The organism is Novosphingobium sp. HR1a, assembly GCF_015594425.1.
Taxonomy (GTDB): Bacteria; Pseudomonadota; Alphaproteobacteria; order Sphingomonadales; family Sphingomonadaceae; genus Novosphingobium; species Novosphingobium resinovorum_A.
Genome location: NZ_JABXWS010000094.1, coordinates 1 through 57,671, shown reverse-complemented (window position 1 = coordinate 57,671; position 57,671 = coordinate 1). Strand labels below are relative to the sequence as shown.

Annotated in this window: 42 protein-coding genes and 1 pseudogene (1 of these 43 running past the window's edge); 21 read left to right on the top strand and 22 right to left on the bottom strand. The window is 64.7% G+C overall.

Features of this window, described 5'->3' with window-relative positions; all coding sequences use genetic code 11:
• Positions 1-771: the 5' portion of a type 1 glutamine amidotransferase domain-containing protein gene (locus tag HWN72_RS25155; RefSeq protein WP_211151673.1), read on the bottom strand. 42 nt of this gene lie to the left of the window's left edge; the window shows 771 of its 813 coding nt (coding positions 1-771); the start codon lies at positions 769-771; its stop codon lies beyond the left edge, outside the window.
• A 123-nt stretch (positions 772-894) separates the two neighbouring features.
• Here HWN72_RS25155 and HWN72_RS25150 point away from each other — a divergent pair, with 123 nt between their 5' ends.
• A complete protein-coding gene (locus HWN72_RS25150; RefSeq protein ID WP_211151672.1) occupies positions 895-1,809 on the top strand; it encodes a LysR substrate-binding domain-containing protein in 915 nt (304 codons plus the stop codon).
• Positions 1,810-1,822: 13 nt separating this feature from the next.
• On the opposite strand, the gene HWN72_RS25145 is transcribed toward HWN72_RS25150, so the two are convergent.
• Positions 1,823-2,695, bottom strand: coding sequence for a GGDEF domain-containing protein (locus HWN72_RS25145; RefSeq protein ID WP_211151671.1), 873 nt, complete (start codon positions 2,693-2,695; stop codon positions 1,823-1,825).
• A gap of 276 nt (positions 2,696-2,971) precedes the next feature.
• Here HWN72_RS25145 and HWN72_RS25140 point away from each other — a divergent pair, with 276 nt between their 5' ends.
• The 4 genes from HWN72_RS25140 (at position 2,972) to HWN72_RS25125 (ending at position 10,133) form a co-directional block, all read left to right on the top strand.
• Positions 2,972-3,658, top strand: coding sequence for a response regulator transcription factor (locus tag HWN72_RS25140; protein ID WP_036530845.1), 687 nt, complete (start codon positions 2,972-2,974; stop codon positions 3,656-3,658).
• Positions 3,639-4,982: a FecR domain-containing protein gene (locus tag HWN72_RS25135; protein ID WP_248006327.1), complete on the top strand. Its 1,344-nt coding sequence runs from the start codon at positions 3,639-3,641 to the stop codon at positions 4,980-4,982. The genes HWN72_RS25140 and HWN72_RS25135 overlap by 20 nt, the downstream gene beginning before the upstream one ends.
• Positions 4,979-7,252, top strand: coding sequence for a CHASE2 domain-containing protein (locus HWN72_RS25130; RefSeq protein WP_211151669.1), 2,274 nt, complete (start codon positions 4,979-4,981; stop codon positions 7,250-7,252). The genes HWN72_RS25135 and HWN72_RS25130 overlap by 4 nt, the downstream gene beginning before the upstream one ends.
• Positions 7,253-7,559: 307 nt before the next feature.
• On the top strand, positions 7,560-10,133 hold the full coding sequence (locus HWN72_RS25125) for a TonB-dependent receptor (protein ID WP_211151668.1): 2,574 nt from the start codon (positions 7,560-7,562) through the stop codon (positions 10,131-10,133).
• A gap of 97 nt (positions 10,134-10,230) precedes the next feature.
• On the opposite strand, the gene HWN72_RS25120 is transcribed toward HWN72_RS25125, so the two are convergent.
• On the bottom strand, positions 10,231-11,034 hold the full coding sequence (locus HWN72_RS25120; RefSeq protein WP_211151667.1) for a FadR/GntR family transcriptional regulator: 804 nt from the start codon (positions 11,032-11,034) through the stop codon (positions 10,231-10,233).
• Positions 11,035-11,465: 431 nt separating this feature from the next.
• Between HWN72_RS25120 and HWN72_RS25115 the strand changes: the two genes are divergently transcribed.
• The 7 genes from HWN72_RS25115 to HWN72_RS25085 are packed head-to-tail and all read left to right on the top strand — an operon-like array spanning position 11,466 to position 18,122.
• On the top strand, positions 11,466-12,248 hold the full coding sequence (locus HWN72_RS25115) for an SDR family NAD(P)-dependent oxidoreductase (protein WP_211151666.1): 783 nt from the start codon (positions 11,466-11,468) through the stop codon (positions 12,246-12,248).
• The gene (locus HWN72_RS25110) at positions 12,245-13,531 is read left to right on the top strand and encodes a sulfotransferase (RefSeq protein ID WP_211151665.1); all 1,287 of its coding nucleotides are present in this window, start codon (positions 12,245-12,247) and stop codon (positions 13,529-13,531) included. The genes HWN72_RS25115 and HWN72_RS25110 overlap by 4 nt, the downstream gene beginning before the upstream one ends.
• 48 nt (positions 13,532-13,579) lie before the next feature.
• Positions 13,580-14,830, top strand: coding sequence for an alkyl sulfatase dimerization domain-containing protein (locus HWN72_RS25105; protein ID WP_248006326.1), 1,251 nt, complete (start codon positions 13,580-13,582; stop codon positions 14,828-14,830).
• Complete coding sequence (locus tag HWN72_RS25100; RefSeq protein WP_211151663.1) at positions 14,827-15,618, top strand: sugar phosphate isomerase/epimerase; 792 nt, start codon at positions 14,827-14,829, stop codon at positions 15,616-15,618. Before HWN72_RS25105 ends, HWN72_RS25100 begins: the two co-directional genes overlap by 4 nt.
• Positions 15,619-15,656: 38 nt before the next feature.
• Positions 15,657-16,511: an SDR family NAD(P)-dependent oxidoreductase gene (locus HWN72_RS25095; protein ID WP_211151662.1), complete on the top strand. Its 855-nt coding sequence runs from the start codon at positions 15,657-15,659 to the stop codon at positions 16,509-16,511.
• A 10-nt stretch (positions 16,512-16,521) separates the two neighbouring features.
• Positions 16,522-17,307: a carboxymuconolactone decarboxylase family protein gene (locus HWN72_RS25090; RefSeq protein WP_211151661.1), complete on the top strand. Its 786-nt coding sequence runs from the start codon at positions 16,522-16,524 to the stop codon at positions 17,305-17,307.
• Positions 17,295-18,122, top strand: a complete 828-nt coding sequence (locus HWN72_RS25085; RefSeq protein ID WP_375154543.1) for an NAD(P)-dependent oxidoreductase — start codon at positions 17,295-17,297, stop codon at positions 18,120-18,122. Before HWN72_RS25090 ends, HWN72_RS25085 begins: the two co-directional genes overlap by 13 nt.
• A gap of 68 nt (positions 18,123-18,190) precedes the next feature.
• Here the strand turns inward: HWN72_RS25085 and HWN72_RS25080 are convergent, their stop codons facing one another.
• From HWN72_RS25080 to HWN72_RS25065, 4 genes are all read right to left on the bottom strand, one after another.
• Complete coding sequence (locus HWN72_RS25080; protein ID WP_211151660.1) at positions 18,191-19,036, bottom strand: SDR family oxidoreductase; 846 nt, start codon at positions 19,034-19,036, stop codon at positions 18,191-18,193.
• On the bottom strand, positions 19,033-20,307 hold the full coding sequence (locus HWN72_RS25075; protein WP_211151659.1) for an MFS transporter: 1,275 nt from the start codon (positions 20,305-20,307) through the stop codon (positions 19,033-19,035). Before HWN72_RS25075 ends, HWN72_RS25080 begins: the two co-directional genes overlap by 4 nt.
• Before the next feature lie 241 nt (positions 20,308-20,548).
• A complete protein-coding gene (locus tag HWN72_RS25070) occupies positions 20,549-21,307 on the bottom strand; it encodes a GntR family transcriptional regulator (RefSeq protein WP_211151658.1) in 759 nt (252 codons plus the stop codon).
• 48 nt (positions 21,308-21,355) lie between these two features.
• Positions 21,356-22,165, bottom strand: coding sequence for a sugar phosphate isomerase/epimerase (locus HWN72_RS25065; RefSeq protein ID WP_211151657.1), 810 nt, complete (start codon positions 22,163-22,165; stop codon positions 21,356-21,358).
• A 453-nt stretch (positions 22,166-22,618) separates the two neighbouring features.
• Between HWN72_RS25065 and HWN72_RS25060 the strand changes: the two genes are divergently transcribed.
• Positions 22,619-24,730 (top strand): PKD domain-containing protein, encoded by a 2,112-nt coding sequence (locus HWN72_RS25060; RefSeq protein WP_211151656.1) that lies wholly within the window; start codon positions 22,619-22,621, stop codon positions 24,728-24,730.
• Between the two features lie 117 nt (positions 24,731-24,847).
• On the opposite strand, the gene HWN72_RS25055 is transcribed toward HWN72_RS25060, so the two are convergent.
• The 4 genes from HWN72_RS25055 to HWN72_RS25040 form a co-directional block, all read right to left on the bottom strand.
• Complete coding sequence (locus HWN72_RS25055; protein ID WP_211151655.1) at positions 24,848-27,598, bottom strand: TonB-dependent receptor domain-containing protein; 2,751 nt, start codon at positions 27,596-27,598, stop codon at positions 24,848-24,850.
• 76 nt (positions 27,599-27,674) lie between these two features.
• Positions 27,675-29,378, bottom strand: a complete 1,704-nt coding sequence (locus HWN72_RS25050) for a class I adenylate-forming enzyme family protein (protein ID WP_211151654.1) — start codon at positions 29,376-29,378, stop codon at positions 27,675-27,677.
• Positions 29,379-29,391: 13 nt separating this feature from the next.
• Positions 29,392-30,579 (bottom strand): MaoC family dehydratase N-terminal domain-containing protein, encoded by a 1,188-nt coding sequence (locus HWN72_RS25045; RefSeq protein ID WP_211151653.1) that lies wholly within the window; start codon positions 30,577-30,579, stop codon positions 29,392-29,394.
• Positions 30,580-30,874: 295 nt separating this feature from the next.
• Positions 30,875-31,816, bottom strand: coding sequence for a homocysteine S-methyltransferase family protein (locus HWN72_RS25040; RefSeq protein ID WP_211151652.1), 942 nt, complete (start codon positions 31,814-31,816; stop codon positions 30,875-30,877).
• Between the two features lie 458 nt (positions 31,817-32,274).
• On the opposite strand from HWN72_RS25040, the gene proP reads away from it, so the two are divergent.
• On the top strand, positions 32,275-33,780 hold the full coding sequence (gene proP / locus HWN72_RS25035) for a glycine betaine/L-proline transporter ProP (protein WP_211151680.1): 1,506 nt from the start codon (positions 32,275-32,277) through the stop codon (positions 33,778-33,780).
• 36 nt (positions 33,781-33,816) lie between these two features.
• On the opposite strand, the gene HWN72_RS25030 is transcribed toward proP, so the two are convergent.
• Together HWN72_RS25030 and HWN72_RS25025 are read right to left on the bottom strand one after the other, a co-directional pair.
• On the bottom strand, positions 33,817-35,340 hold the full coding sequence (locus tag HWN72_RS25030; protein WP_211151651.1) for a DUF4139 domain-containing protein: 1,524 nt from the start codon (positions 35,338-35,340) through the stop codon (positions 33,817-33,819).
• Positions 35,340-36,749 carry a DUF4139 domain-containing protein gene (locus HWN72_RS25025; protein WP_211151650.1) on the bottom strand — a complete coding sequence of 470 codons (1,410 nt, stop codon included), beginning with the start codon at positions 36,747-36,749 and terminating at the stop codon, positions 35,340-35,342. The genes HWN72_RS25030 and HWN72_RS25025 overlap by 1 nt, the downstream gene beginning before the upstream one ends.
• 115 nt (positions 36,750-36,864) lie before the next feature.
• Here HWN72_RS25025 and HWN72_RS25020 point away from each other — a divergent pair, with 115 nt between their 5' ends.
• From HWN72_RS25020 to HWN72_RS25010, 3 genes are all read left to right on the top strand, one after another.
• Positions 36,865-37,611 carry a hypothetical protein gene (locus tag HWN72_RS25020; protein WP_248006324.1) on the top strand — a complete coding sequence of 249 codons (747 nt, stop codon included), beginning with the start codon at positions 36,865-36,867 and terminating at the stop codon, positions 37,609-37,611.
• Between the two features lie 658 nt (positions 37,612-38,269).
• Entirely contained in the window at positions 38,270-42,514 is a 4,245-nt protein-coding gene (locus HWN72_RS25015) for an autotransporter outer membrane beta-barrel domain-containing protein (RefSeq protein ID WP_248006323.1), read from the top strand.
• A gap of 23 nt (positions 42,515-42,537) precedes the next feature.
• Positions 42,538-43,611 carry a TIGR03032 family protein gene (locus HWN72_RS25010; protein WP_211151649.1) on the top strand — a complete coding sequence of 358 codons (1,074 nt, stop codon included), beginning with the start codon at positions 42,538-42,540 and terminating at the stop codon, positions 43,609-43,611.
• Between the two features lie 330 nt (positions 43,612-43,941).
• Here HWN72_RS25010 and HWN72_RS25005 read toward each other — a convergent pair whose 3' ends face one another.
• Complete coding sequence (locus HWN72_RS25005) at positions 43,942-44,454, bottom strand: hypothetical protein (protein WP_008827934.1); 513 nt, start codon at positions 44,452-44,454, stop codon at positions 43,942-43,944.
• Positions 44,455-44,514: 60 nt separating this feature from the next.
• The gene (locus HWN72_RS25000) at positions 44,515-44,718 is read right to left on the bottom strand and encodes a hypothetical protein (protein ID WP_211151648.1); all 204 of its coding nucleotides are present in this window, start codon (positions 44,716-44,718) and stop codon (positions 44,515-44,517) included.
• On the opposite strand from HWN72_RS25000, the gene HWN72_RS24995 reads away from it, so the two are divergent.
• A complete protein-coding gene (locus HWN72_RS24995; RefSeq protein ID WP_211151647.1) occupies positions 44,717-45,556 on the top strand; it encodes a TetR/AcrR family transcriptional regulator in 840 nt (279 codons plus the stop codon). The genes HWN72_RS25000 and HWN72_RS24995 overlap by 2 nt on opposite strands.
• 441 nt (positions 45,557-45,997) lie before the next feature.
• Here the strand turns inward: HWN72_RS24995 and HWN72_RS24990 are convergent, their stop codons facing one another.
• From HWN72_RS24990 to HWN72_RS24975, 4 genes are all read right to left on the bottom strand, one after another.
• A complete protein-coding gene (locus tag HWN72_RS24990) occupies positions 45,998-46,948 on the bottom strand; it encodes a transporter (protein ID WP_211151646.1) in 951 nt (316 codons plus the stop codon).
• A 32-nt stretch (positions 46,949-46,980) separates the two neighbouring features.
• Positions 46,981-47,454: a flavin reductase family protein gene (locus HWN72_RS24985; RefSeq protein ID WP_008827930.1), complete on the bottom strand. Its 474-nt coding sequence runs from the start codon at positions 47,452-47,454 to the stop codon at positions 46,981-46,983.
• Positions 47,455-47,457: 3 nt separating this feature from the next.
• Positions 47,458-48,678: a styrene monooxygenase/indole monooxygenase family protein gene (locus HWN72_RS24980; RefSeq protein ID WP_211151645.1), complete on the bottom strand. Its 1,221-nt coding sequence runs from the start codon at positions 48,676-48,678 to the stop codon at positions 47,458-47,460.
• A 118-nt stretch (positions 48,679-48,796) separates the two neighbouring features.
• Positions 48,797-49,600 carry an SDR family oxidoreductase gene (locus tag HWN72_RS24975; protein WP_211151644.1) on the bottom strand — a complete coding sequence of 268 codons (804 nt, stop codon included), beginning with the start codon at positions 49,598-49,600 and terminating at the stop codon, positions 48,797-48,799.
• A gap of 206 nt (positions 49,601-49,806) precedes the next feature.
• Between HWN72_RS24975 and HWN72_RS24970 the strand changes: the two genes are divergently transcribed.
• Positions 49,807-50,829 (top strand): AraC family transcriptional regulator, encoded by a 1,023-nt coding sequence (locus tag HWN72_RS24970; RefSeq protein WP_248006322.1) that lies wholly within the window; start codon positions 49,807-49,809, stop codon positions 50,827-50,829.
• 157 nt (positions 50,830-50,986) lie between these two features.
• Here the strand turns inward: HWN72_RS24970 and HWN72_RS24965 are convergent, their stop codons facing one another.
• Together HWN72_RS24965 and HWN72_RS24960 are read right to left on the bottom strand one after the other, a co-directional pair.
• Positions 50,987-53,389, bottom strand: coding sequence for a TonB-dependent receptor (locus HWN72_RS24965; protein WP_211151643.1), 2,403 nt, complete (start codon positions 53,387-53,389; stop codon positions 50,987-50,989).
• A gap of 177 nt (positions 53,390-53,566) precedes the next feature.
• On the bottom strand, positions 53,567-54,136 hold the full coding sequence (locus HWN72_RS24960; RefSeq protein ID WP_211151642.1) for a winged helix DNA-binding protein: 570 nt from the start codon (positions 54,134-54,136) through the stop codon (positions 53,567-53,569).
• Between the two features lie 112 nt (positions 54,137-54,248).
• Between HWN72_RS24960 and HWN72_RS24955 the strand changes: the two genes are divergently transcribed.
• Together HWN72_RS24955 and HWN72_RS24950 are read left to right on the top strand one after the other, a co-directional pair.
• Complete coding sequence (locus tag HWN72_RS24955; RefSeq protein WP_248006321.1) at positions 54,249-55,373, top strand: LLM class flavin-dependent oxidoreductase; 1,125 nt, start codon at positions 54,249-54,251, stop codon at positions 55,371-55,373.
• Positions 55,370-56,950 (top strand): NAD(P)/FAD-dependent oxidoreductase, encoded by a 1,581-nt coding sequence (locus tag HWN72_RS24950; protein ID WP_211151641.1) that lies wholly within the window; start codon positions 55,370-55,372, stop codon positions 56,948-56,950. Before HWN72_RS24955 ends, HWN72_RS24950 begins: the two co-directional genes overlap by 4 nt.
• Positions 56,951-56,971: 21 nt before the next feature.
• On the opposite strand, the pseudogene HWN72_RS24945 reads toward HWN72_RS24950, so the two are convergent.
• Positions 56,972-57,595: pseudogene (locus HWN72_RS24945) on the bottom strand (IS5 family transposase); the annotation flags it as partial.
• Positions 57,596-57,671: the final 76 nt, after the last annotated feature.

The following is a 57,671-nucleotide window of genomic DNA, read 5'->3' as shown; positions in this document are numbered from 1 at the left end:
CAAGGCCCGCGCGACTTGGTGGTCCGAGCGGGGGTTCTGCCCGGTAATGAGTTCGCGGTCGATGACGACGTGAGGTTCGAAGTCGACTGGCGTGACGGTCACCTCGCCGCCGGCATCGCTCAGCGCCTGCGGCATGGAAAAATAAAGCTTGGCCTGGAGCACCTGCTCCTCGACATAGGTTTCCTCCGAGGCGGAGAAGATCGTCATCCGGTAGCCGGCATAAGGCCACTCCGCAGCCAGTTCCCGCGCACCGGCGTCATCTCCGGCGATCAGTGCGGCACGGAAGGCCGGAGCATTCGCCATCGCCGAAACCAGGGCGATCGGGCCATGGCAAAGCAGTGCGGTCGGCCCGGACTTGGCATGGAAGTGCCGTAGGATCGTGCCGGTTTCGGCGTCCTGCATCAGATCGACCACGGGGGCCTGACCACCCGGCACGAACACGCCGGCGAACTGGTCGAGGCCATCGGCGATCACGGCGCGCAGTGTGCGCACTGCGTTCATCGACGGATCGTTCGCGTAGAACGCCTTCGCCTGCTCATAGGCCGCCACGTCATCGTCGAAGTGCATGGCGGAATCCGAGGCGGGGTCGATGATCGGCTTGGCGCCGTTCGGCGTCGCGAGCACCAGTTCGTAACCGGCCGCGATCAGCGCCATCGCCGGCACCACCGTTTCGTTGAGGTACTGTCCGGTCGCAGCGGTCGCACCATGATCGCCCTTGACCTCGATTTGCGTGGCATTGGAGCCAAGCACGAGCACTTTACCCTTGGTCATCTGAACCTCCTTCGATTGTCAGCATCCGGCGATGATCCGCCGATGCCCCGAAGATGGCGTGTTCGCGGCCATTCCAGAACTTTATTTCTTGGATTTCAGATATACCGATGAGATAATGACTGGATGCGTTACGATCTCAATCTGCTGCCGATCTTCGTGGCATTGATGGAGGAGCGCAACGTGACCCGCGCCGCCATTCGTCTGGGCATGACGCAGCCAGCTCTCTCCAATGCGCTCGGCCGGTTGCGGGCGATGCTGCAGGACCAGCTTTTCATTCGCGAGCGCTATGGAATCCAGCCGACCGCCATCGCTCTCGAACTGGCGCCGGGGATCGCCGAGGCGCTTGCCCGGCTCGACGATGCGGTGCTCGGCCAGCAGGATTTCGATCCTGCGCGGGCCGAGCGGCTCTTCACGATCGCGCCCAACGGCTATGTCGAGTTCGTTCTGGTCCCGGCGATCGTCGCGAAACTCGCCGAGGTGGCACCGGGCATCAAGCTGCGGCTTACCCCCTATGGCAATGACCTTACCGAAACCGGGGCCATCTCCGGCACGACGGCGATGGTACTTGGCCGGATCGTCGATCCGCCGGACAATCTCGTCGTCCAGCACCTGATGGACGAGAGCCTGGAATGCGTGGTGCGTGCGGATCATCCGGAGGTCGGCGATGCCATCACCCGCGAGCAGTTCGAGCGGCTGCGCCATGTCAACGTGATGCCGCCCGGCCGCGTCCGCTCCGGCGTGTTCCAGGCGCTGGCCCAGCAGCAGTTGAAGCGCGACGTGGCGATCTCCGTCACGAACTTCTTCGCGGTGGCAGAGATGGTCGCGGTGACCGATTACTGCACCACTCTGCCGCGATTGATCTGCAGTCGGCTCAAGCACGACCCGCGGTTGAAAGTGCTGCCCGCTCCGGTCGATCTCGGCACCTTTCCGGTCCAGATGGCCTGGCACGTCCGCTATCGGCACGACCCGGCACATCGCTGGCTGCGATCCTTGATCACCGACGTGGTGCGGCGCTTCGAAGCCGAAGGTACTTCCTAATCGACGTCGATGGTCAAAGGCCGTTCAGCTCGTAACGGTTTCGGCCGTTGCGTTTCGCACTGTACAAGGCGGCGTCGGCCTGAGCGAACACCTGCGCCGGGTCGGCCGGGACGGACCCGGTATTCGCTCCGACGATCCCGATGCTGGCGGTGATCCGTCCATGAACGCTGGCCGGATGGGCGATCGCAAGGGCTTCGATTGCTCGCTGGCAGTTGGCAGCCACTGCGATTGCACCCCTGGCATCGGTATCGGGCAGGATGAGCACGAACTCTTCGCCGCCATAGCGGCAGGCGAGATCGCTGGCGCGGCGCAGGCATGTTCCAAGCGCATCGGCGACGAGCCGCAGGCATCGATCGCCTTCCTGATGACCGAGGCTGTCGTTGTAGGGCTTGAACCAGTCGATATCCACGATGAGCAGCGCAAGCGGCGTTGCCGAGCGTCTTGCCCGCCTGACTTCACGATCCAGAGCGGCATCGAAGCCACGCCTGTTCAGCAGTCCGGTAAGGTGGTCCTGGCGCGATTCCACTAGAAGGCGTCGACGCGAAGTGCGGAGCACCCGTTCGATCCGGAGGCTGCGGGTCACGTCCATGGCGATGGTCAGCAATGCGGAAATGCCGAGGTCGGCGTGTCGTACCGGATGAAACGTGACGGCGTAATCCCGTCCGCCCAGCATGAACCGGTGGTCGGGAAGCGGCAGGCCAAGGTCGGCCAGTTCGAAGCATCGGCGCAGCACCGGCGCGGCGCCGGGGACGAGGTCGCCGGCTTGCCGATCCAGCAGCGTGGGCAGGCCGAACATCGCCGCAGCCGCTTCGCTGGCCTTGCCGATTGTAAGATCGCGATCGAGCATGCAGGCCGCCAGCGACGTCGATCCGAACAGGTGTTCCACGATCCTCCAGGGGCGCTCGCAACGGAAATGCTGCAGCCGTCTATCCGGCCCCGGCAACCATCGCTTTGTTCTCTAGGGAGTTTTCCTAGTTAGCTTGAGGGGCGGCATAAGCGCCGTGCTCGGAGACTGTCATGTAAAGAAATGCAAAATCGGACCTGCCCTTGTTCGAGACACCACCTGTAAAACATTGCAAAGCCCGGCCGCACGGCCTCGCAATCGGCATCGGCACTGCTATGGCGAAGTCTCGGCCCTGCGCAGGGGCAACAAAGGGCAGCCGTGCGGATAGCGATACTTGAGGACGATGTGGCCCTAGCAGGGCTTGTGGAGATGACGCTCGCAGAGGCGGGCCATTCCTGCGAAGTGTTCGGCGACGGTCAGGTTCTCGTGCGGGCGTTGCACCGATCGACTTACGACGTCCTCATCCTTGACTGGAACGTGCCGGGCTTGTCCGGGCTCGAAGTCATATCCTGGGTGCGCGAAAATCTGGAGATCGCCCCGCCCTCGCTGATGCTCACCAGCAGGTCGGCGGAAGAGGATATCGTCGCCGGGCTCACCGCCGGTGCGGATGACTACGTGATCAAGCCGGTCGCGCCGGTGGTCCTCAAGGCGAGGATCAGCGCCCTGGCGCGTCGGGCTTATCCCGCGGCCCTTTCGGGCTTCGAGCATTACGGCAGCTATTGCTTCGATACGCGGGCCGAGACGGTCGAACTCTCCGGAGAGCCGATTGCGCTGACCGCGAAGGAATTCGCGCTGGCGCTGCTCCTGTTCAGGAACATGCACCGCGCTCTGGCGCGCGCCTACATTTTCGAAGCCGTATGGGGACGCAACCCGAACCTCCCCACGAGAACCCTCGACGTGCACATCTCCAACGTCAGGACCAAGCTGCATCTTCGCCCGGATAACGGCGTCAAGCTGGTCCCGATTTACTCGTATGGATATCGACTTGAAGCCCTGGCATCTTAGAACCCGCGCATGGGCGAGCGCCGCCCTCCTGCTGCTGGCGGCGGTTCCCGGCGGGATGGCCGTCGCCGGGCCCGACGGCTCTGCGGTGGTGGAGCCGGCGCGTCCTGATGTGCGTTATGTGGTCCGGCCCGGAGACAACCTCTTTCGGCTGGCCGCCAACTACTTCATCCGCACCGAAGACTATCGCATCGTCCAACGGCTCAACCGGGTGGCGGATCCGCTGCGGTTGCCGGTGGGCATGGTGCTCGTCATCCCGCGCGAACTTCTGAGGCACGAGCCGGTGAGGGGAACCGTGCACAGCGTTCGCGGCGCGGTGCGGATCGGTGGCAAGCCGGCGGCCGTCGGCATGACGGTGGGCGAGGGGATGCTCATCGAGACCGGGCAGAAGTCCTTTGTCACGCTCGCCTTGCCCGACGCGACGACCATCGCCCTGCCGTCGCAGTCGGCGGTGCGCGTGCAGCGCCTGCGCCGGCTGGTGTTCGACAGCCACGTCGAGCGGCTGTTCGGCATCGAACGGGGCGGTGCGAGCGCCACCGTCACGCCGATGACCGACCCGCAGAGCGATTTCCGGTTCTCGACCCCCCGGGCCATTACCTCGGTGCGCGGCACGAAGTTCCGGATGGCCTATGATGCGGACGCCGGGTTGGCGACGAGCGAGGTGCTGGAAGGCAAGGTCGGTTTCGATGCCGAGGCGAACGAGACCCAGACGCTGCCCGCAGGCTTCGGAACGACGAGTGAACTGTCGGAGCCGGTCGCCCTGCTGCCTGCTCCCGAACTGCTTGGGCCGGACGCGGCCCAGACCGGCGAGGGCCTGCACTTCGCCCTGAAGCCGTTGCCCGGCGCCACGGCGTACCACGTGCAGATCGCCGCCGACGCAAGATTCCTCGAGGTTCTGGACGAGGCGACCAGCAAGTCTGCAGAGGTGCGGTTCGCCTCGCTGCCCGATGGCGCCTACTTCGTGCGGGCAACGGCTATCGACCGTAACGAACTGGAGGGCGTACCCGCGACGTTCTCCTTCCAGCGCCATCTCGAAGGGCTGCGCATGGGCATCGAAATGGGTTGGGCGGGGCCTTACCGCCAATACCTGTTCTGGTGGAACGCGCGCGATGTGTCGGGCGCACGGTTCCGCTTCCAGCTTGCCAAGGCAGGTCGGGAGGCAAGGCCGCTGGTCGACCTGCCCGAACTGTCGAACACGTCCCAGCCGGTGATCGACCTGCCGCGCGGCCGCTATCGCTGGCGCGTGCAGACCAGCCGGATCGTGGAGGGCAAGGTCAGTACCCAATGGTCGGACTACGGCGAGTTGAGGGTCGAGGGGAACTGGTGAGGCTACGGCGGCATCTCAAGCTGCGTACCCAGTGGTGGCTGATCGTCATCGTCACCAGCCTGCTGGTCATGCTCATGACGATGGACCGCACGATGGAGCGGTTCGACAACGGCATCTACGATCACCTGCTGCAACTCGTTCCGTCGCCGTCGTCCGATGCGATCCTGCTGGTCGAGATCGATGACGACAGCGTAGGAAGGATCGGTCGCTGGCCATGGAACCGCGCGACCCATGCCGCGCTCATCGACCGGCTCAATGCGGCGGGGGCGAAGGCGATCGGCTACGATGTGCTTTTCACCGAGCCGACCGATGCGGCCAACGACGATGCGCTGGCAGGCGCGATGGCCCGGGCTAGGGCGGGCGGTGCTCCCGTCTTCCTGCCGGTCCTGCCGGGTGCTTCATCCGAAAACGACGCCACGACCATCCTTCCGATAGAATCGCTTCGTAAGGCTGCCGCCGGGATCGGCGCCGCCACCATCGCGCCGGATGCGGACGGTGTCGTGCGCGCGGCGCCGCGTTCGGATGAAGGGCCTGACGGGGCGCGGCTGCTGATGCGCGTCATGGCGCAATCCCTTGCCGGGGGTGGGCATGTCTCATCGCAGGCCGGGCTGATACCGTTCGGCGGTGGCACCGGGCGTTGGCCGGAGGTTTCGGCCGCAGCGGTTCTGGCCGGGGAAGTGCCCGCCGAACTGTTGAAGGGCAAGATCGTGCTCGTCGGCGTGACGGCGTCGGGCCTCGGCAGCCGGTACGCAACGCCTGCCGGCGGCGTGATGTCCGGGCTCGAGATCCAGGCTTATCTGCTTCAGGGGCTGCGCGGCGGCACGATGATGACGCAGGCCGACCTGTCCGCCTGCCTGATCGCGGGACTGCTGCCGCTGTGGATGCTGATGATGGGGCTGGGGCCGTTCAGGCGGATGCCGGCGCTGACCTGCCTGGCGCTGTGCTCGGCGCTGGTGCTGGGCCTCTCGCTTTGCGCCCTGATACTGCTGCGCATCTGGCTGCCGCCTTCTGCTGCGTTGGCCGGGCTGGTGCTGGCCTATCCCATCTGGGGCTGGAGACAGCTCGCAGCGACGGAACGGTTCATGCGTACACAGCTCGAACGTCTGCAGGAACAGCCGATGCTCGTTCCGCAAAGGAACGTCGTTCATACCGAGAGGGGCGTCGCCTACACGATCGCACTGCTGAACGCCGCGATCACCCGCAACCGGGAGATGCGCCATTTCGTGGCCGACCGCCTCGACCAGTTGCCGGACGCGACGATCGTGGCCGATCTGAACGGCGACATCCTGCTAGCGAATGTCGCCGCGCGCAAGCTCTTCGCCGGCCCGGATGGAGGACTGGAAGAGAAGACGGGCGCGGCCTCGATCCTGAGCCGTTGCCGCCTCATCGGCAGCGGCGATCCGGTTCGCTTTCCTCCGTCCGCTGAGGAACCGCTCGCTTGCGAGGTCCAGCTCGATCAGGGGCGCTTCTTCCTTCTCGGGATGGCGGGACAGACTTCGGCGGAGGGTACGCGCGTCGGCTGGGTCATCCGCTTCGTCGACATCAGCGACGCCAAGACCGCGCAGAAACAACGCGACGACGTGGTGCAACTTCTCACCCACGACATGCGCTCGCCCCAGGCGTCCATTCTGGCCGTGCTTGAAACCGCGTCTGCAGACCGCATTGCGGCCAGGGAATCCGGCGTGATCCGGCACTACGCGGAACGCACCCTGCAACTCGCGGACGGCTTCGTCCAACTGGCCCGCGCCGAGAATCTGGAGTACGCCCTAGAGGAGGTGGACCTCGGCGACATGCTGATGGATGCGATCGACGATCTCTGGCCGCAATCGAAGGCCAAATCGATCGGCATCGTAACCCACGCGGACGAGCGGCTGCTGGTCACGGTCGAGCGCTCGTTGCTGACCAGAGTGCTGGTCAACGTCATCGGCAATGCCATCAAGTACAGCGCGGAAGGGACCACGATCACCTGCTCGCTGTCCTGTCAGCCGCGTGGCGATGGGGCGTACTGGGCCGTGTGCGCGATCGAGGATCAGGGGCCGGGCATAGAGCCGGGTCTGCGGCAGGCGATCTTCGAGCGCTTTCGCCGCGGACCGGTCGGCCTGGGGCCGAGGATCAACGGTGCCGGTCTGGGGCTCAGCTTCGCTCACACGGTGATGACCCGCCATCACGGACTAATCGAATGCCAGAGCGAACCGGGACGCGGCACCGCGTTTCTGCTGAAGCTGCCTCTGCACCGCGGCAATCCTGCGTCGACGGATTGCACTCCATGATCGGTGACGAGCCTTGTCAGGGCGGCAACGGGCTCGGCTATCGACGCATCCAATAATCGGACCATTCCGTGGGCACTGCAGCCTCAGCAAGGTCTCTCGTTACGTCGAGCTTCGATTAGAGTAGCCGGAAATCGCCACAGCGCTTTGACCGAATCTCAAAATTCAAGATAACAGGTCCCTTAATTGGTCGTATCCCCGATTGCCTCAGCAACGGGAGGCCGCCGCACGAGAGAAACGTGACCCGCGATCAGTCGGGGCGGGCAATCATCGGTGAGCGCGAACCGCGTCTCGCCCGGAGGGAGAGAAAATGAAGAAGACCGCGCTGGTGCTCCTGGCATCCACCACGCTTGCGACCATCCCGCTGCAGGCGGCTATCGCTCAGGATCAGGGCGGGGACGACAATGCCGGGTCTCCTTCTGTGGGCGATATCATCGTCACCGCGCGCCGCGTCGAGGAACGCCTCCAGGACGTGCCGATCTCGATGACGGTGTTCGACCAGAAGGCGCTTGATCGCCAGAACGTGTTCTCCGCCAAGGATCTCGCGACTTACACGCCGTCGCTGACGGCAAACTCGCGGTACGGGGCCGACTTTGCCTCCTTTGCCATCCGCGGGTTCACCCAGGAGGCGCGCACCACGACCTCGGTTGGCGTCTATTTCGCGGATGCGGTCGTGCCGCGTTCCTCGCCCTTGAGCGCCTCGGGCGACGGTGCGGGCCCGGGCCATCTGTTCGACCTGCAAAGCGTCCAGGTTCTCAAGGGGCCGCAGGGGACCCTGTTCGGTCGCAATACGACCGGCGGCGCGGTTGTCCTCGTCCCCAATCGCCCGACCTACGACTTCGAGGGATATGTCGAGGCGTCCGCCGGCAACTACGATATGAAACGCGTGCAGGCAGTGCTCAACCTGCCCGTCGGCGAGAGCTTCCGACTGCGTTTTGGCGTCGATACCCAGGAGCGGGACGGCTATCTGCGCAACATCTCGGGTGTCGGTCCCCGCGATTTCGCGGACGTGGGCTATGTCGCCGCGCGGGTGAGCGCGGTCGCCGACCTCTCGGACAACGTGGAGAACTACACGGTCATCTCCTATACCCGCTCGAAGACCAACGGCGCGGCCTCGAGGACGACCGACTGCTATGCCAGCAGTGCCGCCAGCGTCGCCACCAACGGTCCCAACGGGTACAGCTGCCAGCAGATCCAGCGGGATCGCGATGCCGGGGATCTCACGGTGACCAACGCCCTGCCATGGGCGTACCAGAAGCTGGAGACCTGGCAGATCGTGAATTCGCTGAAGTGGCAGGTCAGCGACAATCTCACGATCAAGAATATCAACAGCTATGGGCAGATCATTCAGGACCAGGCGATCGACCTGTTCGGCGTATGGGTTCCGCTCGGCAACACGCTGCGGGTTCCGACCAGCACCGCGCCCTATTTCAGGACCGTCAACGTGCCCAGCCAGTATGTCGGGAAGGGCTGGGGCAGCGATACATCGATCAGCCCGCCGGGCCTTCACAGTGGACAGCAGGAGACGTTCACGCAGGAACTGCAGTTTCAGGGCACCAACTTCGGCAGCAACCTGACTTGGCAGGCCGGCCTCTACTATGAGCGCAGCCTGCCGCTCGGCTGGGCGGGCTCGCAGAGCATGAACGGGGTCTTGTGCGACAGTGAAGCGGAGTGGGCGGAATTTGCCTGCACCGATGCCTCGGCCGTCACCGGCGCGGCGACCGCCACGGGCAGCAGAAACTTCAATGTCGGCCGCGTGGCGTTCCGCAACATGGCCGCTTATGCGCAGGGCAGCTACAAGTTGACCTCGGCCCTGACGCTCGATGCCGGCATCCGCTATACCTGGGACAAGACGACGGGCAGTTCCACCAACATGGTGGCGTCCTATGCCGCAGCCACCGGCTGGAACACCCCGACGTTCACGTGCACCAACCCCGCCCTCACGTATGGCGGCTCACCCGCGACGTGCCTCGAGCGCTATAGCCAGAGCTCGAAGGCGCCGACGTGGATGATCGGGCTGAACTACAAGATCATGCCGGACATCATGGTCTACGCGAAGTATGCAAGAGGCTACCGGCAGGGGTCGGTCAGCCCGCTGGCGGCAGTAGGTTTCAAGACTTACGAGCCCGAGCGCGTCGATGTCTATGAAGGCGGAATCAAGACGAGCTGGCACGGGGCGATGCCGGGCAGCTTCAATCTTTCGGGGTTCTATAACGACTTCCAGGACATGCAGCTGCAGGTCTCGTTCGTCGATACCAACGGCATCGCGCCGAACCTGCCCTCTGGCCCGGCCGTGGTCAACGCCGGCAAGGCGCGGATCTGGGGCCTCGAAGCGGAAGCGTCGATCTCTCCGTTCGAGGGCCTCACGCTTCAGGCCAGCTACGCCTATCTCAACACGAAGCTGCTTGAGTTCATTGCGCCGGATCTCTCGACGCAGCCGGTCGGTGGCTACAACCTCGTGGCAAGCACTCCGGTCGAGGGCAGCCGCCTGCAGTTCACGCCGAACCACAAGCTCTCGGTCACGGCCAACTACACGCTTCCGCTTCCCGACTCGGTGGGCCAGGTCAGCCTCGGTGCTACGTATGTCTACACTGGCTCGGTCTTCTACGGCGCCGATGCGTCCTTGCCGAACCGGGTCTACAGCGTATTCGCCCCCTCGGATCCCAATTACGACACGCAAGTCGCGCCAAGCTATGACCTCGTCAACTTCAACGTGAACTGGGAGAAGCCGTTCGACGCCCCCGTCGATCTCCAGGTCTTCGTGACGAACGCATTCGACAAGCGGCATTACGAGGCACGCAGCCTTTCCGGTTCGCGCGGCTTCACGTCGCGGTACTACGGCGATCCGCGGATGTACGGAGCGAGAGTGCGCTACACGTTCTGACCGGCAGACTGCGCGGTGACGGGGTCGAAGCGGGCATTGCCGCTTCGGCCCTCAATTGAAGACATGTGCTTTCGCCATGCCGGTGTTCCTTCCGGGATTACCGGGACGTGGGCATGCGCCCGAATCCCGCAGGCGGCAGCACGAATCTCGCGCGCAACTGCGATACGGATTCGCGAGCGCGCGCCACTTCGTCCTCGGCGTGGATGTCGAGGACCGCTGCAAGGACCCGGTCGTGCTCGGCCCTGAGTTCCCGGCCCGCCACATCGTGGTTGCCGGCCTGCAAGGCCGCCAGAAGCCGCCTAAGGGTTTCGTGGTCGACAAGCGATCCCGCCAGCCACGCCCGCTGGACAAGACTGTGTGTTGTCGAGGTGCCGAGGCGTACCTGCCAAAGCTGCCCGATCATGAGGTTGAGGACTTCGTTTCCTCCCGCTTTCGCGAGGGTGACGTGGAATTCCGCCAGACCATGGTGCCAACTTTCGAAGTCGGCATCCGCGCGGATTGCCTCTTCCAGCCTTTCCGTAAGTGCGTCCAGCAGTGTCTTGTCGGTTAGGCCCGCAGCATGAAACAGGGCAGAGCATTCCAGAGTCGAGAGGGTGCCGAGAACTTCGAAGGCGGAAGCGTGCAGGACTTGGCTGCCAAGGTCGCGATGCGCATCGACGACATATGTGCCCGATCCCACCCGCGTCTCCACGATGCCGAGCAGGTCTAGCGCGTGCAGGGCTTCGCGAATGATGGGTCGGCTGACACCCAGAGCCTGCGCGAGAACGCGTTCCGCCGGTAACCGTTCTCCGCGTTCGTACCGGCCATTGCGCAGATCCTGCATCAGACTGTGCAGCACCGATCGCGAGAGGCGCGCGGGTTCCTTGCCGCCGTGAGGCGGGAGGCCGCGTTGACGCACCATTGATCCTCACCCTGATTGACTAATTAAAGTACACTGTATGTCTATTTCGCGCTCTGAGCAAGGGTCTGCAATATGATTTCTCTTGGCTCACATGGAGTCGAAAGGCCGTGCCGATCGTTTGCGGCTAAAGGCATGAGCGGTCGAAGGTTGCCGCCGTTTGTCCGGGTCAATTTCTCAGAAAAGTAGATCGTCTCCGCGATCTTGCTGCGTGTTCCAGGTCCGGCATGAAGCGGGTGGTGTATTTTCCCGCTCATTCCGAATGGTTGCTTCAATTGGGCGGCAGGAGCCCGTCGGTCGATTGACTTGACATATATAAAGGATACTGTTTTTAATCCACGTGCCGAGACGGTCTTGTCGTTCGGCCGATGAAAAACAGATAGTGGAGTGGGATGGCGATGGCTCGTCTACCGTGGGACTTGCAGGGGCGAGTCGTGGTTATTTCCGGTGGCAATGCCGGCATCGGCCTGGGTTTTGCCCGGGGCATTGCAAAGGCCGGCGGCGACCTTGTCATCTGGGGAAGGCGCCAGGACAAGAATGAAGTCGCGGCGGACGAACTGCGCGGCCTGGGCGCCAAGGTGCTCACGCAGGAAGTCGATGTGTCCGGCGAGAACCGGGTGATCGAGGCTTTTGCGGAGGCCGTATCGACGATGGGCCGCGTGGATGGTGCCATCGCCAATGCCGGCCTGATGATGAATCAGGGTTGCTTCACCAACATGACCGGCGAGGCGTGGCATTCGCTGCTGTCGGTCAACCAGCATGGCGCATTCTACCTCGCCCGTGAGGCCGCGCGCCATATGCGGGGCCGTGCGGAGGCGGGCGACGCAGGCGGATCGATCCTGTTCTGTGCGAGCCTGTCCGCCGTGACCGGCTCGATCGGCATGCAGCACTATAATGCCTCGAAGGGCGCGATGGCGTCACTGGCCCGGGGGATCGCCGTCGATCTCGGCAAATATGGCATTCGCGCCAACACCGTCTGCCCCGGGTACACCGAGAGCGAGACCGTCAAGGATCAGGGCCCCGATTCTCCGCTCGGCTCGCAAGTGCGTGAGCGCTGTCCGATCCCGCGGTTCGGCACACCCGAGGATTTCGAAGGGATAGGGGTCTACTTCATGAGCGATGCATCGCGTTACCACACCGGCGATCTGGTTAAGGTCGACGGCGGCTGGATGGCCAATGCCGGCAAGCTCAATACCTCGCTGGAGCGCCGCGCATGAGCACGTCCGATACCGTAACCGAGGTCAAGACCAAGGTTTTCCGCGTCGAGCAGTTCCGTGACCCGGTGCTTCCCGCCGAGCGGCGGGCCGAGCTGGAAGCCGCCGAGGCCGAGCCGCTGGACATGACCGTCGAAGCCGTCCTTGCAGACGCGCAGGCTCAGACGGGCTTGTCCGACTTCGGGCCGGGCGATTTCACCGAACGTCTGGGCCTGTTGCTGGAGGAGGTCGGGAGCAATCCCAACCTGTGGCGCTTCGCCAAGGCGAACTTCCGCGCCGCCTGCGTCAAGCAGGTTGCGAACCGCCTGAAGAACAAGGCCTACCTCGATGCGCATCCCGAGGTCGATCAGGAGGTCATCGACCGCCCGATCATCATCGTCGGCCTGCCGCGCTCGGGCACCACGCATCTCGAGAACCTGATCGCCGCCGATCGCCGGCTGCGCCACCTGCCGGTCTACCTCGGCTCCGAGGCAGTGCTCGCGCCCGGCGAAGCGCCGGGGTCGGATGGTGTCGATCCGCGCTGGCTGCGTTCTAGCGCGCACTGGGACCGGATGAAGCAGAACGCCATCATGGCCGCGATGCACGAGCATTCGCCGGACCACGCCTGCGGCGAGAACGAACTGCAGATGCCCGATTTCACCACCTATCAGTGGGAATGGATGGCAGAGGTGCCGCGCTGGCGCGATCATCTGCTCGGCCACGACCAGACGCCGCATTACGCCTATGGCAAGCGGATGCTCAAGGCCATCGCTCACCAGTTCCCGTCGGACCGGCGCTGGATCCTCAAGGGCAACCAGCATTCCGAGCAGATACCCGCGCTCGTCGCCAACTATCCGGACGCCTATGTCGTCCAGATCCACCGCGACCCGCTGGCATTGCTGCAGTCGGTGCTGACCATGCGGGGCCTTTCCGTCCTCGCGCACCAGAAGCAGCCGGATATCCAGGCGCATGTCGCCTACTGGGTCGATCGCATCGAGCGCATGCTGCGCGCGTATTTGCGCGACATGGACACGGTGCCTCAGGGCCAGCGGCTCGACATCCTGTTCGGCGACGTCATCGCCGACGATGTCGGGACCGCGCAGAAGGTGCTGGAGTTTGCCGGGCTCCCCTCGAGCGAGGACAGCATCGCCGACATGCGCGAATACATGGACAGCCATCCGCGCGGCAAGGACGGTCGGGTGGTCTACGACCTCGCCGGTGACTTCAACCTCGACATCCCGGCGCTTCGGGAGCGCTTCGCGTTCTACCTCGACCGCTTCCCGGTGAGGGTGGAAGTGAAGGTCTGAGCAGCCGATTTCGCTGCGGCACAGAAAAAAGACTTCGGGAGAATGGATATGACCCAGACGGCTCGGGACGCCAACGAACCCCTCAATGCCCAGATCATCAACGACGGCGCCGGGCGGCAGGATGCGGTCGATCTCGGCCATGGCATCTTCATGTCCAGGGACGTGTCCAACCTCTATCTGGTGACGACTGCGGACGGCAACGTCCTCGTCAACACCGGCATCATCTATAGCGCGGCGGAGAACCGGCGCCGCTTCGATGCCGTCTCCGACCAGCCGATCCGCAAGATCGTCCTGACCCAGAGCCACGAGGATCACATCGGCGGCTGGCCGACCTTCAGCGGCCCGGAGGTGGAGACCATCGGCCAGGCGAACCTGCCGTTCGTGCGCAAGCAGTACCGCGACCTCGGCACCACCATGGGCGCGCGCTCTCGCCGGTTGTGGAGCCGCGACCAGAAGCGCGAGCTGACCGAGCGGCCCGAGCCGGTGCTGACCACCACGTTCCAGGACAGTCACCGCTTCGAACAGGGCGGCCGCGCATTCGAGCTGCTGTCGGTGAAGGGCGGGGAAACGGTCGACTCGCTTGCCGTCTGGCTGCCGCAGGAGCGTATCGTCTTCACCGGCAACATGACCGGGCCGATCTTCGGCCACGTGCCCAACCTCTACACGGTGCGGGGCGAGCGCTATCGCTATGTGCAGTGGTACATCGACAGCGTGCAGCGGGTCATCGATCTCGAAGCCGAAGTGCTCATCACCGGTCACGGGGAGCCGGTGCGCGGCGCTGCCGAGATCCGCTCCCGCCTGACCCGCATGCGCGATGCGGCGCAGTACCTGCGCGACCGGACCTTCGAGGGCATGAACGCAGGCAAGGGCTTGTGGGAACTGATGGATACCATCCGCCTGCCCGAGGAACTCGCCATCCCGCAAGGGCACGGCAAAGTGCCCTGGATCGTGCGTTCCATCTGGGAGGAGCATCTGGGCTGGTTCCGCTACGAATCCTCCACCGAACTCTATGCGGTTCCGCCCCAGGCCGTGTTTCCCGAACTCGTCGCGCTCGCGGGAGGCCATGCGCCGGTGCTCGGGCGGGCGAGGGCGCTGCTGGAGGAAGGCAAGCCGCTCCACGCGCTCCATCTGGCCGAGGCCATTCCCGCCGGGGAGCCCGGGCATCGTGACGCGCTCGGCGTCCAGCTTGCAGCCCAGCGGGCGGTGCTCGAAGGCGCGGGGCGGGAGAACTTCAGCGAAGTGCGCTGGCTGGAAAGCGAGATCCTCCGGCTGGAGACGGCCCTGGGTGAAGCGCAGTGACCCATCCGCGTCTGTCTCTGGATGCCATGTGCACGTTCCGGTGGCCGTTCGAGCGCGAACTGGCGCTGTGGAAGGACGTCGGCGTCGGGCACGCGGGCCTGCTGATGAACAAGATCGCTGACGATCCGGGGCGCCACCTTGGTGCGCTCGACGATGCCGGTATCCGCATCAGCACGCTCATCACCGCAGGCTTCCAGCTCGCCGCGCCCGAGACGTGGGGTGCGACGCGCGAAACGCACAAGGCGATGATCGATCTGGTCGCGGCGCATGGCGGCCATTCGATCTATTTCACCAGCGGCCGGACGGTGCGCTGCGACTGGGACGAGGATGTGGCGCTGTTCGCGCAGGCTGTTGCGCCGACCGTCGAACATGCCCGCGCAAACGGCGTGATCGCTGCCTTCGAACCCAGCTTGCGGACCAGTGTTTCGTTCTGCACGCGCCTTGCCGACGCGGTGGACATCGCCGAGCGAACCGGGCTCGGGATCGTTTCCGACTTCAGCAACAACTGGATGGAGCGGGGCCTTGCCCAGACCCTGAAGCGCGCCATGCCGCACATCGCGCTTGTCCAGATCGGCGACATCGCCATCTCCGGACCGGGCGGGCGCTTGCACATCGGGCAGGGAGATCTGCCGCTCGGCCGCATGATGAACGACGTGCTGGAAGCCGGTTACGAGGGCGTGTTCGACCTTGAGGTCGTGCCTTCGGACTACACCGCAGATACCGCAGAGGCCGAGTTCCGGGCGGGCATCAATGCGGCTTCGGATCTGCTGTACGCGGCCGGGATCTGAGCGCCGGTCGCAAACAATAACGGGAGAGGAACGGGAAGATGTCCACATTCGAAGGCAAGACGGCGCTGATCATCGGTGCCGGGCAGAACATCGGTCGCCAGATCGCCCTCGAATGGGCCCGCCGCGGCGCCCGCGTCGCGGTTGCCGACATATCGAGGGACGGGGCCGAAGAGACCGCCGAACTCGTGCGTGCGTTGGGCGCGGAGAGCACCGGGCTGCATTGCAACGTGCTCGACGAGGCGTCGGTGCTGGAAGCCATCGATGCCGCCGAAGCCGCGCTCGGTCCCCTCGACATCCACATGAACAATGCCGGGATACTCTCGGGCGGCAATCCCGAGGACATCCCGCTTGCCGAATGGCAGCGCATGTTCGACGTCAATCTCTTCGGCATGGTGCGCGCCAACGCCATTGTGGTTCCGCGCATGATGGGACGCGGCGAGGGGCACATCGTCAATACGGCCAGCTTCGCCGGGCTCTATCCGTTCGCCGCGAGCCGCATTCACTATGCGGCGTCCAAGGCGGCGGTGCTGTCCATGTCGCAGAACCTCGCGCTCTATCTCATGCAGTTCGGGATTCGCGTGAGCTGCCTGTGTCCCGGCCCGGTCATGACGACCTCGCCCGATGCCATGAAGCACTTCAGCGAAGACTATACGATGCGCGCGCCGGGAAGCCATCTGTTCGTCAAGTCGCAGCCCGAGACGGCACGGATCCTGTCCGATGCGATGGAGGGCGGGGAGATCGTCGTGCCCACCCACGAGGAGGTCTGGACGACGCTGGCCGAAGTCGCCGCGAACCCCGATGCCTTCATCGAGAAGAAGCATGCCGAATTCATGGCGGGCGATCCCGGCAAGCCGGGCATCACCCAGGCCGTCATCGATTCGATCCGGGGCTGAAGGGACGATAATGACCTTGCTCGATCCCGACGAACGTTCGGCGCGCGGTGCGCAGGTCGCGCTGCGCGCCACCGCGCGCGAGCACGAGGTTCCGGCCACGCCGACCGAGGCGAGCTGGCGCGATTTCATCTTCGCGGAAATCTGGGCGCGACCGGGCCTCGAGATGCGCGCCCGCTACCTGATCTCGATCGCAAGCGCGGCCAGCAGCAACGGCCCGGCCGATCTTGTCGAGGATTACATTCGCGGCGCTCTGGTTACCCGTGAACTGACCCAGCCGGAGCTGCGAGAGGCGGCGTTGCACCTCGCCGTCTATGCCGGGTGGTCGCGCGGCGTGGAACTGGATCGGGCGATCACCCGCGTGACGATGGCGCTGGGGCAGCAGGTCAGCGAATACGACTCGATCAGGGCCGAGCCCTGGGATCCGGATTTCCGCGTGCGGGACGGCATAGACGAATTCAACACGGTCATGGGCTTTCCGGGACCGCCGCCGATGACCCCGTATTTCGAGGCGGGCATCGACAATTTCGTGTTCGGGGAAATGTGGAGGCGCGGCGCACTGGACCAACGCTCGCGGCGATGGATCACGCTGGTCGGTGTCTCCGAAAGCTGCGCGGCGACGCCGATCAAGACGCACTTCTACGCGGCGCTTTCGAGCGGCAACTGCACCGCGGACGAGTTGCAGGAGTTCGTCCTGCAGTACGCCGTCCATGCAGGGTGGCCGAAGGCTTCCGTGATCCAGGGCGCGGTGCTGGCGATGATCAGGAACCACCGGGAAGGGCTGCCATGGGACGCATGATGAACACGCAGCCCATCCGGACCGCCTTCATCGGGCTGGGCAGCCAGGGCGCGCCCATGGCCGAGCGTATGCTCGCCGCTGGCTTCCCGCTGACGGTGTGGGCGCGGCGGCCGGAGGCGCTCGCCCCGTTCGTGGCGCAAGGCGCTCTGGCGGCGGCATCTTTGCCGGAACTTGCGGCCTGGGCCGATCACGTGGGTATCTGCGTGGTCGACGATCCCGGCGTTGCCGCTATTTGCGAGCAATTGCTGCCTGCGATGCGGCCGGGCAGCCTGCTGGCGATCCACTCCACGATCCTGCCCGAAAGCTGCGAGCGCCTGGCGCGCCGCTGCGAAGCGGCCGGGATCGCATTTGTCGATGCCCCTGTCAGCGGCGGCGGCGGGGCGGCGGCGGCAGGCTCCCTGACGGTGATGTGCGGCGGCACGGAGGATGCCTTTGCACAGGCGAAGCCGGTTTTCGAAGCATTCGCCGGGCTGCTGGTGCACCTCGGGGCTGCCGGAGCCGGGCAGCGCGCGAAGATCGTGAACAACTCGCTGATGGCGGCCAACATGGGACTGGCTCATGCCGCCCTCGCGGCAGCCGAGGCGCTCGGCATAGACCGCAAGGCGGCGGCAGAGCTGATCAAGGGCAGCAGCGGCCGCAGCTTCGGCTTCGAGGTCTATGCGCGACTTCTACGTCCCGAGGCCTTCGAGCACGGCGCGGCGCTCCTGCGCAAGGATGTCGCCCTCCTGAGGGCAAGCCTTGGCGTGAACGGACCGGGTCACGTACTTGACGAGGCCGCCGCGGACTTTCTCGATGCGGCCGTGCATCGCGCCTAGAGCATTTTCTAATCAGGTGGAATCACCTGATGACTCGGAAAATGCGGCAAACGAGTGGCTTAGAGCGGCTATCCCTGCGGATATCCGAGCGCGGCGGAAAGCCCGCCGTCCACGAGCAGATCGGTCCCGCTGATGAACGATGCGCGATCGGAAGCCAGGAATTCGACGGCGTCGGCGATTTCCGACATGGCGCCTTCGCGCGACAACGGGGTCTGTGCGAACATTGCCCGCTTGCCCGCGCTCTTCTCGTAGGCGAGCGCCCCCATGGGCGTCGCGATGAGGCCGGGCGACAGCGACACGATACGCGCGCCGACCCGGCCCCAGTCCGCCGCCTCGCGCCGTGCCATCTGAAGCAAGCCGACCTTCGAGAGCGCGTAGGCGGTCGCAGGCGTGGCATTCTCGGCGCCCAGCACCCCGGCGACGCGGTCGGCGAGGTCCGGTGCGGCGGGCATTGCGAGGACTTCGATCACGGCCGGTGAAGGGCGGAAGCTGTGCGCGGCCAGCGACGCGATGAGGATGGCGCTTGCACCCGGCCGGGCGAGCGGCCGCAACGCTGCCGCAACCAGCGCTGGTCCACGCAGGTTCACCGCCAGTATTCTCGCAAAATCATCGGCCGCAATCGACAGGCCCGCAACGTGCACGAGGGAGCGAAATCCGCCCAGGCCCTCCGCCATGCGGGAGAGTGCCGCGACCGCGTCGGTGTCAGTGACATCGCATGCGAGCGGATGGACATCCGCGCCGTCACGGGCGAGTGAATCGGCCTGTGCACGGGCTGCCTCACCATCGATGTCGGCCAGCAGCACGCGGTGGGTCTGCGCCATGCGCCTTGCTACGGCCGAGCCCATCCCACCGGCACCGATGACGACCGCCAGCGGAAGGTCGGGCCTCCGGGTCCGGCCCGGAACGCCGCTCATTCTGGGGCGCCTTCGCCATCGTCGGACACGGCGGGCGTCCAGTCCGGATAAGCGCCGAGGCTGAGGACGATCAGGCCACTGACGATCGAAATGCTGACACCGGTGAGGAGAAGGGGGGAGTAACTGCCGAAGGCGTCGTGCGCCACTCCGGCGGAAAGCGGACCGATGGCCGATGCCAGCGCGATCATGCTCGTCATCACGCCGAAGATCGCACCGTAATGGCGAAGGCCTGCGTAGCGCGCGGTCAGGTAGCTGCACAGCTGCATCTTCGTGCCGGCCGCATAGCCGCTGATCATCATACCCACGACAACCAGCGCGGGAGTGGCGACCCCGTCCATGAGCAGGGGCCAGGCGATAGCGGTCGACGCCAGGGTCAGGCCGCCGATCCAGCGGGCATGAAAGCGATCGACCAGGGTTCCGGTGATGAGTTTGCCCGCAACCCCGGCGATCCCGGACAAGCTCACGAGCCAGGCGGCACTTTCGCGCGAGACCCCGGCCTCGACCAGAATGGGGAACTGATGCACCACGACGGCGATGGTCGCGGTCAGGATAAGGAAGGTGGCGATCGCGACTTTCCAGAGCGCGACACTGCGCCACGCCTGCGCGATTGTCAGGCCGGGCACGTCCGGGGCCGGTGCCGGTTTCTGGGCTCGGCGGTCACCGGGCGTGGCGGCCGCGCTTTTCCCCCTGAGGAACAGCACGGACAGGACGAAGGCAACGCCGCCCCAGCCCAGTCCCAGAATTACGAATGCTTCCCGCCAGCCGAAATGCGTGATCAGCCAGTTGCTGAGGGGCGGTGCGATGACCTGCGCCAGCGCGGTGCCCGACATGGTTATGCCAAGGGCGAGCCCGCGGCCCTTGGTGAAAGTGGCCGCCACGGCGGTGGACCACAGCGTCGACTGGACGAACAGGACGAACACGCCCCACACCAGCCACAATACGATCCACTGCACGAACGAGCCCGACGCGAGCGCGAAGGCGCAGATGGACGCGGTCGTGAGCACAAGGCCCGGCAAGGCGATGCGGCGCACTCCGCTGCGGTCGATCAATGCCCCGATGAACGGCGAGAGCACGATGGAAATCAAGGCAGCTGCGGCAAGGCCGCTCGAAAGCTGCGTGCGGTCCCATCCGAAGTCGCGCGCCAGCGGGTCCATGAACACCCCGGCGGCGGGGGTCATGAATGACATGAACGAGAAGCCGATCGAAGAGGCGAGCACGACCGGCCAGTAGCGACGCCACTCGGCCGATGCGGAAACGAGCTCTCCAGTCATATGCAACCTCTCCCTTGTGCCCGCTTGTCGCGGCGCGCGATTCTTCTTTGGGAGATCAGTATGGGGCGAGGACAGCGGCCGTCCACTAAAAGTATCCTCTTTTAGTGGGTCTGTACAACGCTCAAGCGATATGCGCGGCTAGGCAGCGAGATTTCATCGCGTGTTCGCCACTAACCCATTGGATTCATCATCGATCGGCGGCGGAATAAAGGGTTCTTAATTTGCATCCCGCCGCTACGCGTTATCCGCGTTGCCGGCTAGACGCTGACGTATCAGCGGCTAGCGCGACGAAGCGGCGCTTCAGGCGCGAATGCCAGATCTTTCGGCTCAGCTGCGCGCCGAGCACCGCAAGTTCGCCGTCACCGAGGCCAATCGCGGTAAGTTCGAGCAGTTTCGCGTTCCGCCACTCGCGCACGAACACGCGATGCTCGGCGCTGTCGTTGTCCTCGATCGGCTCTGCGAAACGGCGCCGGGAGAAGGCGGAGTTGATATCGAAGATGAGTTTGATGTATTCGCTCTGCGCCAGCGCGAAGATCGCATCCTGCGTCTCGCGTTCGAGCACCCTGACCGCATCGAAGGTGGCCTCATCCTTGAGCGCCGCGATCTTTTCCTTCAGGCGGCTGCATGTCGGTTCGATCACCTGAGGGTCGCGGCTTGCGGCCTTGCGTACCGCCTCCACCCACAGCGCCGAGGCAAGCACAGTCACGTCGCTGGGTTCCATGTCGAGTGTCTCGAGATATGCGCTGACAGTCGCTTCGATCGTGTCGGCGTCCGGGCGTGCGCTGAAGTACCCGCCGTTCATGCCGCGCCGCACGCGCAGCAGGCCTTCTCGCTCCAGCAGGCGGGCGACCTGACGTACCGTGGCGCGCGCACAACCGAGCTGGACGATGAGCGCCTCTTCACTCCCGAGAAGCGTGCCCTCCGGACTGGCGAGCGAAATTTCGCGAAGGCGTTCCGCGGCGACTTCCAGGGGGGTACGGGTTTTGGCGGCGATGCTCATGGATGCATCTCAAGCACAGAACGCGCGCGGCGGTCCAGTGCGCGTGTTTCAGAACAGGGCACGGACCTGCCGCATCGCCCGCCCGGCGTAGTCTTCAAGGCTGGCGATATCCCGCGCCTCGATCTGGTTTGGCGCTTCGAGACAGACCGGGACATGCGGGGGAAGGGCAGCCGCGAGAGCCTTCAGGGGGAGTTCCCCTTCGCCGGGAACGGATCGTTCGAAGCACGCCTCCTCCATATAGGGCTTGCCGGGGCCTACCATCGCCGCATCGGACATCTGCACGCGTCCCAGAAGCTGCGGGTCAAGCTGCGCGACCTGTTCCGCGCTATTGCCGCAGCGAAACAGGTGCATGGCGTCGATGATCAGCTTGGCGTGCGGCGATCCCAGCGCGTCCAGTACGTCCAAAGCGTGTTGAAGGCCGGAAAAGGCGTGAGGAGGCGCAAATTCGAGATAGAGGCCGAGACCGCGATCGTGTGTCATCGATGCCAGTATCGCCAATTCATCCATGGCGCGTGCCGGGTCCGTTTCGATTGCCACCGTGCCGACTGCGACCACACCCATTTCGGCCATGAGGTCGAGATCCTTGTCTAGTCCCGAGACCGAAGAGCCCGGGCGGATCGCAAACCCTTCGCCAAGCGACAGGCTTATCCCTTTATCCCCGGCCCGTTGCACCACCTCGAGCCGCGCGGATCGCCCATCGCGCAGCGACCATGGTGCGAACTGTGGAAGGCGCCACGGGACAGGGCCAAGGCCAATGGAAATATGCCCGCAGCCAAGTCGTGCCGCCAGATCGATGTGATCCCCGGGAGGCATTCCGAACACCGTTTGAGAATCGATTCCAAATCGGTCCATGTCCATAGTCCCTCGTTGCCCTGCCGATCGAGTTCGTCTCATTGCATGTGCACACCACGATACAGGATACTTTTTTGTGATTCAGGTAAGGGATATCGCAGTCATGATGCGAATATCTGCCATAAAGTATGCCCAATCGTAGCATGATTCTCTGAGTGTGGGCGCTGTGGGCACAATACCCGGAAGACGCTCGAAGATGCGCGCCGAGGATATTGTTGCGGCAGCGGGCAAGATGCCCGAAGGGCAAAGTCCTCCGTTACCATTTCCGCAGTTACATCGATCAGTATCGGATAGTCCCCCGCGCCTGAGGGCACCCGTTTATTCGCGTGGACGATGCAGTTCAGCTTTGCGCCCCGCCTTGACGCTTACACTATCCGAGGATCGAAACAAAAACACGGCAGGGGAGAGATAATGGTACGTTCAGCCAGGTTTCGTTCGCGATGCGGTCGGGGTACGGCCATGTGCATCGTCACCGGACTGCTTTTGACTGCCGGTGCCATTCCGGGCGAAGCTGCATCGCCAACGCCAGAGGCGATTGCCTGGCCCGAAGCTGTTCCGCCGGGTGCGACCGCCGATCCTCTCTTCACGAAACCCTATGTCGACATCGACGAGTGGCGTGATGCACCGGTGCGGCACCGTTACGTGCATGGCGGCTTCACCGGCACGGACATGCGTTTTTCCTTCTACCTCCCGCCCAAGGAAAAGTACGAAGGACGCTTCTTCGAATACGTCACCCCGGTGCCCGACAGCGAGAACCTCGCGCAGAAGGACACGCGCGATGGCGGAGGCAATATCGGTTTCGCGGTCAACCATGGCGGCTATTACATCGAGACCAACGGCGGCGGAGCCAGCGCCAACTCGGGGCCCGCTTACGCGACCGACCCGACCATCGGGGCCTACCGGGCCAATGCGGCTGCAGCCCAATTCTCCCGCGTCGTCGCCGCCAGGATGTACGGGGGCAAGCGCCCCTTCGGCTACATCTGGGGCGGCAGCGGCGGCGCCTATCGGACCGTAGGCAGCATCGAGAACACGGCCGGTGTCTGGGACGGGGCGGTTCCCTTCGTGATGGGCTCGGCGATGGCGACGCCGTACAATTTCACCGCGCCGCTCTATGCCTATCGGGTCCTGGGAGACAAACTGCCCGGCATCATCGACGCCTTCGACGTCGGCGGAACGGGGGACCCGTACAAGGGGCTGGACGCCGAGCAGCGCTCGGCGCTTTGGGAAATCCTGCAGTTTGGTTATCCCTTGCCCGAGCTGCGCGCTCTCGCCCGTGGCTATGTCGGCGCCTTTCCGGTGCTCTATCCGGGCATGCTCGCGGCCGACCCGACGTACTTCACCGACTTCTGGACCAAGCCCGGCTATGAAGGGTTCGATCCGCCCAAGTCCTTGCGCGACGCCCGTATCCAGCAAAAGGCGAAAGTCGTGCGGCTCATCATGGCGGCCGATGCAAACCGGCTCGGGATCACGCTCAAACCGCAGATGGGCCAGGCCCGGGGCACGGCGGAGCTTGCTTGGCAGGCGCTGATGGGTCCGGGAGGCAGCGAACTGCCGGTCGCCATCGAACTCGACGCGGTTCCGCAACGTGACTTCGGCAGCGCGGCCGACCTGAAGGTCAACAGCGGCGCAGCGGCGGGAGCGCTGCTGCGGCTGCAGCGCGTCGACGGGAAGATCGTCGTCCTGCAGAGCAACGATACGGCCGTTCTCGCCAAGCTCGCCGCTGGGGACGAAGTACAGATCGACAACTCGAACTGGCTGGCCGCGCAGACTTATCACCGGCATCAGGTCCCGACCCCGGACTTCTACACCTGGAACCAGTATCGCGGCCCGGATGGCAAACCGCTGGGACCCCAGCGGCCCAAGCTGCTAGGTCCCCAGTTCGCCATCGGAGCGGCGGGCGCCGTGCCCACCGGCAGGATCGGCGCGAAAGTCATTCTCGTCGAAAATCTCTCGGACACTGCGGCATGGCCGTGGGGCGCGGACTGGTATCGCACCAAGGTAGGCGAGCACCTCGGCAAGAAAGCCGACGACGCCTTCCGGGTCTGGTTCACCGAGCATGCCGAACATGGAGGTCAGGGCAGCGCCGAACTGGTGACTTTCACCGGCGTGCTGCAGCAGGCGCTGCTCGACGTCAGCGCGTGGGTGGAAAAGGGCATCGCACCGGCGCCGAGCACTGCCTATTCCATCAAGGACGGACAGGTCATCGTGCCGCCGACGGCGGCGGCGCGACTGGGCATTCAGCCCGTGGTCGCGCTGCGGGCCAATGGCGGCCTGCGCGCCGAGGTCGCTGCCGGAAAGCCGGTCACCCTGACCGCCGAGGCTCGCCTTCCAGAAGGTACTGGCCGCATCGTCGGCGGCGAGTGGGATTTCGAAGGGAAGGGCAGTTTCAGCGATCCAGCGGTTCTGGAGTTTCGCAAGGACGGGAGCGCCGCAGTGGGCGTCACTCACGCTTTCGCGGTGCCGGGGACCTATTTCGTGGGACTGCGCGTGACGGCCCAGCGGGAAGTGGAAGCTGGAAGCCCGTATGGGCGGATCATGAACCTCGGCCGGGTTCGTGTCGTGGTGAAGTAGCCTCGACGCGCTATCTTTTCCGATCAAACAAGAACGGCTCCGGGGAAGACCCCGGAGCCGCTTTTTTTCGCCCTGCCCGGTCGGGGCCGGACCAGTGGCCCGGCCCCGCCGTCACGGTCAGAAGTTCTTGCGCACGCCGAACTGCACGATGCGGCCGATCGAGAAGGCGGAACCTTGCGTCGCGTCGTAACCCAGCCCGGTCGCGCTGCGGAACTCGGGGGGGGCGGCGTCGAACAGGTTCTGGACGTTCAGCGTGAACGACAGGTTGCTCGTCAGGACCGAATCGGACTTCACGTCGTACTTGAAGAACAGGTTGATGGCGTCGAACGCGGATATCTTGGTCTGGCCGAACTCGACCGTGCCGCGCTTGTAGCCGGAGGTGTGGTTCCAGGTGACCTGTGCGCGAAGGCCGCCAATCGTCGTTCCCAGCGTGCCCTGCATACGGAACACGGGCGTATTGAACGCCAGGTCGTCCGCGATCGGGAGCGATGGCAGCGCACGGGACTTCTGCGACAGGCGATAGTTGCCCGATGCGCTCGCATCGAACGAGGCGAAGCTGGTGTCGAGCACGTAGTTGGCGCTGAAGTCGATGCCATCGAGCTTCGCGGTCCCGAGGTTACGCGACCGGGTATCGAGCGAAACCAGGACGGGCGTGGTGACCCCGCCCGCAGTGATCAGCGCCTGAGAGGTCGAGGTGGGGTTGGCGACCGTGAAGTTGAAGTTGGCCGGATTGAACTGCGTCAGATAGGCTGCCAGTTCCTGACCAGTGGGCCGCACCGAGTAGAGCTGCGGGAAGTTGGCATAGTAGTCGGTGAGATCGGCGCTCGTCACCGGCCGGCCGATCGTGCCGGACAGGTCGATGTTGTAGTAGCTGGCGTTGAGGGTGAGCCCCGGCACGAAAGGCGGCTCGATTTCCAGTCCGGCCGACCAGTTGGTGGCTTTCTGCGGCTGCAGGCCGGGGGCCGTGCCGGACACGAAGAGACCGACCTCGCCGGGCGCTGCGGTCACGCCGGGCGGCGTGCGCAGGAACGCGGCAGGCACCGTCGCGACCGCCGATGCCAGAACGCCAAGCTGGTCGACAGGTGATGGTGCGGTGAAGGACTTGCCCCAGTTGCCGCGGATCGCGATCCATTCGACGGGGCGCAGCGTGGCGGCGAACTTGGGATTGAAGGTGTCGCCGAAGTCGCTGTACTTGTCGTAGCGGGCCGAGGCGGACAGCGACAGCTCGTTGAGGAACGACATTTCGTTGCTGCTGCCGACGATCGGCACTTGCAGTTCGCCGAAAACGGAATCGACCTTCTGCGTGTAGCTGGTGGGGTCCTGGAAGGCGTAAGTGGTGGCGTTGGTCGTGCGCCGCTGGAAATTGTCCTGCATGTGTTCGTAGCCCACGGCAGCCTTGACCGAGCCGCCCGGGAGGGCGAACAGCGGGCCGTTGGCGATTGCGCGATAATCGAACAATTCGTTGCGTCCCACGCCCTCGGCGTAACGCAGCAGGCTGGCGGCCGTGGCAGGGCTGGCGGTGCCCACGTCATAGGGGTTCAATGCCCCGGACGCGAGTGCGCTGGCCTGCGCGGTCGTGCTGATCTGTGCGTTGCGGAACGAGGTGGTGGCGATGCCGTAGCTGAACAGGCCGCTCAGTTCCCAGTCGGAGCCGAGTTCGATCGAGATCGACGGCGCGATGCGCCATGTTTCCAGATTGGTTTCCTGCGTGGCGGAGCGAGCGCCGAACAGGGGGCTGTAGTCGTACCGAACGACTTGCGGCAGGCCGGTGTTGGCATCGCCGGTGGGGCGGTAATACGGCGATGCGGCGGTGAGCGTCGCCTGCCCCGTGGCTCCGGTGCTCAGAGCGCCGGTCCCCAGCGTGCCGCCTACGGCCTCGATGGCGCGGTTCGCATAGAGCGCGGTCACGTCGAAACGAACCGAGTCCGACAGACGCTGGTTCAAACGGGCGAAGACCGTGTGCAAGGTCGCGGTGGGATAGATGGCAACCGTGTCCGAGAAGTCGCACACGTTGGGGCCACCGGCCGCCAGCCCGGCGCCCGACGGCACGTAGGTTGCCGTGCCGACGCTGACGTTCGGAGCGGCGCAGTTGCGACCGGTCGGCACCTTGGTGTCCCAGTTGATCTGCTTAACCCAGTCCCGGTCCGAACCATAGACGCTGTCATGGTGCGAATAGCCGTAGGCGACGTAGAAACCGCCCGAGCCCCAATCCTTGCCTGCCATCGCACTGGCATCGACCGACTTGTAATTTTCGCCCAGGCCGTAGCGGGCGTCGACCTGAAGGCCGTTGAAGCGGTCGCGGGTGACGAAGTTCAGCACGCCGCCGAGAGCGTCCGAGCCGTAGACGGCCGAGCCGCCATCGGTCATGGCCTCGACGCGCGCGATGACGCCGGGCGCGATGATGTCGGGATCGACCGCAACCTGCTGGATGCCTGCACCGACCACACGCTGGCCGTCGAATAGAACGAGCGTCTGGGCGCCGCCGCTGGTGTTGGCGCCGGGCAGGTTGCGCAGGTTCGGACGGTTAATTGGATTGGACGCGTTCGCTCCGGCCTGGGGCGACACACCGGCGGGCAGGGCGTTGAAGAAGTTACCCACTTGCGGAACGCTGGCGAGAACCTGGCTCGTCGATGCGGCGCCGGTCGCGGTGACCTGTTCGCTGGTGACGCCGATGACGTTGTTGCCCGCCGGTGCGATGCCGCGGATGAGCGTACCGGTCACCACGATCGGCTCCGACGTGATCTGGTCGGCCGAGGTGTCCTCGGCGGGCGGCGCTTTCTCCTGCGCCGCCGCCATGCCCGGGATCAGGGCGATCCCTGCCACGCCGATCGCAAAACGCCACGCGGCGCGCTTCTTATTGAATTTCATCGTATTATCCTCCCCTTCTTGGTTGAAAACCATCGCCCGCCGGCTCTTTCCGACCGATCGGGCGCAACACGAATTGTCAGGTCTGCATGGCGAGCCTTTCTGCCGCGACCCGGCGCAGCTCGCTTGTCTTGATCTTGTTGCTGCCGGTGACGGCCAGATCCTCGGGCGCGAAGAACAGCACCCGGCGTGGAACCTTGTAGCTGGCCAGCCTGGTTCGGGCGTGGGACCGCAGGTCTTCCTCGCTGACCTGCGCGCGCTCGTGAAGGGCGACACAGGACACCACGATCTCACCCAGCGTATCGTGCGGCACGCCGACCGTCTGCGCGACCTTGACGCCTGCGCATTCGCGGATGACCTCGTCGATCTCCAGCGGGGAGACGTTGGCCCCCCCGGTCTTGATGATGTCGTTCAGCCGGCCTTCCCAGTGCAGACGTCCGGCATCGTCGAGCCACCCGCCGTCCCCGGTGCGCAGGAAGCCCTCCGCGTCGAGCGTGTCGGCAAGGGCCACGCCGAGGTAGCCGAGCATGAGCGTCGGCCCCTTGACCGCCAGTTCCCCGCGTTCGCCCAGCGGCATGGTCCGGCCGGTCAGAGGGTCGACGATCTTGAGGATATTGCCCGGCAAGGGCAGCCCATGGCTTTCCGCCGCTTCTTCCCGCGACGTCTGGGCAGGATAGGCGGCGCTGAGCGTGAAGGTCTCGGTGTTGCCATAGCAATGCCGTGGCTCGATCCAGTCGACCTCGACCGTCGGATGCCGGGCGATCGGCGAGGTCTCGTCGACATAGACCAGCGAGGACAGATCGACTTCGGCCCAGTTCGGTGCGGCGATCAGTTGCTCCCACTGATGCGGCCAGGCGAAGAGGAACTGAACTTTGTGGGCCTCCATCAGCGCCAGCGCCTCGGCAGGCTGGAACGTGGACTGCAGAACGATGGTGCCGCCTTTCGCGAGCGTGCCGCCCACGATCATCGCGAAGTTGCCGGACCAGAAGAAGCCATTCGCGGTCCAGCTGCGGACGCCATCGCTCAGTCCTTGCTGCGGCCCCATGCGCCACATCTGCAAGGTCACCCCGCGATGCGAGGATACGATGCCCTTGGGAAGCGCGGTGGACCCTGAGGAAAAGAACAGCACGCCGGCATCGGCCGGAGAGACCGCAGCGGCACGCGCGGCAATACTCGCCTCCGCGATCGCGTTGCCCGCCGCGAGGAAAGCGGACCAGTCCTGCACCGCTCCGCAGGCCCCGTCGCCGACCATGACCAGCGTCTTGAGAAAGGGAAAGCGCAGCGAGGCGAAGCTATGCGGCGTGGCCTCGGTAACCCGGGTATCGAGTTCGGCCAGTGCCGCCAGGAAGTCCTTCTTGAGCACGGTGCGTTCGAACAGCAGTGTCGAGATCGCCGATTTCTCGATGAGGTAACCAAGCTCGGCGGCCGTCGAGAAAGTTCCGATCGGCGCGGCGACACCTCCGGCGAGCGCGATGCCGAAAGTGGCGGACAGGAATTCCGGCCGGTTCGTCATTAGAACGCCGACCCGCTCGCCGTGCGCAAGCCCACAGGCGACGAGCGCTTTGGCCACCGCATTGGCTTCCCGCCAGAGGTCCGCATAGGACCAGCGCTCGGTCGTGCCATCCGCGCGGGAATGGATCAGGGCCTCGCGGCTGCAATATTGCGCCGTGACTTCGCGCAGGAAGCCCCCGAGCGTCAGTGCGCCCAGACCGGCCTCGTCGCCGAGCGGCAGGCCGCAGGAGATGGACAGGGCCGGATCGGCTATGAAGCGGTGTTGGGTCACGGCGTCGATCCGGTCAGTAGGGAAGCTGGATTTCGTTGACCGAAGTGACGACCGTCTTGCCGTCCTGGTTGGTCATCCGCACCTCGATCCGCACTACCGGGAAGCCCCATTCCGAATCCGCGATTTTCTCGACCACTTCGCCCTCGATCCAGGTGACGTCGCCCTCGAACGCAGGACCGCGAAACTCGGACTTGGCGTGGCGGACCATGCCGTCGTGTCCGGCCCAGAACGCCAGGTAGTCGGTGTTCCACGCGGCCATCGTGGCGCCGTAGCCGTAAGCACGGTGCATCCCGATCTCGCTCGCACGGCTGTCGTCGATGTGGCCGCGCGATGGGCCGAGGTAGAGCCCGTCACGCAGGCGCGGATCGATCATCGCGCCTTCCTCGTCGAAGCTGAACCCGTCGATCCAGCCCATGTCCTGATTGACCCAGCAGTCGGGCACGCCATCCACGCCCTGCCAGTAGAAGCTGCCCCAGATGTTGAATACGAAAGCGCGGTATTCGGTGGTGAAGCTCGCGATCGAGTGAGGGCCGATCACCCGGCGCGGCAGCTTGTCGCCTACCGAGACGTCCTCGAAATGCGGTGACTTGCCGTCTCGGTTGGAAAGGAACCAGTCGCGCCGTGCCTGGTCGATTTCCGCCAGTTCCGCCTGCGTCCATTTGTGCGGCGTGCCTGCGGTGGAGGCGTACATGCCCCGCTTTTCGGCCTCCTTGGCCAGATAGCGGATCACGGTAGGGCAGGATTTGGCGATGAGGTCACCGCGCTGGTTGCGATGGATCGTGTCGCCGCGCTGGAACAGGGTCGGACCGGCGAACTTGGTGTCGGTCAGCTTGTAGCCGGTGAAGATCCGCTCATGGCTGATCTGGTCGCCGGGCCGGACGTTGACGCCGTACCACCACCATTCCTCGCCGCCGAAGATCATGTGCTGGCCATCGATCCGGCCCACGCAGGCCTGATTGTTGCCATGCCCGTAATCGAGTGCGACCAGCATCGACTGCGGTGCGATGATGTCGCCGAATCTGGACGCCGCCGCAAATCGCTGGTCCCAGTGGATCGGGTTGACGTAGTCCATCGCCATGACCCAGCGGCGGATGTCGGTCTTGTTGCATGGCTCCCACAGCTCTCCACCGCCGACCTGATGGCCAAGACGCCATTCGACGTCGCTGATATCCATTTCGATCCTGGGATCCGCTTCGGCCATGTCCCGCTCCTCCTCGCGAAACCACGCGACGCAGGGCAGGCCTGCAACGTCGCTGGTTCATCGTTGAGGGACATAGTCGCGCAATCAGAACCGTATGGCTTGACCTATCAGGACAAAGTGTTCCCTGCCGTTGCAGACTTGCGGGTCGCGCGTAGCTGCGAAGGCGATTGCTAAACCCCGCGCTTATGCGCAACAAAGCTGCCGGATTCTAATCCGCGCTGGTTGAAGCCAGGGGGCAGGTCAGCACCAATCGAACCGCACCTAACGGCGGCCAGTTGCAGCACGGGCATGGGGTTTATCGTGCGATTTTGCGGATGTTGCGCGCCATCTCATCGAGATGCGACGACCAGGTTCCGCAGCAGCCTCCAAAGATATCGATATGCGGATAGCGTTGCGCCAGGTTGCTGATGCGATGGCCCAGGTCGACGGGGTCTCCTTCCTCCAAGTGGCCGATCGAGCACAACTCGATCTTGTCCTTTGCGCTCGCATTTGGGCGTAAGCTGCGCACGCGCCGGACCCAGTCTCCCGGTTCGAGCGCCGGTTCGAATTCAAGCGGATGCGAGCAATTGATACCGTAGTAGTCCGGCTTGGCGTCGCCAGCCTGCGCATCGATGGTCTCGACGGCTTCTTTCAGGCTTGCGCCCGATTTGAGCCGGTGGTCGCTATCCAGCATGAAGGAGATGCCAAGAGGGAGGCCGATCCGCGCAGCCGCCCGTGCGACACCGAGCGCCTCAGGGATGCCGTTGAATGTGGCCGCCCACACAAAGTCGACCTCCGCACGCTTGAGCACCTCAAGCTGAAAACCGTGATAATCCTCGGCTTCGTCGGCCGTGATCGTCCGGTTGAGCGAGTAGGCGTCTCCACGCGGGCCAACTTGTCCGCCGATGAGGATTTCCGTGACTTGTCCCTCATAGGGCCGCGCGACCTCGCGAAGGAAGTCAATCGACCGTTGGAGCGCATCGGCGAGTCCGGCACGCGAATAGCCGAGCTTGTCGCCCCAGTCCGGGCTGCCGCGATAGTCGAGCCCAGAGAGCATCGCGACGAAGCCGTGCTCGGCGGCGACGTCGAGTACGCGGCTGTACATCGTCTTCAGGTCGGACATGGCGGCGGGATTGTCGAGCAAAGGATACATGGCAAATTCCGGCAGATCGTGCCCGTACCGATATTGTATCTCGGTCTCCTGACCGCCTTCCGTCAGATAGAAGCGGCCGTCTCTCTGCGGAGTAAATCCTGCCATCTTCCACGTCCTCGCGTTGGCGAGTCCAATCATATCTTATTGAGAGGGGCACTTGAAGTCCTGGAAAACTCACCATCGCCAATAGTATCCGCGCGACAAAAAAGCTCGAGATCTGCCGGTTGGAACACGGCCGAGCTTGCTCGCTCGAGATGGGGAAGCGGCCGGTCTGCCCTTGGAGAGTGGAAATCGGCGGATAAGTGACCGGGATGGGTCGGGCCGAGAAGCCCGTCATCCCGGGAAGCCATCATTGGAAAGAATCGAAAGCCTTTCGACCTGCCCTGCCTGGGGCACGGTTCGTCCATCCGTTTCCCTTTTTAACGATTCCGTGTCTAGGGGCCGACGAACTCGCTTGATGCCGACTTCGGCGTCGCTTCCATTCCTTGGTCGATCATCGGCCTTATTCGCCACGTGTCGGGCGCGCTGTGTCGCACTCGCTTTCGGCGAAACCGGAGAAAAACATGTCCGCTAGCCAGGCGCCCAGCGCCCAATTCGGCTGGTTCAAACGCAGCAGCGAACTGACCCTGGACGACGTGACCGTCATCGACCGATCCACCATCAACCGGGCGGTTGGCGCCGCCGCGCTCGGCAACGCGATGGAGTGGTTCGACTTTGGCGTGTATGGCTATATCGCCATCACGCTGGGTCACGTCTTCTTCCCTACGGGCAGTCCGACAGCCCAGTTGATCGCCACGTTCGCAACGTTCACGGCGGCGTTTTTCGTCCGGCCGCTGGGCGGTCTGGTGTTCGGTCCGCTGGGCGATCGCTACGGGAGGCACCGGATTCTGGCGCTCACCATGATAATGATGGCCGCGGGCACCTTCGCGATCGGCCTGATCCCGTCCTATGCGCAGATCGGCATCGCGGCGCCGGCGCTGCTGCTGGCGGCGCGACTGGTGCAGGGCTTCTCGACCGGCGGCGAATACGGCGGTGCGGCCACGTTCATAGCCGAGTATTCGACCGACCGCCGCCGAGGGCAAATGGGCAGCTGGCTCGAATTCGGGACACTGGGGGGCTACATCGCAGGCGCCGGCACCGTCACCGCGCTGCAGATGATGCTGTCTCCGGCCGAGATGCTGGCTTGGGGCTGGCGCATACCCTTCCTGATCGCCGGACCGCTGGGCCTGCTGGGCCTCTACATGCGGCTCAAGCTGGAGGAAACTCCCGCCTTCCAGGCCTACACCGAGGAAGTGGACAAGCGCGAGGGCGATCGTCCCCGGCTGGGTGATCTGTTCCGGGTTCACCGTGTGCAGTTGCTGAAATGCATGGGGCTAGTCCTGGTGTTCAACGTGACCGATTACATGCTGCTCACGTATATGCCGAACTATCTGAGTGTCACGATGGGCTATGCGCAGAGCAAGGGCCTGTTGCTTATCATTCTGGTGATGGTCGTGATGATGCCGCTCAATGTCATGGGCGGGCTCTTCAGCGATCGGCTTGGTCGCCGTCCCATGATCATCGGTGCCTGCGCCGCACTGATACTTCTGTCTATTCCTTGCATGCTGCTGATCGGCACTGGAAACGATGGCCTGATCTTCCTCGGCCTCATGATTCTGGGCGTTGCACTGGTGTGCTTCACCAGTTCCATGCCGTCGACGCTGCCTGCTCTGTTTTATACGCCGGTTCGTTACAGCGCCCTGTCGATCGCGTTCAACGTGTCGGTCTCACTGTTCGGTGGCACGACGCCGCTGCTGACCGCCTGGCTGGTGGATAAGACGGGCGACCCGCTGATGCCGGCCTACTACCTTATGGGGGCGGCCACGATCGGCCTCGTCACCATGCTCACGGTAAAGGAGACAGCGGGCATGCCGCTGCGCGGATCACCGCCCGCCGTGGAGACCAGGGCAGAGGCCATGGCACTCGTGAAGGGCGACGATCCTGTCACGGTCGACCGGACGCTGCCCGATCAGGACGTGTCGCGCGCCGATTACGGCAACATGGAGCTAGTGCCTGCACTCGCCGATTAAGACGAATCACCATCTCCCGTGTCGATACGCGCTGGTTCAGAAGGTGTAACGCAGTTGCGCTTCTTCTCCGGCGGCGAGCGACCGCGACCATGTCGCAATACCGTCCGTCTCGGCTAGCGTCTCACCCTGTGCGACGATCTTCTGGCCGGGCGAGCCGATCGGGATTTCCACCGCCACGGGGAAGGGGTTGGCGTTCGAGATGGTCAGCACCATCTCCTTTTGCGTCAGCCGCTTCTGGGTCGCTAGGACTTGCATGCTCGTCCCGGCAGCAAGGCGGAAGGTCTCTCCCTCGGCCCGGTCCGTCAGCGTGCCGAGACCCAGAAGCTGTCGGCCTGCCGCGCCCTGCGCATAAAGCGCGGTCGTGCCTTGGGGCAGGGCAAGTCCAAGCCCCGCCGCGCTTTCATTGCGCAGGACCAGCACGATGGTAGTCGGCGCGCCGTCCAGCATCTGCCAGGGGGAGACGGTGCGGCGATATCGGCGCTCGAACGGGATGTTCCCACGTGCCAGCAGCGCGACCTGCTTTTGCGCGCGCGGGACGACGGTGACCCGTTCCGGAACGCGGTAGAGCTTGAGGTCACCCAGATCCTCGGGAGGAGGAGGAGGGGGCGGCGGTGGCGGCGGAGGGGCTGCCATAGCCACAGCCAATGGTGGCGGTGCTCCCTCGAACCGCCGCTGCGCGGTGACGATGATCTCCTGCTGCGGCGCGGTGTGCGATGCGAGATCGGACGTGGTCGTTCCAAGCGGAAAGCAGGAAAGGCGCAGGCGTGCGATCGCGGCCTGCATCTGCGGGGTCGCGACACGGTTGAGACGGCCCGCGACGGCGCTGACTTCGGCTTGGGCAAACGCCTGCCCGTTACCGTTCGCCAGCGTCAGCCATGCGAACAGGTCCAGGTTGCGGCCATCGGTGGCCTGTGTCGCCACATAGCTCGCGCGCCAGTCGAAGCCGGAGGCAAGATAACTTAGCCGCACGGTGACTGTGCGGGCGGAGGGGCTGTCGGTCGTCACACTCAGTACCGGCTTGCCCGACAGGCCGGCGGGAACGCCGCCGAACGCCAGCTTCTCGGGCAGGCCGGAGCATCGCAGTGCCTCTATTCCGCTGGCGGAGCTAAGGACGACGCCCTGTTGCGGGCCGGCGACGATCGTGGCTTCCTCGCTGGTCGCGCGGCCGGTCGCCTTATCCGTGCGGGTGATCGTCACTTCGCGGCCCAGCGTTCCGTCGATCAGCGACGCAGGCGAGAGCAGGCGTGCATCGCGGTTCTTTTCGATCGTGCCGCCGGGCAGCCCGTCGATCACCGCGCTGACCGGAATGATGCCCTCGGCTACGCCTTCGAAACGTAGCTCCGCGCGGCCGCGCGGCAGGCGGATCTTGCGGGTTTCGGTGATCATTGCGAACCCGCGCGGGTTGGCCCTGTCGATCTCGCCCCGGGCATAGGCCGCGCGGTAGACGGTCAGTGCGACCCGTACAGGAGCGGCCGAGACAATTATCCGCGTCTCCTGCGCCACGCCCGCTGACGGCGAGGCACCGGCCGCGAGGATGATGGCGAGATGGAGCCGGGCCATCAGTAGCGGGTGTCGAATGTCGCGGTGACCACCGCTTCCCCGTTTGCCGGAACCGGCACCTGCCAGACGGCTGCCCCGGCATCGCGGCGCTCGCTCTTGCGGTTTTCCTCGGTGATCCGCGTATCGCTCCAGTCGAGCCCGTTCTGTACCAGTTCCACCGTCACGCCGCGCGCGCGCGCGTTGGTGAGGCGATAGCGCATCTGGGTGCGCCAGCGGTTGGGGTTGACCCGGGTTCGGGCGACTACGACGGGATGCACCTTCACGTCGAAGGCGTCGCCGGTCGGCAGGGCGATGGTGGAGCCCTGCGGCGTGTGGCCGATGGTGTTCTCGCCAGTGAACTGCGGCTGTCCGCGCGCGTCGCGCACATAGACGCGAACGGTGCCTGCGGGAAGGGCATCGCCAAGGCCGCCCGCGCCCGAGTTGGCGAAGCTCAGGACGCTTTGCGCACTGCGCGCCTCATCCGCGCTGGCGAGCCAGCCGTTCTCGAAGCGATAGCCCGAACTTGCGGTCACGCCTTTCACATCCAGGAAGCTGACCTGCTTGGTCTGCTTGTCCGCGATCGTTGTCCGCTCTGTCAGGGGGTAGAGATAGAAGTCGCCCAACTGCTCACGCGAGGCGCTTTCGGTGCCGGGGCTGGTGCGCGTCATGCGGCGCGGCTGGGGCATGTACATGTCTGCGCCGCTGGCACTTCCGACGTCGCCCGCGACGAGCAGGGTCTTCGCATGGGAAAAGGTTGTGCCGCTGTTGTTCTGCAACGTAATCCAGCCCTGTACGTCGATCTTGCCGGTCTTGTCGTCGAACAGGGCGACATAATCCGCGTTCCAGCGCAGACCGCCCGTGAGATACGACAGCGTCGTCGGCCGCGTTCCGGGCCGCGTGCTAGCCAGCGTGACCGAAAGCGTCGGCCGTGCCCGCAGCGATTCAGGCACCCGATCGAACACGGCGCGAACCGGAAGCCCGTCGTCGCGCAGAACCTCGATGCGTCCCCCGATGTCGAGCACAACTCCGCCGTTCACCGCCAGCACGCGGGCGCGTTCGCGCGTCTCTGCGCCGGTGGCGGGATTGGTGCGGATCAGCGTGATCGTTTCCCCGACCGCCTTTTCCATCAGGCTGGAAGGAGAGAGCAGGTCATAATCGAAGTTCTGCTCCACGATCGCCGCGTCGGCGACGGTGAGCGAAACCGTGGCCGGGCGGATCTGGGCGCTGACGTCGGGAAAGTCCTGGCGCACGCTCCCGTTAGCGAGGTTCAGCGTGCGAATGTCCTGCACCAGAGCCACATCGTTGTTGTATATGGTAATCGACAGATCACCTTGAGCGCTCGGCGTTGCGGGGACGCTCGTATCCTGTGCCGCCAGCGGGACGGAAGCGGAAGCAAGCAGGGCTGCCCAGCCGAAGTACCTCTTACGCATCGACTTCCCCCCTTCGTCTTGGCATGCCGGTGTCGCATAGTGTCGAAGCCAGATTGAAAAGACCAGTACGCGAACAGGATTTCAGAACAAATTCAACGAAGCAAATCGTCCGGCATTGGCCGATGTCCGGCGGGAACTGACGGGAGGCATGGTTTTGGCAGTCGTAGCGGTAAAAATCGGGCGTTGCAGCGCCGCGCTCATTATTGCGCTTTGGCCCATGCGGCCTGCCGTTGCGCAAGCGGCACTCGCAGAATCGGCGCCTGCGCAATCCGTGGAGATGTCGCCGGCGGGTGAATACGTGCATTCCGAAATGGAACTGGTGGCGGGCATTCGCCTAAACAAAGACGGAACGTTCGAATATGGGCTGACGGTCGGCTCGCTTGATGAACGGGCGAAAGGGCGCTGGGCGCTGGCTGGCGGCCATATCGAACTGATCAGCGATCCGCGGCCGATTGCGCCGACGATAACAGCCGCGCGCGTCGATGCCGCTCCGGGCCAGCCCTTCGCGTTCAGGCTTCTGGCGCCCAATGGCACCGACGTGCCGGGCGTCGACTTCAGCATCGATTTCGACATTGGCGATCCTTTGCAAGATTACACGAACGGCTCTGCATGGCGTCTTCCTGCGGACGAGACGCGCACCCCGCGTTTCGTGACGTTCGCAATGCCGAGCTACCACCTGCGTTCCCCACGACTGCCACTCGATGCACGGGCGGGGACAATCGCGAATTTTGCCCTGATACCGAACGACTTCGGTGTCGCCGACCTGACGGGCGTTGTCGCCGAGATAGCAGGGGACACCCTGACGCTGCATCGACCGGAAGGTACGATGCGCTTTCGCAGGTCGTCCGTGGTGCGGGATTAAACGGCGCCGGGCGCTCCTTGTCGGCGCTGCCGCGCTCAGTCGATGACGACAGTGCTCGCGGCGATGGTGTGAGGAACCGCCATTTTGCCCAGGCCGCTTTCCTCGACGGTCTGGTCCTTCCGGAAGGCCGTCAGAATTGCACCGAACCCGCTGCCACGCAGCTGGCTGGAAGGTCCTGAAACCGACTAAGTGGCCGGCAACGACGGTTCCATCGCTGTGTCCGCCAAGGCTATGCCGGACAGTACGTGGGCGGGGGCCCAGATGTGCGCCGGAATAGCGGAAGCGGACGGTCTGCACTGAGGGAGCGAAATTTCTTTGCTGAGTGTCTTGATGGGTAGGTCGCGGTGGAGCCCTCCTGGTCATCCCTGTGGTGCTGGGCAACAGCAGCTTCCGTGCGAAGACACAGCCACACGATGAATCTCGATGATCGCGCTAAGCTCGCCAGATAACGTCGGTATGTAACAAGCACATTCCCGTGTGATGTTACACGAACTGCCCGGCCGCCTACTCCATTCGCAATGGTTCCAAACCAATGCGCGAATTTCTCCGACGGGCGGTGGCCAGCGCCAAGGGGGTTCGCTCTGCTGGTCGCATCCGTGCTTGCCTTGATGCGATTATTCCGTAGCTTACGTAAATATCCATATTGAGGGGCAACAAAATGGATAAGCGCGTTGCGTCACGGGGCGGACCATCGAACCGGCGGACGACCAATCTGTTTCTCGGATCCGCTCTGGCGAGCATGGCCGTTGGCCTTGCCTTGCCGGCACATGCGCAGGATGCCTGCGGGCCTCACATCGATGGCGCGGTCACCTGCACTCCGGCGGGCAATCCTTATCCGGACGGGATCGAGTACTACTCTCCCGCCGCCGATCCGGCGCTCGATCCCGGCCTAGATCCCTCCGCGCCGGTGCTCGACCTGACCGTCGTGCTGGAGCCCGGCGTGCGAATCGCCCCGACAGCCAGCGTACCGGGCGTGGCGGTGATCGGATTTAACGATGGCGCGGTGACGCTCGATGGCGGGGTCGATACCGCGATCGAGGTGAGCGGCACCGGATCGCTCGGCGTGCTTGGTCTCACCAATTACGGCGACCTCACGATCAACACCGACAGCATCGTCGCCAGCGGGCGTGCATCGGGCGGGATCAACGCCAATTCGAACGAAGGTAACGTCTCGATCACTGCCAATACCATCAATGTGACGGGCAACAGCGGGATGGGGATCAGCGCCAATTCCTATCGTGGTGACGTGACCATCGACGTCGGCAGCGTCTCGTCCTCGGGCTACTACGTCGGTGGCATCAATGCCTACGCCGGGCGCGGCGACATCTCGATCACCGCGGGCACGGTGAGCACGACGGGCGGCAGCTTCTACAGCTACGGCTCGACGGCGATCGAGGCGCGGTCCTATTACGGCTCCATCGGCATGGACCTCGGCACCGTATCGACCGAGGCGGACTATTCGAACGGCATCACGGCAGTGTCCTTCGCCGGAGACGGCGTGGTGGACATCGCCGCCGACACCATCACCACCGCAGGCTTCGCCTCGCTGGGCGTGCTGATGCAGGCCGATACCGTGAACCTCTCGGTGGAAAACCTCAGCACCAGCGGCGACGGAGCCTACGGTGCGGTAATGTTCAGTACCGGCGTCGGCGGGGCGAGCTTCACCTCGACCGGCACGGTGTCGACGAGCGGTGAAGACGCGATGGGCGTCCTGGCGAAGTCGTACTACGGCGGCAGCACGGTGATCGACGTGGCCAACGTTACCACGCATGGCAACAATTCGACGGCGGTTTACGGCTATTCGCAAGTGGGCGATGTGGCGATCACGGTCCATGACGCATCGACACTGGGCGACAATTCCCCGGCGGTGGAGGCGTTGGGCTACAACGCCTCCGTCACCGTCACCGGTATGGTCTCGACGCAGGGCGAAGCCTCCGAGGGCGTCGTGGCGGTCGGCTTCCTCGGCAACGCCGACGTCGTCAACACCGGCTCGATCAACACCGGCGGCAAGGGTTCGACGGGCATCTACGCGGGCGCCTATTACGATGTGGCGGTGAGCGGCACCGGTTCCGTCCTGACGAGCGGCGACGGCGCGGTCGGCATCGAAGGGTACAGCCGCTATGGCAGCATCAGCGTCACCGCAGGTTCGGTGACGACGACCGGCGAGTATGCGCAGGGCATCCGCGCCTATGCGGCAAGCGTCTATGGCGGCAGTGACGTGACGGTGAATGTCGGTTCGGTCACGACCAGCGGAACGCTGTCGGACGGGATCGCCGCGCTGTCTCTGACCGGCAACGTCGATGTGACCTCCACCGGGGCGATCTCGACGGCAGGCGACGGGGCCTTCGGCGCCTATGCCTTCAGCCTGCTGGGCGATGCCTCGATCACCGTGAACGACGTGACCACGACCGGCGACGATGCGGTGGGCGTGCAGGCGTATGGCTACAACGCCAGCGTCACCGTCAATGGCGACCTGTCGACCAGCGGCACGGACGGCAATTTCTACTTCGGTGCGGGCGGCGTGCAGGCGACGGGCTCTTTCGGCACCGCAACGGTCATGATCAACGGCTCGGTCACGACCGCGGGCAATTACGCCACCGGCGTCTTCGCGAGCGGCTATTACGGCGCGACCGTCACCAATTCCGGCGCAATCTCGACCCGTGGCGACTTTGCCAACGGCGTCACCGTCGAGGCTATCTACGGCCCCGGCGTCGTGGTGAACGACGGCACGATCGCGACTTCGGGAGCGAGCAGCGCGGGCATCATCGTCGATGGATACGATGACGTCGCGGTTCGGGGCTCGGGCTCGGTCACGACCTCGGGCAACTATTCGGCGGGCATCGGCGTATCGACCAGCTACGGTACGGCATCGGTGACGATCGGCTCGGTGGCGACCACCGGCGAAGTGGCGACGGCGATCAACGCATATGGCTCGCAAAGCGCGGCGGTCAGCGTCGGGACGGTTTCTACCGAGGGGACCAACTCGCTCGGCGTGCTGGCGGGCAGCTACGGTAATGTCAGCGTTACGGCGGGTAACGTTTCCACGTCGGGGGACGACAGCGATGCGATCCGGGCGGCGACGTTTGGCGCGGGCAGTACGATCACCATCGATGCGGGCACGCTGAGCACGGCTGGCGCAAACAGCAACGCGATCACCGCGCTCGGCTTCGGCGGCGACGTGGCGATCAACCTGACCGGCGCGGTTTCGGCGGCGCAGGATACGGCAGTGACGATCCAGTCAGCGGGCGACGTGACCGTTGCCATCGGCGCGGCGGGCTCCGTGACGGGCGCGATCGACGGGATCGAGACCGATGCCGAAGGCACGACCACGATCACCAATCGAGGCACGCTCAACACCGGCAGCGGGCATGCCATAGTGGTGGCGGGTGGCCCGGCCGTGGTCGCCAACGCGGGCACCATCAACGGGCGCGTGCTGCTTTCGGCGGGCGATGATCGCTTCACCAACACTGGTTTGTTCCGCGCAAGCGCCGGTAGCGACTTCGGCGCAGGTAGCGACGTGTTCACCAACACCGGAATGCTGCTCGTCGATGCGCCAGGTACTGCGCCGCTCAGCGTGACCTTCAACGGGCTGGAGGCCTTTGCCAACTCCGGCCTCGTCGACATGCGCAATGGCACCGTGGGCGACCAACTGACGCTGCCCGGCTCCTTCACCGGGTCGGGCGCGAGCCGACTGGGCCTCGACCTCACCTCCAGCGCGGCGGGCGTAATGACCGCCGACCGGCTGAACGTCGGCACGGCGGCGGGATCGACACAGATCCAGCTAAATCTGGGCGGCACCGTCTACGTCACGCCGGGGCTGACCCTGGTGCAGGCTTCGGCGGCTTCCTCGCCCACGGCCTTCACGCTTGCGCCGAACCTGGCTGACGTGGGCTTCGTGGCGCTCGATCTCGTTTACCGGCCGACGACGTTCGCCTATCAACTCGTCGGCACACCGGGCGCGGGGGCCTATCGCGCGGCCAAGGCGCTCGAGGGCGCGCAGAGCCTCTGGTATCGCTCGGCCGACGCGGTAACGGCGCACCTTACCGCCGTGCGCGACGGACGGTTCTCCAATGCTGCGAACTCGGGCAGTTTCTGGCTGCAGATGTCGGGCGGCGTCGACAAGCGGGACGAGACCCGCGCGGTCAGCCAGTTCGGCATCGCGCGCAGCTACAACCTCGATTACCGACAGGACTATTTCGGCGGCCAGCTCGGGTTCGACATCGGCACGATGGGCGAGAAGGGCGGCGTGGTCTTCGGCGTGACCGGCGGCTACTTGTCCTCCACCCTGCGCTTCGCCGAAGCGACCCGGTTCGACTACGACGGGCTCAACCTCGGTGCCTATGCATCGCTTCAGGCGGGCGGGTTCTTCGCCAATGCGCTGGTCAAGTACGACCACTACTGGATCGATGCGCATGGTGGATCGACCGGGTACAAGGACGGCCTCGGCGGCAACGCCATCGGTGCGCAGGCGGAAGCGGGCTTCCGCTTCGGATCGACCGGGTTCTTCGCCGAACCACTGGCAAGTATCGCTTACGTCCGCACCAGCCTCGACGATCTGGAAGCGCTCGGTCAGGTGCTCGACTACGACCGGGCGGATGGGCTGCGCGGCAAGGCGGGCCTGCGTATCGGGGGCACCAGGGCCATCGGTGGCGGCAACATGCTTACCTTCTATGCCAGCGGCATGGCGGTGAAGGAGTTCAAGGGCCGGGACGGCGCGACCTTCGTGTCCGGCCCTTATTCGTTGGCCCTCGGCAACCGGCGCATTGGCACGTATGGCCAGGGCACGCTGGGCCTCAACGTGACGACGCCGGGCGGGATCAGCGGCTTCATCGAGGGCACGCTCGACGCCAGCGGCGACTACAGCGGCGCGGGCGGCCGGGCGGGGATCAAGATCCCATTCTGAAGCATCCCGGCAAGCAGGATATCATGACGGATACGGACAAGGCCTCCGCGAACGGGCCGACCAACATCTCGGTCTCGCGCGGGCTGGCGGACTGGCTGCTGCGCAACCGCACGAGCTTCGCTTTCACTTCGTACCAGACCGGGCAGTTGTTCCTGACCGGAGTACTGGCGAACGGGACGATCTCGTTCAACCAGCAGAACTTCACTCGCGCGATGGGCGTCTGCTACCAGCCGGGACGGCTTTACCTCGGATCGCTGCATCAGGTCTGGCGGCTGGAGAATATGCTCAAGCCCGGGCAAGTGGCGAACCAGCAGTTCGACATGGCCCTGGTCCCGCGCAACGCGCAGACGACGGGCGACGTCGACGTGCATGAGATCGGCACCGACCGGGCGGGCCGCGTTCTGTTCGTCAACACGAAGTACAGCTGCCTCGCCACTCTGGACCTGAACCACAGCTTCCGCCCGATCTGGAAGCCACCCTTCATCTCGAAGCTGGCGCCCGAGGATCGCTGCCACCTCAACGGCATGGCGATCCACGACGGCCGCGCGCGCTATGTTACCGCCGTCAGTCGCAGCGACATCGTCAACGGCTGGCGCGAGCGTCGTCACGAAGGCGGCGTGCTGATCGATATAGAGACCGACCGCATCGTCACCGATCAGCTCTCGATGCCGCACAGCCCGCGCATCGACGGCGCGTCGGTACTGGCGCTGGACAGCGGGCGCGGGCAGATCATCCGTATCGACCCGGCGAGCGGCGACAAGGCCGACATCGCCTTCTGCCCGGGCTTCCTGCGCGGCATGGCGCTGCACAACGGTCACGCGCTCGTCACCGTGTCCAAGCCGCGCAACGGCACGTTCGCCGGCCTCCTGCTCGACGGCGAGATGAAGACGCGCGATGCCGAGCCATGGTGCGGCGTGCTGGTGGTGGAGCTTGCCAGTGGCAGCATCGTCGAGTGGATCAAGCTGGAAGGCTTCATCACCGAACTGTTCGACGTCGCCGCTCTGCCCGGCGTCCGCTGCCCGATGTCGATCGGGCCGGAGACGCTGGAAATCCGCTCGACTATCAGCTTCGACGAGACGGTGCCGCCGCTGGATTGAGAGTATCTGCACGCCGATCTTCCACCGCTATTGGGCATGCAAACCAGGAAAGCGCACCTGGCTGAAGCGGCGCATTGCCGGCTTCAGGCGCTCCGTTGGACGTCGTCTTATTGCAGGATTGCCGTTCAGGAGGCTGGCATGGCAAGAATGCCCAATTGTTGACCGCCAATATACCATCTGGATGGGCCGGCCTTGGCGTCGACGTTAAAGCTCCGCTGCCTCAGGAACACGGCCAGGTTCAAGGAAAGCCTTCAGGCGGGCGGCAGTTTCGGGGGGCCGATTGTAGACTATCAAATGCCGGGACCGACCATCTAGGCCGCGGCTCGCAAGCTAAGGAAGCCACAGCGGATCGACCTCGCCGGCACGCATTGCTTTGCTAAAGACTCGGTAGCCGATCAAGGCGATGCTGATCCACCATGCAGCGACTGCGGCGTTAAGATAGAGCGGCATTCCGAGGATGAACGGTGTCGCCTGCCGAACATTTGGGGACCATTGGCCGACGTTTCCCATATTGTAAGGCATTCCAACCGGGCTTTCCGGCATCAGGCTTGCCTGTGGGAACAGTGTCGTGATGAAAAAGAACGGCAGCCAGTAAGCGAGCACGACGATCGTGGCTACTCGCGCCGCCACGATCGGCTCGCGCGACTTGCGGAACAGCAGCCACAGGCAGATCAGCGACACGCTGTCGAGCAGCAGGAACATCGCCGCATCGTGAAACAACGCGTGCGGCGGCCAGGTCGCGATGGCGAGCATATGCGCCGTCGAACCTTCGGCATTGTCGATGATCGTCGATCCGATCGCGCCCAAGGCAAGGCTGGCCGCGATCATCCCGCGGCCGATCATAACTCTGTTCATTCAAAACTCCCACTGACAGTGACCCATGAGGCAGGTCCGCGCGACCGCTCACTTCATCGATCGCGGAACGACGGGGATCGCCACGAACGCGCGAGCGTCATGCGCCGGGACAGCAAGAACCTGCGGATAGCGTGCGACGATCGACCTGATCCGCGCGATGATGACGGCTTGGGTCTCAAGCCGGGCCGGAGTGAATGTAACGGCCAGAAGAATGGTCCCGATCAGTAGAACGACCAGGACCGATCCGAACATGATCAGGAATTTCCGCAATGCCGCGCGGGACGGCATTTTCTGTTCATCCGGCATCTCGGGCACCTTATGTCGTTGCCGTGATTGCGATCGGAGACGTCATGCCCGCGTGAACTATGCTGAGCATGCCTCATTCGATATGATGGGTTATCTTATCGCAATTGATACGATAGGCAAGACTATCGTTTGGAGCGAGATTGGAATGAAAGATTGGGCGAGCAACCATCCCAAGGCAAAGCTGTTGGCGCGAAAGCGGGAAGTCATCCTGAGCGCCGCGAAGGAAGCATTCCTGAGTCACGGCTACAGTGGGGCAAGCATGGAAGGCATTGCCGCTGCGGCAGGCGTGTCGATCATGACGCTGTATCGGCATGCGGAGAACAAGGATGATCTGTTCGCGGCGGTGATCGAAAGCGCTTGCCATCCGGCCGACCGGGAGGAAGAAGCCGCGTTGGCAGCGTCGCTGAAAAAGTCGCTTCGGGACATTCTCGTATTCGTTGGCGTCATGTTTCAGGAGCGGCTGGCCGGCGAGGATACCGTGACGTTGTTTCGAGCGGTCATGGTTGAGACCAAACGCTTTCCACAACTCGCCCGGATGGCCTTTGACGGTTTGATCGGCTCACATCAGGCGGCGCTCGACGCATTCTTGGCCGGTCGCACCGAGGCAGATGGCCTGAAAGAGACAGAGCGGCGGATGCTCGGAGCCGAGTTCCTCGACCGACTGGTCGGACTGGATATCTACAAGGTCATGCTAGGGCTGAACGGACCTTCAAGCGAAGAACGACGTGTTCGCGCACAACGCGCGGCAGATGCTCTGCTGGACAGCCTGACCATGGAGACATAGTTCAACCGCGTCTGAGATGGCTTCCCGAGGCATATTATGCCCGCGAGCGCGCGCAGCGACCACGAAACCGGCGGCACTGCGCCGGCATGACCCTGCAACGCTCGCTCGCTGCGTCCAGCTTGCGCCTGCTGATGCAGCGAACTTGCGTCCGGTTTATGCTACGTCATCGAGAAGGCTGAAGCCATGATGCTTGGCCAGCATCTTCAGGCTCTCTTGCCTATGTTGTTCGCTCGACGGACCGCCTCCTTCGTTCGGGCGCTCCCGTGAAGAATTTGGCCCATAGAGCATCTATCCATTACTGGTTAAATAATGAACCATCAAATGCCGGGGTAAACATGTCATTTATTGCGCTGACTGTCGGCCATAACCTGCTGTAAATCCGTAATATACGATTGGAAATTTATTCATTGCGCGTGAGGCGTCAAAAATTCTTGATGCGGTTCAAAGCGGTAATATCGCCTTTAGCCAAATTCTGTCACCCTGGGGCCGGTACACAGCATGAAATTCATGCTGCCACGTACCGATGATCTGCGCCTTTCCTATCTGATAGCTGACCGACGGCCCCGCCGCGAAGACGTTGCCGCGAAAGCCGCGCAGCGCGTCGATGGTGGCCTGCGCGCCCGCGTCTGAGACCTTGTCGTCCGTCGTCTGCGCGTAGAAATAGCCTGCCGCGCCCAGCTTCAGCTTGCCGATCTGCTGGCCCACCGCGAAGTCCGCGTGGAACTCGTCGCCTGACCGGTAATCGGCGCCGGTCGGGTTGAACGGCGTAACCATCGCGTCCCCGTTGCGGAAATTCATGTCGTACATCAGCTTGAGATCGGCGGAGAAACCGCTCTTGCCGTAATAGGCAAAGGCGACGACAGGTTCGACGCTCCAGTAATTGCGGCCTATGTTCGACAGCTTGCGTGGGTTGTAGCGGCCCACCGGGACCGTCACGTCCACCCCCGTGGTGATGTGGACGCCGCTCGGGAAGTGCCAGCCCAGCATGACCGGATCAACGATGACGTCGCCGATGCCGGTGGTCTCGTCCGCCATGCCCGCCGCGCCGACGCGCAGGTTCACCACCGGCACGATCGCCTGCATCGCCCAGCTGGCGCCGAGGATACGCGTGTCGGTGACATGGACGATGCGCGCAATCGCGGCGTCGGCGCGGGCGTGGAAGTCCGGCAGCTGGCCGGAATCGCCGTTGCCGTCGTTGAAGCGGTCGGCATCGTAGTGCTCGACGTAGCCGAGCAGGTACGTGCCGGGCGGGGGCAGAGCGGCTCCGGAATAGCCCTCGGCGCCGTTGGGGTAAACGCCGCCGCCCGCTTCGGTCGCAAGCGCCGGATGGGCGGCCAGTGCGCCTGCGGCCAGAGCCAGCTTCAGCGCAGTCTTCATCGTCCTCATGGTCATGATCTTTCCCTGTCGTTGTTTTGAGTGTCTGATCAGGCGGCTCGGTCGATCTGCCGGTATTGTCCGCCGTAGAAGAGCAGTGGTTCCTCCTCAGCGCCGCCGTGCTGTGCGTGGTGCAGCACTTCGCCGACGAACAGGCCGTGGTCTCCGGCGGGGAAGACGTCGCGCAAGGTGCAGACGAGATGGGCGAGGGCGCCCTCGATCAGCGGCACCGCGCCGTGACGGGTGAAGGGAATTTCGGCCGCCCCCGGTCGTCCGGCGAAGTGGTTGGACAGCCCCTGCTGCTCCGCGCCGAGGATGTTGAGACCGAATTGCCCGCCCTCGCGCAGCATGGCGGCCATGCGTGCGTGGTTGCCGATGCTGACGAGCACCAGTGCGGGCTCCAGCGACACCGAGGTGAAGCTGTTCGCGGTCATCCCGTGGACCGCGCCTTCACGCTCGCAGGTGACGATCGTGACGCCGGTGGCGAAGCGGCCGAAAGTGCGGCGCAGTTCGATACGGTCCATGGCTCACACCGTTTCCGCTAGGAAGGCGGCGGTCAGCGCCGGGTCGGCGATGGTCGGGAAGAACCCGCGCGGATCGTCGAAGTTGTTGGCGAACCAGTGCGCCACGCGCGGCTGTGCTCCGGCAGCGCCGAGCAACTCGACCATATGCTGCGGCGGGGGCTGCAGCATGCCGTTGGTCCATGCGACCACATCGCGCGCATAATCCCAGTAGCGATCGAAGGTGCGCTGCATCCACGCCGCGTCGAAAGCCTTGCCCTCGTTCTCCAGGATCGAGGCGAGGTAGGACGCGGCGCACTTGGCGGCGTTGTTGGCCCCCTGACCGGTGATCGGATCGTTGAGGCAGACCGCATCGCCCACGCCCAGCGCCTTCGCGCCCGAGGGCAGCGTCAGCACCGGCTTGCGCACCGTCGGCGGGAAGCGGCCGCACAGCGCACCGAGATCATCGGTCAGAGTGCAGTCGCGGCTGCGCTCGTACTCCCAGGGCAGGAAGCGCTTGAGAATGTGCTGGCTGATCTCCAGATGCTCCTCGGGGCTGGCCCCGGCGCTCCACAAGTCCATCGGGCCGCCGGGGATCGCCTCGAAGACCATGATCTCGCACGGGCCGCTCAGCGTCAGCGCGGGGAACACGAAGTATTCGCCGATGCCGGGGATCAGGTTGAAGTTGACCGCGCTGTATTCCGCGCGTGGGCGCATGCCGTGAACATAGGTGAGCGCGAGGCTGCGCATCGGCCTGTCGAAGGGGGACTTTTCCGCGTCCCGCTCGAACAGCCGCCCGACTTCGCCCTTGCCCGAGGCGACGAGCACGAGATCGCATTCGCGCGCGAGGTCTTCCAGTTCGGCGATCCCGGCATCGACGATGCGCAGTTCGCCGCCGCGCGCCTCGAATTCATCCATCCAGCGCGGCATCTTCACGCGCTGGTCCACCGACTGCGCGGGCGCATCGAGACGCGCCGACCAGTCGAGCAGTTTGTCCGGACCTTCTCCCGCCAGCGCAAAGCCGATGCCCTCCACCGGCGGGCAGGCCTCATCCCAGAACGCGAGGCCCAGCGCCCTCTCGTGCGATCGGGCGGTGTCGAACATGCACTGGCTCGACGTGACGCGCCCGGCGGCGATCTGCGCGCCGGTGAGGTTGGAAAGCATGACCACCTGATGGCCGCTGTCCAGCAGCCCGATGCCCAGCTGCAACCCTGCCTGTCCTGCTCCCACGATGCCGATCTTGGTCATCTTGCCCAGCCTTTTCCTGTGATTGATCGAATGACCACAGGATAGGCAGGGCGGCCGCGCGGGCTCTATGCAGCCAGTGCAGCCGCCATTCGGCCAGTGCCGAAATCACATGCCGAAATCAGATGACGCTGCCCGAGCCGCCGGTCAGCTTGGCGATGGCAGGCCCGGCCTGCTCCGGCCCCATCGCCAGATAGCCGCCCTCCACCCGCAGTTCGGACCCGGTGGTGAAGCTGGCATGGTCCGAACACAGGAACAGCGCGCCGTCGGCCACTTCTTCGGGCCGCCCGAGACGCCCGAGCAGGTGGAACTCGGCCGCCACCGCATCGGCCTTTGCCCGATCGCCGCCCGAAAGCCCCGCGATCGGGTCCGACCATGTCCACCCCGCCACCAGCGCATTTACGCGGATACCGTGCGGCGCATAATCCAGCGCCTGCTGCCGCGTCAGGTGAAGGATGCCCGCCTTGGACACCGGATAGGTCCATCGCCCGGCCTGCGCGGCGTGGCTGCTGATGCTGGCCATGTTGACCACGCTGCCGCGATTCTTCGCCAGATGCGGCCGCGCCATCTCCACCAGGATCGCCCCGCTAACGAGATTGACGTCGAGCGTCTCCAGCCACTCGGCCCTGCTCGATGCCGCGCCGTTGTCGACGTAGGAGCAGGCGTTGTTGACGATGCAGTCGATGCCGCCGAACCCCTCCACCGTGCGCGCCACCAGCGCCGACAGCGCGGCGTCGTCGCGGATGTCGGTCTCCACCGCCAGCGCCCGCGTGCCCAGTTCGCTCGCCAGTTCCTCAGCCGGAGCGCCCGAGCGCGCCGCGATCACCACGTTCGCACCTTCCTCGTGAAAGCGCCGGGTCAGCACCTTGCCGATGCTTGCCGCGCCGCCGGTGATGATGACTGTCCTGCCTGCGATACCCTTCATGTCGATCGTCCTTGCCATGCTTCGATGGCCTCGGTCTGATACCGGCGACGGGCGCGGGGAAGGCGCCGCAGCGCCTACTGCGCGTTTTGCAGCGCCGCGCGCACAGGCGCTGCACTTTGCGCATGGTCCGGGTCCTCAAGCGGGACTCCTTGTCCGATGGAATGGTTGCAGATGGCAGCATTCCGTGATGTACTTTCGCCATAACGATGACGGGCCGAAAGCCCGACCATGACGGGGAGCACAGGCTCATGCTGGACGGGACATTCCGCCCGCTGAGCGGCCATCGCCTGTTCGCGTCGACCGATGTCGACGATGCACGCGACACGGTCGCTCGGATCTATTGCGACCATCGCCTGACGCCGTGCGAACGCGGCGGGCGGGTCGATGCGTGGCAGAACGCGGTGCGGCTCAAGCGCACCACGCTGAGCGCGATGAGCTACGGCGCCGACGTGCGCGTGGAGCCGTCGCGGCTAAGCGACTTCTACCTGCTGATGCTGCCTTATTCGGGCAAGGCGGAAGTCGAGGCGGGCGGACGACTGGTGGCCGCGCACGGCGAACTCGGCACGATTCTCAACCCGACCGAGCAGGTGGCGATGCGCTGGTCCGCCGATTGCGCCAAGCTGATGGTGCGCATCGAGCGCGCCGCGCTGGAGCAGCAGTTGTCCGCTATGCTCGGCCGCCCCTTGCGCGAACCGCTCAACTTCCGCCTCGCCATTCCGAAGGACGGCCCCGGCGCCAACTGGTGGCCTTTCGTGCAACTGCTCATCAGCCATGTCGAGCATCAGGGGCGCAGCGGCGCCAATGCGGTCAGCCTCGAACTGCTGGAGACGGCGCTGCTGACCAGCCTGCTCGAAGGGCAGGTTCACAACTATTCGGACAGCCTGCACTCGCGCGCCTGCACCGTGGCGCCGCGCCATGTCCGGCTGGTTGAGACTTTCATCGAGGACCACGCCGCCGATCCCATCGGCATCGAGGATCTGGTGAAGGCGAGCGGCGTCAGCGGCCGCGCCCTGTTCGACGGGTTCCGCCGGTTCCGCGACACCTCGCCGATGGCGCACCTGCGCACGGTGCGCCTGCGCCGCGTGCGCGACGACCTGCTCTCGGCCAGCGAGGGTGTCACGGTTTCCGCCGTCGCCAGCCGCTGGGGCTTCTTCGAATTCGGCCGCTTCGCCGGGCAATACCGCCAGCTGTTCGGCGAAACGCCCTCCCAGACGCTGCGCCGCCGCTGAAACGCAAAAACGGGCGCCTCCCGCTTGGGAAGCGCCCGGTTCATTCATACCCATACCTTCGTCATTGCGAGCGTAGCGAAGCAATCCAGGGCGGCGTAAAACTGCCTTGGATTGCTTCGCGGCTTCGCCGCTCGCAATGACGACCCTTTGAGGTCGATCAGAACGAGTAGCGTGCGCCGATCTGGAACATCCGCGGCGGCTTGTACGAGACTTCGTTGCAGCCGCAGAACGTCGCGAGGTCGAAGCCCTGCACGCCCGCGCGCGCGTCGGTCAGGTTGCGCACCGCGAACGTGATGTCCCACGGGTCCAGCTTCCAGTTCACGCTGGCGTTGACCATCACGTAGCCGCCGAACTTGTCGGCCGAGAAGTTGCGCAGGTTGTAGTAGAAGCTGCTGGTGTATTGCGCATCGCCGCCCACCGACATCCGCCCGCCCAGCGCGTCGAAGCCGTAGCGGATGATGCCGGTGGCCTGCAGGTGCGGGGCGTAGACCGGCTCCACGTCGCGCACGATCGGGCCGTCGACGCGCAGCGGCACATCCTTGACCTTGGCGTCGAACCACGAGACGGAAAGGCCGGTGTCCAGTCCGTCGAGCGGCTGCGTGAACACTTCCGCCTCGATCCCGTAAGTGCGCGCATCGGCATTGATGACCACGCCCGAGACGCCGGTGAACAGGAACGCCTGGTAATCCTTGTAATCGTAGTAGTAGGCAGAGGCGTTGAAGTGCGAGCGGCCATCGGGGAACGTGTACTTGAAGCCGCCTTCGTAGCTGGTCAGCGTCTCGCCCTTGTAGGGGATCGCACTTGTCGGCACGGCAAGGCCACCCGCCAACTGGGCGTTGTAGCTGCCCGCCTTCACGCCGCGATTGACGCCGAAGTAGAGCATCAGGTCGCTGTCCGGGCGGTACTCGATCTGCGCCTTGCCCGCCCACAGCGTCTGCCCGTGCTTGTCGGTATAAGGGGCGCCGTTGTCGGGGCCGATCACGGTGGGCGTGCCGGTGTGGACCTTGCGCGAATCCGGCGTGCTCCAGATGCCCTGGAAGAAGGCGTAGTCCTTCTGCTCGCGGATCACGCGGCCGCCCAGGATCATCGTCAGCTTGGGCGCGAACTTCCACTCCACCTGACCGAAGGCGGAATAGGAGTCGGTCTTGAGACGGGCATCGACGCCAAGGTCCATCGGTGCACCCGGCACCACGCTGCCGACCGGGAACTTGAGGCCATTGAGCGAGTGGTTGTCGATATGCAGGTAGAAGCCGCCCGCCACCCAGTTCAGGCTGTCGGTAGAGCCGTTGAGGCGCAGTTCCTGCGAATAGGTGTTGGCATTCACGCCCGCATAGTTCGCCGCCTGATTGCCCGGCCCGGCATCGACGTCAACGAACAGCAGCTTCTCGAAGTGCTTGTAGTCCGACACCGAAGTCAGGCTGACCGCATCCGACAAGTCGAACTCAGCCGTCAGGTTGAGCCCTTGCGTTTTGACGTGGTTGTGGTTCTTGAAGGCGAAGTCGCTGGAGGTGGCGAAGTCCTTCCCGTCCGGGTCGATGTACCCGAAGAAGTCCCCGCCTGCGACCGGGCGGCCATAGCTGTCGCCGAAGACGCCGTTGTTGTCGGTGTCGGAGCCCATGTCCTGCCCATTCGCGCCGATGGTCGCGCGGGTCTCGTCGGCGGCGGCATTGCGCACGTCGATCAGTTCGCCGTCGGCATTGAAGACGCCGATGGTGGACTTGCTCTGGTAGGGCGCTGTGGACATGCGGCTGCGCGCGGCATTGCCCGAAAGCGTGAAGCGGGCGGTGTCGGTCGGCTCGAACAGCACCGTCAGGCGGCCCGCCAGCGTATCGTCGTCACCCAGGTTCGCGCCCGCTCCGGTGCCCGGCGATCCGCCGACCGCGCCCGAAGGATAGCGGTTGCGCAGCAGCGCCTCGCTCTTGTTCCACATCACCGCGCCGCGCACCGCCAGCGTGGTGGAAAGCGGCACGTTGAGCGCGGCCTCGCCATGGAACATCATCGGCGAACCGACGGAATCGTAGATGCCGCCCTTTACATCGACGTAGCCGGTGGTCTCGGTCAGGCTCGGCTTGGTGCTGACGAAGTGGACGAGGCCGCCCGTCGCGTTGCGGCCGAACAGCGTGCCCTGCGGCCCCTTCAGCACCTCGACCCGGTCGATGTCGAACGTCGCGAAAGTCTGCCCCTGCGCGATCGCGATATAGCCTTCGTCGAGATAGACCGCATTGGGCGCCTCGACGATGTCGTTGAAATCGTTCTGCGTCACGCCGCGAATGGTGAACTGGGTGTTCTGCCCGGCGATGTTGCCGCCGGTATGCACGCCCGGCGAAAACGCTGCGAGATCGCGGCTGTCGGTGACGTTGAGCGTGCGCAGCTGCTCACCCGAATAGGCGGTGATGGCGATGCCGACGTCCTGCAGCTTCTGCTCGCGCTTCTGCGCGGTGACGACGATCTCGCCGCCGAGCCCGCCGCTGTCCGCCTGCGCTTCCTGTGCCAGCGCCGGTTGCGAGACGCCGCATAGGGTCGCCACCACAAGGGCGGCGATACTGGTGTATGTCCTCATGACGATTACTCCCCTTGGTACTGATTTCACCAAGGCGCCCGCCCGTGTGCCCGGGACGTGGTGCCGCTAGCCTCCTGTAAACAACTTCAAGCCTAAAATCTTTAGATATGAACTATTTGGACGCGACTATGCGCCGCCGGAATTCCGGCCTGTGTCAGTCAGTGAATGAACCGGCGTCTATCGGCCGTCAGTAAAGCGCTGGTGCGTCGCGGTGACGCGCGCGGCCTGTTCGTAGATGCCGGAAAGCAGATTGAGTGTCTGGGTCGTCTGGCGCAGCCGTTCGTCCATATCCTTCACCACTTCGGTGAATTCGATAAGATGACGGCGGCGCAATTCCGCATAGAGATCAGAGATTTCGCGGCCCTTGTCAGTAACCTGATAGACCGCGTTGCTGCGGTTGCCGATCTGCTCGATCAATCCGAGCTTCGTCAGCTTGCGCAGCGCGTACTGCATGTTGGGAACGTCGTCCCGGTTGGTCAGGCGCGCCAGTTCCTTGAGCGGCTTGGCGCGTTCGTGAAGGCGAATGGTGTGCAGCAGGGCGTTCTCGCTGCCCGAAGCGGACAGCCCGCTGGCGGCGGCGAAACATTCGCCCTGCCAGCGTTCGAACGACTCCCGAACCCGCATCAGTGCGAATTCGAGTTCGGTGACATTCACTTCGTGCGGTGTCGAAGCGAGATGCCAGCGCTGATCGAGATCACCCGGTCCCGGCACGCCCGCAGGCGGCCTGGAAGCCTTGCTTCGCCCCATGTTTCGGACTCCCTGTTTGTCCTTGAGTCGAAATCTAACTGTAATTTTTGCGATGGACAAGCATCAAAAGCTAACATAATTTTTTATTTAGAAATCGAAGAAGGGGAGTAGCATGACACAGGATCGAGGGATGGTGCGTCCGGATCATTTCAAGCTGGGCACCTTTGCAACCAACTGTTCGGGCGGCATGTCCGTCACCACGGTTCCCGAGCGCTGGAACGCAAGCTGGGAGAACAATCTCAGGCTGGCGAAGATGCTCGACGAAGCAGGCATAGACTTCATGCTGCCGATCGCCCGCTGGATCGGCTACGGCGGCGAGACCGACTTCCACGGCTCGGTGCTGGAAACGATGACCTGGGCCTCGGCCCTGCTCGCTTCGACTCGTAACATCACCGTCTTCGCCACGATCCATACGGCGGTGAACCACCCCGTCGTCATCGCCAAGCAGATCGCCACGATCGACCGCATCAGCGGCGGGCGCGCAGGGCTCAACATCGTCGCCGGCTGGAACGAGCCCGAATACCGCGCGCTCGGCCTGAAGCTCGCCGCCGATCACGAGACGCGCTACGAATATGCGCAGGAATGGTTCGACGTGGTGCAGGCCCTGTGGTCGCGCGAAGGGCGCTTCGACTGGGAGGGCAAGCACTTCCAGCTCGAACAGATCCACTCCGATCCCAAGCCCGTCGTCGCCCGCCCGCCGATCATCAACGCCGCCGGGTCTGCGCAGGGACGCGACTTCGCGGTGCGCAACGCCGACTTCCTGTTCACCCCGGCGATCGACCTGTCGCGCTCGGCGGCCGAAGTCGCCGAACTGCACAAGGCCGCCGCCGAGCAGGACCGCAGCGTCGAGGTGCTGACCTTCAGCCATGTCGTCTGCCGCCCGACCGAGGCGGAGGCGAAGGACTACGTCGCCCATTTCACCGGCGACGCTCTCGATTCGGTGGCGCTCGACAACCTCGTGAACCTGCAGTTCGCGCATGCGCAGTCGTTCCCGCACGATCTGCTGGCGCTGATCCGTGATCGCATGGGCATGGGCCACGGCGGCGTCCCGCTCATCGGCACGCCCGAACAGGTGGCCGAGGGCCTGATCGGTCTGCACCGCGCCGGGTTCGGCGGCACCACCCTCTCGTTCGTCGATTACGCCCAAGAGTTCCCCTACTTCCGCGACACCGTGCTGCCGCTGCTGGAGGCGGAAGGCATCCGCACGCCTGCCGCCAAGACCGCCGTGCCCGCGTGAAGACCAACTGGGACGCCATCGTCGTCGGCAGCGGGATCAACTCGCTGGTCTGCGCGGCGCAACTGACGGCGAAGGGCCGCCGCGTGCTCGTTCTGGAGCGCGCGGCGGTGGCGGGCGGCTGCATCCGCACCGAGGAGGCGACCGTGCCGGGATTCCGGCACGACCTGTTCTCGATGTCCTACCCGCTGTTCGTGACGACGCCGTTCTACCCGCAGCTGGCGCCGAAGCTGGAAGCGCATGGCGTCCGCATGGTCCAGGCGGAAATCCCGACCGGCGTGCTGCTGCCCGATGGCAGATCGCTGCTGCTGCGCCAATCGCGCGAAGCGAACGTCGCGGCGTTCGACGCGGCGCATCCGGGAGATGGCGCGGCTCATGCGCGCGCGATGGCGGGCGTAGAGGAACAGGCACCGCTGCTGTTCGGCCTGCTGGGCAATGAGCCGCGCTCGTTCGATACCGCCAGCCTGCTGGGCAGGACGCTGCTGAAACAGGGCATCGATCAGGTCAGCGCGTTCGGTGCCGATTCGCTGAAATCCGCGCGCGACTGGCTGGAGGCGCGGTTCGGTTCGGACCTCGTCCACGCGCTGATCGCGCCGTGGGTCCTTCATGTCGGCCTCGGCCCGGAAAGCGCAGCTTCGGCGATGATGGCGCGGGTGGTCATGTTCACGCTGGAAGCGGCGGGCCTGCCCTTCGTCGAAGGCGGCAGCGACCGTATCGTCGCGGGCTTCCGCGCGATCATCGAAGGCGGCGGCGGTGCTCTGCTGACCGATGCCGATGTGGAGCAAATCACGGTCGAACGTGGCCGCGCGACGGGCGTTCGCCTTGCCGATGGCCGTACCTTCACCGCCCGGCGCGGGGTGGCCTGCAATGTCACGCCGACGCAGCTCTACCAGCGCCTGCTCCCGGCCGAGCACGTCCCGCCCGCGACGGCCGAGCGCGCCGCCGACTACCGCTATGGCCGCGCCTGCATGCAGATCCACATCGCCTTGTCCGAACCGCCCGCGTGGGCCGATCCGGAGCTCGGCAAAGTCGGCCTGCTGCACCTGACGCCCGGCATGGACGGCGTCTCGCGCGCGGTGAACGAGGCGGACCGGGGGCTGCTCCCCGCCGAGGCCACGATCGTCGTCGGCCAGCCCGCCCACGCCGATCCCTCGCGCTGCCCGCCGGGCACCTCGATGCTGTGGATCCAGCTGCAGGAACTGCCGCGCACGATCCGGGGCGATGCCGCCGGAGAGATCGCTGTGCCTGCCGATGGCCGCTGGAACGACGACGTGGCGCAGGCCTATGCGCGGCGGATCATCGCCCGCATCACCGCGCATGTGCCCAATCTCGAACGCGCGACGCTGGGCATGCGCGTCCTCGGCCCACATGACCTTGAGGCAGCCAACATCAACCTCGTCGGCGGCGATCCCTATTCGGGCGTCTGCTCCATCGACCAGTTCCATCTGTTCCGCCCCTTCGCGGGAACGCGAAACCATGCAACGCCCGTCAAGCGCCTGTTCCACATCGGCGCATCCACCCATCCCGGTCCAGGTCTGGGCGGTGTTTCAGGATATCACGCGGCGATGGAAATAGGATAACGGCTCGTGCCGTAGATCCAGCGATGGCATCGCGAAGTTTGTCGCCCGCATAGCCGCCATCGGCAAAAACATGGCGCAACCAGGGGAAGCCGCTGCCGCACGGCCTTGAGGACATCGACCGCGCCATCGCGGTCCTGAATATCGGCGGTATGCACGAGAATGAAGACGAGGAAGCCGCAGGTGTCGGTCAGGATGTGCCGCTTGCGGCCCTTGATCTTCCTGCCCGCGTCATAGCCGCAAGGGCCGCCACCTTCGGTGGTTTTGACCGACTGGCTGTCGACCACACCGGCATTCGACCACACCGGCACTTGGGCTTGCCTCACGTCCTTCGATCTCGCGCAGGTTCATGACCAGCACCGTGTTCATCGCCTCGAGCAGGCCAGCGTTGCGCCAGCCGTAGAAATAGCGCTGGACCGTCGAGACCGGCGGGAAGCATTTGGGCAGAAGCCGCCAGGCGCAACCGCTCGCCGCGATGTAGAGCAAGGCGTTCAGGACTTCGCGCATGTCCGTTGTCCGGCGTCGACCTCCCCGCTTGGCCACAGGGATGAACGGCGCTGCTAACGTCCGCTCCCGGTCGGTCGTATCGCTGGAATAGCGCAGTCCTTTTCGGCTATGCGCCTGCCGGGCAATGCCAGTCCATGCCATCATTCACTCCATCTCTCGCAGGACGGCGCGAATCACAACATGCTGGTATTGCTCAACAACTTTTGGGTCGGGTTCT

Coding starts and splice junctions, on each gene's coding strand:
- HWN72_RS25150 (WP_211151672.1), top strand. CDS start 895: ATGCGTTACGATCTCAATCTGCTGCCGATCTTCGTGGCATTGATGGAG.
- HWN72_RS25125 (WP_211151668.1), top strand. CDS start 7,560: ATGAAGAAGACCGCGCTGGTGCTCCTGGCATCCACCACGCTTGCGACC.
- HWN72_RS25120 (WP_211151667.1), bottom strand. CDS start 11,034: ATGGTGCGTCAACGCGGCCTCCCGCCTCACGGCGGCAAGGAACCCGCG.
- HWN72_RS25110 (WP_211151665.1), top strand. CDS start 12,245: ATGAGCACGTCCGATACCGTAACCGAGGTCAAGACCAAGGTTTTCCGC.
- HWN72_RS25105 (WP_248006326.1), top strand. CDS start 13,580: ATGACCCAGACGGCTCGGGACGCCAACGAACCCCTCAATGCCCAGATC.
- HWN72_RS25095 (WP_211151662.1), top strand. CDS start 15,657: ATGTCCACATTCGAAGGCAAGACGGCGCTGATCATCGGTGCCGGGCAG.
- HWN72_RS25090 (WP_211151661.1), top strand. CDS start 16,522: ATGACCTTGCTCGATCCCGACGAACGTTCGGCGCGCGGTGCGCAGGTC.
- HWN72_RS25085 (WP_375154543.1), top strand. CDS start 17,295: ATGGGACGCATGATGAACACGCAGCCCATCCGGACCGCCTTCATCGGG.
- HWN72_RS25080 (WP_211151660.1), bottom strand. CDS start 19,036: ATGAGCGGCGTTCCGGGCCGGACCCGGAGGCCCGACCTTCCGCTGGCG.
- HWN72_RS25075 (WP_211151659.1), bottom strand. CDS start 20,307: ATGACTGGAGAGCTCGTTTCCGCATCGGCCGAGTGGCGTCGCTACTGG.
- HWN72_RS25070 (WP_211151658.1), bottom strand. CDS start 21,307: ATGAGCATCGCCGCCAAAACCCGTACCCCCCTGGAAGTCGCCGCGGAA.
- HWN72_RS25065 (WP_211151657.1), bottom strand. CDS start 22,165: ATGGACATGGACCGATTTGGAATCGATTCTCAAACGGTGTTCGGAATG.
- HWN72_RS25060 (WP_211151656.1), top strand. CDS start 22,619: ATGTGCATCGTCACCGGACTGCTTTTGACTGCCGGTGCCATTCCGGGC.
- HWN72_RS25055 (WP_211151655.1), bottom strand. CDS start 27,598: ATGAAATTCAATAAGAAGCGCGCCGCGTGGCGTTTTGCGATCGGCGTG.
- HWN72_RS25045 (WP_211151653.1), bottom strand. CDS start 30,579: ATGGCCGAAGCGGATCCCAGGATCGAAATGGATATCAGCGACGTCGAA.
- HWN72_RS25040 (WP_211151652.1), bottom strand. CDS start 31,816: ATGGCAGGATTTACTCCGCAGAGAGACGGCCGCTTCTATCTGACGGAA.
- proP (WP_211151680.1), top strand. CDS start 32,275: ATGTCCGCTAGCCAGGCGCCCAGCGCCCAATTCGGCTGGTTCAAACGC.
- HWN72_RS25030 (WP_211151651.1), bottom strand. CDS start 35,340: ATGGCCCGGCTCCATCTCGCCATCATCCTCGCGGCCGGTGCCTCGCCG.
- HWN72_RS25025 (WP_211151650.1), bottom strand. CDS start 36,749: ATGCGTAAGAGGTACTTCGGCTGGGCAGCCCTGCTTGCTTCCGCTTCC.
- HWN72_RS25015 (WP_248006323.1), top strand. CDS start 38,270: ATGGATAAGCGCGTTGCGTCACGGGGCGGACCATCGAACCGGCGGACG.
- HWN72_RS25010 (WP_211151649.1), top strand. CDS start 42,538: ATGACGGATACGGACAAGGCCTCCGCGAACGGGCCGACCAACATCTCG.
- HWN72_RS25005 (WP_008827934.1), bottom strand. CDS start 44,454: ATGATCGGCCGCGGGATGATCGCGGCCAGCCTTGCCTTGGGCGCGATC.
- HWN72_RS24995 (WP_211151647.1), top strand. CDS start 44,717: ATGATCAGGAATTTCCGCAATGCCGCGCGGGACGGCATTTTCTGTTCA.
- HWN72_RS25000 (WP_211151648.1), bottom strand. CDS start 44,718: ATGTTCGGATCGGTCCTGGTCGTTCTACTGATCGGGACCATTCTTCTG.
- HWN72_RS24990 (WP_211151646.1), bottom strand. CDS start 46,948: ATGACCATGAGGACGATGAAGACTGCGCTGAAGCTGGCTCTGGCCGCA.
- HWN72_RS24985 (WP_008827930.1), bottom strand. CDS start 47,454: ATGGACCGTATCGAACTGCGCCGCACTTTCGGCCGCTTCGCCACCGGC.
- HWN72_RS24980 (WP_211151645.1), bottom strand. CDS start 48,678: ATGACCAAGATCGGCATCGTGGGAGCAGGACAGGCAGGGTTGCAGCTG.
- HWN72_RS24975 (WP_211151644.1), bottom strand. CDS start 49,600: ATGAAGGGTATCGCAGGCAGGACAGTCATCATCACCGGCGGCGCGGCA.
- HWN72_RS24970 (WP_248006322.1), top strand. CDS start 49,807: ATGACGGGCCGAAAGCCCGACCATGACGGGGAGCACAGGCTCATGCTG.
- HWN72_RS24965 (WP_211151643.1), bottom strand. CDS start 53,389: ATGAGGACATACACCAGTATCGCCGCCCTTGTGGTGGCGACCCTATGC.
- HWN72_RS24960 (WP_211151642.1), bottom strand. CDS start 54,136: ATGGGGCGAAGCAAGGCTTCCAGGCCGCCTGCGGGCGTGCCGGGACCG.
- HWN72_RS24955 (WP_248006321.1), top strand. CDS start 54,249: ATGACACAGGATCGAGGGATGGTGCGTCCGGATCATTTCAAGCTGGGC.